This is a genomic window from Verrucomicrobium sp. BvORR106 (assembly GCF_000739655.1).
GTDB lineage: Bacteria > Verrucomicrobiota > Verrucomicrobiia > Verrucomicrobiales > Verrucomicrobiaceae > Verrucomicrobium.
On the sequence record NZ_BATR01000171.1, the window covers coordinates 1 to 57,671 of the forward strand.

The following is a 57,671-nucleotide window of genomic DNA, read 5'->3' on the forward strand; positions in this document are numbered from 1 at the left end:
TAGCTCGTCAGTCGAGCCATTGAACGCTTCCAATGCCGAGCTAAAGCTCTGGACTACTTTGAGCAGCGCATGCGGCATTGGTGTTGAAAATCTCCTCGAACCGATGGCATTCGCGGCACTTGCATTGCCGCCACAGAACGCATCCGGCGGGACGCCGGACCCACGCACCGGCTGGAAGCCGGTGTCACCTATCTCTGAAGGAGATGTCTATCTCAGCCCAGGGTTGGACGAGCCTCAAGCGAGTCTACCCTGGGTACAGCCACCGATGATGATCAGGTGGGGAAGCCGACGGCACGTCTTATTCGCAATGCCCTGATCTGAGAAACCCATGATGATTCGCGTGGATATAGCGACCTCTCCCGCTCCGGTCACTCAGAAGGCCGCTCGACTGAGCGGGGCTGGGAACCCCCGCCTCCTTTATCCCAAGCCATCGTGCACGTGGCTGCGTGACTTGCATCACCTGAACTTCGGCGACTGCTGCCGAAGCCAATCTCCCCAGCACCTCAAGTCTGACGTCTGGTGTCTGGAAGTCTGGCGTCTCCGACTTCGTCGACCTCAGATCTCCAGACACGCACAGTGGGTTTCAGGAAACTGCACTGAGTCATCCTCCACCACCAGAGTCACCTCGGCGACGGCGACGAGCACCTCCACTCCGGCCTGGGCTCCCTGGCTGTAAATGTCCACTTCCACCACGGCGATGCTGCGGGAACACCGCAACACATTGGCCACGGCGCGAACCGTCCGGCCGGTCGCTGTTTCCAGATACCGCAGTTTGAAATCAAGCCGCACCACGCTTGTATCTGGAGCCACCACGGACTTTACGGCGCTCCTGGCAGCATGATCCGCCAGGGAAGCCTGCACGACCGCATGCAGAGACTGCTGGGGCTTGCCCATCCAGGCGGGCAATTCCACCTGGGCGGTGCAAATGCCTTCTTCAGTCGCCAGTTCACGGACACCCAGTTGATTGATGAAAGCGGCATCCACAAACAGATTCGTGACCTTGGTCAGCGACACTTCCGGTTCAGAGGATGGGACGGTGGATCTCATGGAGTTCAGCCGATGGGGGGGTTTTGTAAACTCCCCGCCTGCACCGGAGTCTGATGCAGGCTGGGAATTCGGCTCCCATTCTCACTCCATGAATCGCTCCGGGCGACCTGATTCACTGGCACTTTTGTCGGACTGACGGGTGTTTTTGCGGGGTGGCTGAAGACTTGCCTTCCGGCACCCCTTGCCCGTCTCCCACTCGCCTATCAGGGAATCCCCCAAAACGCCGACATCACGCCACAGGCGGCGGATTGCGCTCAAAGCCCTGCTGATGCCAGTACGGATAGATCGCAGGAACCTTGCTGGCGGCATCCAGTTTGGCCACCTGCTCCGTCGTCAGATTCCATCCCACCGCGCCCAGGTTCTGCCGCAGTTGCTCTTCGTTCCGCGCCCCGATGATCACACTGGAGACGGTGGGACGCTGAAGCAACCAGTTGATGGCCACCTGCGGAATGGACTTGCCGGTTTCCTCCGCCACCGCGTCCAGAGCGTCCACCACCGTGAAGAGGTATTCGTCCGGAACTTGAGGGCCATACTTGGCCGTGTCATGCAACCGGCTCGTCTCAGGCAGAGGCTGCCCCCGACGCAATTTGCCCGTCAATCTCCCCCACCCCAGCGGACTCCACACCATGGCCCCCACCTTCTGGTCCAGACCCAGCGGCATGAGCTCCCATTCGTACTCACGCCCGATCAGCGAGTAGTAGGCCTGGTTGGCCACATAGCGGGCCAGCCCGTACCGGTCTGCCAGCGCCAGAGATTTCATGAGATGCCAGCCGGAGAAATTTGAGCAGCCCAGATAGCGGATCTTGCCTGCCTTGACGAGATTGTCGAGGGTGCCCAGCGTCTCCTCAATGGGGGTCATGGCATCGAAACCATGAAGCTGAAAGAGATCGATGTAATCGGTGCCCAGCCGCTTCAGGCTACCCTCAATCGAACGGATCAAGTGGTGACGGGAGGAGCCGACGTCGTTGGGACCATCGCCAAGGCGAAAGGTGGCCTTGGTGGAGATCAGCACCTGCTCCCGGCGGCCTTCAATGGCCTTGCCCAAAATCTCCTCCGCCTGCCCATCCGAATACACGTCGGCGGTGTCGAACATGTTCAGCCCGGCCTCGAGACAGATGTCCACCATCTTCGTGGCTTCGGCTACATCGCTCCCGCCCCAGGCCTTGAAGAAGGCCGTGCGCCCTCCCCAGGTACCGGTGCCAAAAGTCAATACCGGCACCTTGAGTCCGGATCCGCCAAGCAGTCTGTGTTCCATGAGAGTAAAATCGGTAAAGCGTTGAGTTGATGCGTTGCACCCCTCAGTACGCCACCCACCCCCTCTCCAGCCGCATGATCCTCCCTGGAAACGCCATGCTCCTCCGATCAACCGGATACACGGCTCTCGAATTTGGCCAGCTCCAATTTCCTCACCAGGTTTGACCGGGCCTGCGCTTCATATTTATCCCGAAAATGGCGCGTCCTGTAGATGAAGTTCCGCTGCAGGAACTTCCGCAGCACGTCACAGCGCTTCTGCGCATAGAGATCAACCGGCACCCACTCATACTCCCGCCGGATGGCGCGGTCGTATTCCTCGAACCTCGGCCACAGCTGGCCCAGGATGGCCAGATCCACATCCACCATCACGGCGCCGTCAGTGTCCGGTTCTGCCTGATGAGTCTTGGTGAGCATCACCAAATCACGAATTTTCGCGCCCAAATCCCCGCCCTCCCGTCCTCCTTCCCGGAGACATTCCAGGGCGAGATCAGCGCTGCGTTCTTCATTGTCTGTGGCACGGGTATCGTACACGGCATCATGAAACCAGAGGGCAAACTCCACCGCGGGAGCCTCAGCCACCAGATGACGGGACTCATCCAGTCCCGCCAGACACTCGTTGAGGTGACGCGCGTTGTGATAAGCACGCCCCACCTCTCCATACGCAGTCATCAACCGGTCAAACCAAGGCGCTGCCGCTCCTTCCAATCCCAGTTCCGTCCACACCTTCTCAAACCTGGCCTTCGTCACACGCATTCCATATCCTCCATCACCCTCAGGTCCCGCATTTTGCCCTCATCCTGATGCATTACGCAACATCTATCGCATTCTTTTTCGCCTCGCGCGGAGAAGCGCTTCAACACCTGCCAGCACGGCCAGCCCTGCCGCCAGTGACCAGAGCGATGCGGTGCGGGCAGGTTCCCAGGGTTGCGACAGATTCATCTCCACCGTGGCGTGGTCCTTGAGCTTGCGGAAATGATACACAGTCCCCGAGAGCGGCACATCCACCGGCAGTGAAAGACGCCCCGCTGGCTTGAGCTGAGGTTGCTGCGGTTGGGCACCAAATGGATCTGGCTGGCCGAAGCCTCCGCCACCGGCAAAGGGGTCCGCAGGAGCGGCAGCAGGCGCAGCCGCGGTCCCCAGAATGGCAGGAGCTTGATCTTGCCAAGCTTGGCTCACTCCGTTCAGCATCTTGGCACGCTGATGATCGCGGGCGGTGTCAAAATACTCGCCGCGTTTCTGCTCCGCACGCTCCATACCCCGACGTGCCGCCGAGTTGTACCTGTCCAATCGCAACACATCCTGAAAGGTCCTGACGGCTGCATCATAGTCTGCAATGTTGTAGTAGCTGTAACCTTGCTGCAACAGCCGCTCCACTTCGGCGACTGGTGCAGCAGCTGGAGCAGATGGCGTTGCCGGAGCGGGGGCAAACGGGTCCGCCCCCGCGGGTCTCTCTGGCAACGTGATAGCTGCCACACCGGAGGAAGTGATGATTTGAGATCTAAAAGGATCGCGATTGGCCAGAGCTGCACTTGGGCCAGTGGTGAGCGACGGTGCATTCACTGGAACATCTGCAATGACTGGCGGGTTCACTTGAGCCCCCTGCGTCATGGGCACCTGCGTTATCGATCCAGACACGACCGTGGCCATCTGCTGCGAGTCGGTGGAATTATTGTAGACGTTGGCTCTTCCCAGATTCGCCCCTTTAGAAGGAGTGGGTTTTGCTTCCGCGTTTTTGGCCCCCGTGGCCTGATCCTTGAGTTCACTCTGCGGCTTGCCCGCTGCAAAGAACTTGTTGTCCACCGCCACGTTGTCATTCAGCACCGTGTTATCCCCAAATGGCACGGCTCCGAAGCCACCGGTGGCACCGCGAAGCTGACCGCCATCGACCAAGCCGTTGGCCGCCCAACTGTTGCTGCTCACCCCTCCCTGCGGAATCTGGGGCGGGTCGAATTGTCCCTGCATAGCACCATTGCCGTTCGTCCGATTCCCGAAGACCGGCACCTTGAGACGGTTCTCATCCAAAACGAGGTTTTGCTGTTGCAGTTGCTCCTCGATCTGACGATTGCTTTTCGACAGCGTCGCATCGTCATCCGCGACGAATTCCTTCCCCTTCATTTTGGAGGGCTTGCGGTTGTACGAGCTGCTCTTCTTATTCTGCTGATACTGCTGGAGTTCCCGCAGTTGTTTCTCGGCATTTCCCAGCGCTTCCTGCGCATCCGCCTGACTGATGTTGGAAGAGCTCGCCACACGGTTCAGCCGCATCGCGTCGCTCAGTTTCTGCTGAGCTTTTTCATCCTCATAGATCTCTTCGACGACGGCTTCCATGTTCCCATCGACGGAGCCTAGATCGTATTTCTCCGGCACCCACACGTTCCAGAGCGTGCGCTCTGCGGAGAGTCCCACCAGTTCAGGATCATCCAGCTTCGTGCGCCCCTTCAACCCCTTCCGGTTCGAGGCATTCACACGATAGACCAGTTGCACTTGCTGGGACAGCTCACCGGGGCGCATCTGAATGAGCGGGATCAGAAACAGGGATTTCCCGTCACGCTCACCCAAGTCCGCACGCACCCGCTCGCCACCCACTGTCACCGAAACCAGCTCCGCCCCTTCCGGCAGGCGCACGGGTAGAAACTGCAGTGATCGATTGGCCAGGGAGTACACCACCGTTTCCCACCGCTCTCCGTTGGGGCGCAGGGCGGAGGTGATGTCCGCGAGAGTGACAATGGCGGCATTCCCCGCAGTGGCCTCCGTGCGTGAGAAGCTGAGCTTCACATCCGCCTGGTCATTCCGCCCGAGGAAGTACTGGGCCTGCCCCAGTGCCGTCGGCAGATAGGGCACATTCTGTGCGACTGTTTCATCTACCCCTTGCAGGGAGGACTTCACCTCGCTGGCGGACGCATTGTCCACAATGAAAAAGCGGCGGGCTCGCGTTGCCCCGTCCACCTTCACCAGAGGGAGCGCCTGAGTTCCCTCTAGCGGCAACTCCCAATCGAGCGTCACCGCCGTTGTGTTCAAGACATCGCTCTGGAATCCTACGGCGTACTCCCTCCGGTCTCCCACCACCCTGGACTGGGTATCCCGTATATTGACTCCTCGCACCCTCGCCTCCGGCAGAGAGGCGGGCAGGTTCAGTTTCAATTCACGCAACATCCCCTGATCCATCTGCACTCCCACTTGTTGGGAGTAGAGCAGGCCCGCATCCGTCGCCTGGGCCAGGAGCACGGCGTTGACACCGTATTTGGCAGGCTGCGGAAGCAGAGACACCGGCGGCAGATCCGACAATGCGGCCTCTTTCACATCCAGCGACTCCCAGCGCAAGGCACGCTTCACCGTCTGCGGCTCCGTCACGGAGAACACACTGCTTGACGTTGTGACATCGAACTCCCGCCACTTGGTTCCTGGAGCAAGACCAATGCGGGTCTCCGTAGCGGCATGCGTGGCGAGATACGCAACGGCCTTGAGGCCCAAGACGCCCTCCACACTCACCGCGGGCAGCGTCACCGCTGCCGCCGCGGTTCCCGGCGGACGCACCTGAGTCAGATTCAGCACGATCCGCACCTCTCTCAATCCGCTCGCGTCAAACTGGATGAAGACTCCTGCGTCATCCCGCTGCCAACTCTTGATGCCAGGCCCCGTGAGACTCTGCACCTCATATCCTTTGACGAGCGGCACGTATGCCTCATGGAGAGGCAACCGGCCTGCATGGAGCGTCAGGGCAGCGAGGATCTCCACCTTCTCCGCGCTCAACTGATAGACCGCTTCCACCTCGCCTGTGACGCCATTCGGCGCCGGCTCCACCTTGTACTTCAGGTTCGCCTGTCCCGGAGCAATCCAGTACCCAAGACCAACGACACTGGCATCTGTCCGTCGCTCCAGTTCTGGTCCAGCCACAGGCGTCACGACCAGGGCCGGGGAGGCTCGCAGCCCCACCGCCCTCTCAAGCCTCGTCGCCAGGGCACCCACGTACGGCGCGGTTCTTTCCCCCGCAGCACCGGATGCCGCACGGCTGAAGTCAGCCGTGAAGGTGAACTCATCCCGCACCGGGGATGCTGTGGTAATTTCCGCAAACTTTCGAGCCCCATTCTCGCGGACGACAACGGACTGCACGCCGGTCGCGGACCAGCGCAGCAGTTGCAGATCACGATCCACCTCCAGGGTGAACTGGCGCCGCTCCGCCCCGGGAAATCTGAACCGGGCCAAGACGTCCACCTTCTCCTGCAAGGGGCGGGCCGTCACATAGGACTGCACCTCCGCCACTGCTGGCACGGCCACGCCGGTTGCCCGTCGGGCGGGTTCGCGCTGTAATTTGAGCTCCCGCACTCCGGCCAGGGCAAAGGTGAATACGCGACGTCCATCCCTTACCTCTTCAGATACCATTTGAGCCCCCACACCTGCACCCAGACCAGGCAAGCCATCCGTCAGCGGCACAATCACCCGCAGCACACTGGAGACCGCCACCGGGAGTTTGAGAGTCGTTTCCTGCCACCCCTGGGGCAGGGCACGGGAAGCCTTTCCGGCCAGCTCATGTGCCCCCGGTTTCTCAATGAGGACCGCTCCGTCCTTCAGCGGCGCAGCATGGCCATCGAGCGTCCATTGACTTCCTGCCGAGTCCCCCAGGGCAAACTCGAGCGGCAGGGTTCGCCAGTCACCTTGAGTAGTAGCCTGCAGCCTGCTGCCCACCACCACCTCCGTCTCGCGCACCTCCACCTCATGCAGCGCCAGGTTCACCACCGCCGCCTCGCCTTTCAGCCCCTCCTTGTCCTTTTCCGGGCGACGCGCCTCCTTGGCCAGATCCCACAGTTTTTGAAAGGCATCGTAGTCGAGGTAATAACGCTCCGGCTTCTGCCCCTGCAATGGCCGGGAGGCATCAAAGGGAACGATCACCGAATGCACCGCGGGGTCCGCGGGAAACTCCGGCTTCTCCTGGGCCCGCAAACCGTGGCTCAAGGCCAGGCAAAGAGCCCCTCCGACCACCAGCTTTTGATAGTTGAGTGAGGAATGGTTCATACCGCGAACTCCTTTCCGCGAATCTGCCGTGAAGACGGGACCGGAGTGGACCAGAGCAGGAGTTTCCATAGAAGTCGAAGGCCAAAGCCCAGCAGCCAGCCCAACAGGAGGGCATTGCACGAGGGCAGCAAGTGGGGGAACAAAAGGGGCGGGGCGAACGTGAGCAGCAGGCAAACGAAGAGAGTGCTCATCCAAGGACGATCCCGCCCGATCAAGCGAAACGCCAGGGCTCCGAGGATCACCAGAAGGCTGGTGCGGAACAACTGCCAGTCCCAGGAGACGTAGTGGATCACGAGTGGATCTGCCTTTTGATGGCCTGTGAATTCCAGGACCTGCCCAGCAGTCGGAAGGTCCAGCTCCACAGGAAGTATCCCGGCCTTGCTGGACTTGATCGCGGTCTGCTTGGGAACAACGATCACCACCCCCGACACAAACGCTTCTATCTGGTCAAGATTGGGCTGGGTATTGCGCACGATCAACCTGTTCCGTAGAGGATCAAATGATGCTGAAGATCCTTCCGGGAATTGGATTCCTTGCGCCTTCAGTATATCAGTAGCGGAAAAGTTGCCGCCGTGTCGTGCAGCTCCCCCACCCTTAAGAAAACTGGGAGGCACTCTGTAGCTACGCGTGTATTGCTCGGTACCCACGTCCGACAGAGGGACGACCACCACAGCGAACGGCTCGATCTTGTATTTCATACCAGCCAGTTCAGTCACATATCGCAACACCTCGGTCATAGGCACGTCCTTGAGATCCAGGCTGATCTGCGCCGTGCTGGGTGTAGAGCCATGCTTTGCTATGAGATTGATGCCTTTTCTGGAAGGATCTCTCTCCACCGTGTCAAAGTCACGACTCTTGATTCGCAAAAACTCAAGCGCTTCCTCGATCGAGGCTCCTTGGAACTGGACTCGGGGAATGATGATCCTGTCCATCTTGTTGGTGTAGTAGCGACTGGCATCTGCGCCCTCTCCATTTTGAGGCATTTCCTCGAATTCCTGCAGGCCCAGATAATCCGCAGTCTTTTCTGCGCTCTGGATGCTTTCCACAAAGGCCTCCACCTGGTCAAGATTGGGCTGTGTATTGCGAGCCACCAACGCCTCCGCCTCCGCATCGTAGGCAGCATTCGCCCCTTCAGGAAACTGGATGCCCTGGGCCTTCAGCAGATCCACCACTGAAACCAACCCTTTGGGCGGCAACTCACTCTTGTGTCCGGTCGCCTTACTCTGCCATTCAAGATAACGCCGCAGCGGAAACTTGTAGCGCTGCGTGTACTGCTCTGCGCCGACGTCAGACAAGGGCCCCACCAAGACATGGTCTGTCTTAATGACGTACTTATAGCCGGCCAGTTCTGTCACGTAGCGTAGAGCTTCAATGAGGGGCACATCGGTCAGGTCCAGGCTAATCTGTGCGGTGCTTGGGGTGGATCCCGTTTGCACAACCATCCGCACGCCTTTCTTCTCCGGATCACTTTCAGTGGCCATCCTGTCGAGTGCACTCGTCGCCACCTCCAACGAAGCCCCCTGGAATTGCACCTTCCGCAAAATGATTCGTTCGAGTTTCATCGTCATCGCCTGGATGGCAGCAGCATTATCCGGGCGTTGACTTTCGATCCACCAGTCCCCCTCACTCGCCTTTGAACCCCCTCCTGGCAGAAAGTCCACAGAAGCGGCCATAGGCATACTTGAGCCTGAATGCCAGTAAGGCCACGGCATCTCATCCCAGAGAGTCGCCAACAAACTCCGGGGCGTATCTGCCTGTTCTTCTCCCACTTCCAATCCACCGCCGCTGTGATGCAGGGCGTAGCCGTCTGGTGCATGCACCTTCCACTGTGAGCTCAGCACCGGCACCCCTTCCAGCACCGCAGGCGGTTCCAGAGGAGTCTTGCCCCACGAGCCCCATGTGATCGGGGCCGTTTCATAGACCACCTTGGCCGATACAAAATCGGCCTCGGAATTCAGCACCGGCAGTGGCACCCGCAACTGATCAGCACCTCCAGCCTGCACGGGCTTCACAGGCCGATCCTGCACCAGTGTACTCAACAGCACCGCTCCCTTGGGAAGCGCCAGCGAGAGGAACTGCCGGCCATTGTGCCGCAGTGTGTAGGTCACCTCATGGCGCACCGGACCATTCTGGCCGATGATGCTCACCATCCGGGCCTGCAACACGAGAGCCCCCGCAAGGGCGGCCGGTTTATGCCGTTTGGCCGTGATCTGGATGGAGTGTTCTCCACCTGTTGAACTGAAGGCAGCGATCACCCGATGTCTCGGCTGATAGCCGGAAACTGCTGGAGGTCGCAGCGAGTCCAGGGGCTGCACGCCCTTTGTTTCGAACTCAATCTCCGTGTCGGTATTCGCCTCCACCACCCAGGCCGTGGTACGACGTCGGGCTCCGGGCGTGCCGATGTCCGGCAAAGTGGAGCGCAGAGACTGGCCGTCTCCATCTGTCGCAGGCAGGCTCATCCGGAACCGGATGCTCTCCGTGCCCAGCACTTCCTTCCGCAGCGTGAAGTGCCAGACGCCTGTCGCATCATCCAGCACCTGCTCCGCCACCAGCGGAGACGTCACACGGAACAAAGGCGCCAGCTTGGGATCCAGTTTTACATCGAACTTGCGCAGCGGCGCTCCGTTCACCAGCAGTTCGAGCTGCCCTTCGATCTCCACCTGCCGCGCTCTCGGCAGGGCATAGGCCGTCACCGCGACATCGTGCACGGGGGCGCGGCGGGAGACTTCAAATTGAAGCTGCCAGTCCTTCAGGCAATACCAGGCCATGCGGCCTTTCACCGGGGAGAGCCTGATGTCACGTGCCTCCAGGCCGGTCGTGGCAGTCACGTTCACTTTCCACGATTCATCAAATGCCAGAGCGACATATCCCGTGGTCCGTGCTGAGCCAGGAATCTGAAGCCCGCTCAGGGCAAAGGCTTCGGTGCTCGCGCCTTCTGCGGCAGCCGTGCCGATCTCCTTGCGAGTCCGCACCACAAAGATCGCATCGGTTCCAGCCGCCAACCCACGGGGCCAAAACAACTCCAGGGCCTGGCCCACCTGTTTCCACTCCAGCGGAGCGGCACCGGGTGACTGAGCCCCCAGGAAGGTTTCCCCCGCTGGCAGTGTCACCGAAGCCCTTTCGGTAGTCCCCGCCTCACCATGAAGGGTGAGAGTCCGGGCAATCGCAGCCTCATGCGCGGACAGGGTGACACTCGTGTCCTGATCCACGCTGAATCGATCCGGCGCGCGAGTCACCGTGATGGCCGTCTTGGCAGGCGGCGCATCGAAGTCCATGGCCGCGACAAATTCCGGATGCTTGCGGATATCATGGTTAAGTGCAGTCGCCGCCTTGGCATCCAGGCCAAACACTTCCGCTGATTCGCGGAGCACCGCAGGCCAAGTACCATCCGACACCTCCTGCCCAGGTGGAGAACTGCTTCGCAAGAGCTCGTCGAACCTCACGTCCACTCCGGAACTGGCAAGGAGCACACAGCTCCAGCCATCAAACAGACTGCCTCGTTCATCCTTGAATACTGGCAGCGTGGCTTGCGTCGATCCCGAGAGAGGCAGAACCAGGGGCTGCTCAAATCCGATCACGAGGCTCCGCACGGAACCTGGGAGCCCCGCCTCTTCAACCTCCAGACGGTTCCCCTCCAACTTCCACCGGTGCTGACCGATGTCTGACCTTACTCCTAACACCTGTACTCCGGCAGGCACCTGAATGTGCAACCGGCCTCCTTCCATCTCAGGCAGCAGGGCATAGGTCAGCATCGTCACTCCCACCAGCTTGTCCGGAGTGAGCTTGCAGATCATCCTTCCACGCACAGCGCTTTCCCGGCCATCCCGACGGGTGGCGTCCGCCCTTTTCCAACCCACGGTGAACAGTTTCAACACGCAAAGCCTGGAACTCACCGCGTCTTTGAGACTTACATTCTGCTTCATGTAGTGCCCTGCATTTTCAATGGCACGCACGCCCGTTTTGACGACCTCCCCATTGAAGTCCACCGGCTTCCAGCCTTCTGGCAGATTCAGTTTGACCACGGTCGACGAAGCGGTGGCCAAAGCCGCGACTGGCGATGTCGAAACAAATCCGGGATGCGATGACGTCACCATGGCGAAGACAAACTTCAGCTCGTGCCGCCCCTCTCCTTCCGTGAGCACTCGCACACTCTCCTCACCGGCATGGATCATCACCGGTCGCTGCGACTTCACATCGACCAGCTTCATGCTCGCGCCATCGCGCACCGGCAACGGCAGTTCGACCTCGCACCACCCTTTGCCCAGATTGTTGAGCACGTAGCGATACTCCACCTGCACGGTGGGCCCTTCGGGCGGCACCGTCACCTCCACACGCGCGTCTTCGACGGCGGTGGTCACCGGCGGCTCCGCACTCTCGATGGGCTTCACCTTGCCTGCATCGCGAATGAGCGCCTCGTACTGCTTGGCATCGAGCATCACGGCATTCGGATGCTTCTTGAGCACTTCTTCCAGGTGCTTGGTGGGCACCCACAGCTCCACTCGCGTGGCCGGGGTCACCAGAGCCTCCTCAGCGGAGGCCCTCGTCCCCAGAAACGGGCTTGCAGGAAACAACGACGCCACCAGTGCGAGGCACCATGGACGCCGGAATGAATTCAGGCGGGTCATTTCTGGATCCTCCACTAGGAGTTGCTCTTGCCATCATTCTCCGGGCTGCTGCCCTGGCCAGACGGGGATGGAGGCTCCACCTTGGGGAGCTCCGGCGCGGCGGTCTCAGACGCAGCCACCGACGGTGGCGTTGCCTGAGCAGACGCAACTGGAGCAGGCGTGGGATTGCTGGCCGGAGGCACGACGACGGGAGGACTCAACCGCTTCTTGAACATCTGAGCCCGGGTCTTGATTCGCTGAATGACCCCGCAGACGAACCACAAGACCGCCACCAAGATCGCAGCCAGCACGGCCCCCTTGGCCACCTGCGCATTGGCAGCGCTCACCAGACCGGTGACGAGCAGACCGCCCAGCCCGAACAGCACCAGGAAACGAAGCTTGTCCGGCAGCGGGTGATGCCAGCGGCGCAGCCCCAGCACAATGACTCCGAAGAACACCAACGTCTCAAGGAAATAAGACCATCCGCGCGAGCGGTAGGAGATGTCTGTGGCGGCCGGTGCCCCCAGACGATGCAGCACAAAGTTGCGCCCCTGAGTCGGCACCTGGAAGTCGAAGGTGCTGCGATGCTCCGCAGGAATGGCCGGCGCGGGAGTCCAGTCTCCAGAACTCTGGGTGAACTGCGGACCAAAGGCTGGCACTAGGGAGTTGACGATGCCGCGGAAACGGCCCCATCCACGCTCCTTCAGGCTCAGGGTCATGGGCCCCTTGAACTTCGTGTACTCATGACTCTCCGGCACATAGAGCGCCTGCTGGGTCTGAAGCACCACCGCCACATCCGCCAGCGTGGGTGGCACGATGGAGATGCCGCCCATCCACCCCATCTTTTCTCCCGCCTTCGGGCTGGGGATCTCATAGACGAACCGGACCGGGAAGGCCGTGTTGCGAGCCGCGGCACCGGAAGGAAGCCGCACCAGGAGATCATCAGAACCCTCCCGCTTCATGGGTCGCTGAGATTGCGTAGCCACGAAGACGTCACTGACCAGCTTGGCCCCCTTGGGCAACTGCACCGTGAGGAACTGCCGGGCATTGTTCTTCAGCCAGTAGATGACCTCCGTGGTCTGCGCACGATCCGTGGCCACTGCAGTGGTCAGCACGGCATGGGTCACCACGGTCTGCGGCACTTCGATATAGGCATTGCGCGCCACATCCAGCTTCAAGCTGAGCGGCTGGGTCTTGTACTTGAACGCCAGAAAGACACCCGTCTGCTGGAGCTGGTCGTTCAGCTCCTTGGGATCGATCTCCTCGAGATTCTCCGCCACCGGCTCGCGAATCTCCAGGCTGTCATCCTTCACCACGGCCACCTGGCCGGTCTCCTGGAACACTCCCGGCACATGCACCTGCTGGAGCTCCACCTTCGCCGCCTCGCCGCCGGCACTGGGCTGCTCCAAGTTCAAGGTAATATTAAACATCCCCTGGCGCTCATTGCGCAAGGTCACCTCCCACAGGGCATAGGCCTCCAGATTGGGCAACAGAGGGGCCGCCCCCGCCGCCGCTGCGGGCGGCTGGTATTCCTTGTTCACCTCTTTTACCAGCGGATCCACCAGACGAAGCTCAGCGGCCGCGGCCTTGGGTACCGCGAGAATGAATTTGTCGATCGCGGCGTACGCCACATCAAAGGCCAACGTCCACTGGTGCAGCGTGGACTGTTCACGGATCTGCGCCAGCGTCAGCACCTGCACGTTGACCTGAGGCGGCCGCTGCTTGAAGCCCAGGGTGGCCTGAGTCTTGACCGCATCCCGGTGACGGAAGGCCAGGGTCAGTTCACGGTTCTCCGCCGTGGTCTCTTTGAAGTTCAACACATTGACGTCTTCCAGCCGCAGATCCCCGATCTGTTTCGTGGTGGCCTCCAGGCTGGTGTGCACCACCACGCCGATCTTCGCCTCATACCGGTAGCCGGGAGTACTCAGGAAATAAGTCGGCACCACGAGGTCCTCGGTGGGAGAGGTCCGCAGCTTCTGCCCCTGCACGGTAAACTTGGTATTCCCCAGCGTCTGCGAGTCGAATCGCAGCACGAGGTGGTCTTTCTGCACCGCCGCACCGTTGACAGTGACTGCCTGCTTTTCCACGCTCCATTTTTCCGGCGGCACTCCCACGACTTCCCAGCCAGACCAGCCATCAGGCAGAGCCACGCGCGCCTCGAACAGGCCCACTCGACGGATGTTGTACGCAAATTCCGTCACCAGCTTGGAACGATCCCGGTCCACGATGAAGCGGCTCACACTCTCGACATCCACCTGGGCCACGGCTGGCACCACGCCCACCTGGAGCTTCGCGGGATGTTTGAGATAACGATAGGCCGCGACATTTACCAACCCCTCCGCGCCAGCACCTGCGGCAGTTTGTTGAATGAGCCCCTCTCCTGGTTTCGGGGTGACATCCAGCTGAGATTCCGCCAGGACACCGATTTCACCCCGATCCTGCACCGCTCCCTCCACCACCACATCTGGAACTACCGCGTCCGCAGGCAGCTTGGGCAGGGGCGACTCCAGCGCCAGCGTGCCGCTCCACTTGTCTTTCACCGGCGCGTTCGTGGAAACAATCAACAGCTGACGGTCGCCCTTCGCCTCCAGCTTCCATTCCCTGACATCGGTGCCCGTCACGTTCAGGATCTCCTGCCCGGCTGGCACGCTGAACTTCACCTCACTCACGGGAGCCCGCAGAATGCGCAGATCCACGGCGGCCTTGGTGGCCACCGATCCGCCCCGCACTTCACTGGTTACCTTGGTCTGGGCCAGAATCAGCGGCGCCAGCGCCGTAGCCGCTTCGGTCTTGCTCCAGGTCACGCCAAACTGCGTGCCGTTGCCAAAGAAGAAGGACAACTCTGTGTCCTCACCCACAGGCCGGGAAGTGAAGGCGGCAGCAGGCTTTACCTCAAACTCCCAACCCTTGCCCGGCACCACCGCTGTGAACCGGGATACGGCTGCCGTCGGAAGCCCAAGCGGCACGGAGAACTTGCCCCCTGTCTTCGTCACCGGCGCATAGAACTTGAGCTTCAGCTCATACACCCCTTTGTCCGGCACGATCACATCATAGCCGTCTGGCTTGCTGGAGAGCACGGCCTTGCCCGCCTCTGCATCCCCCACGGCGGAGAGCTTGCCGCCCTTTGCCAGCGGGATGGTCAGCCAGCCTTTCTTGAATGACTCCACGGTGATCTTCGCTTCCACTGCCAGGAGATCCCCTTCCACCTTGCCCGTGTACTCAGCCCGCGAAACGATCCCATCCTGCGGAGGCTTGGTCTCCTCCTCTGTCCGCTTGAGATTCAGTTCATTCCAGAGTTCGAGGAATTCCTTGTACGGCAGGAACACGCCCTTCCCGCCATCGGTGAACACCTTCTGCAACTCGGTGTACGGCACATAGATCGTGCGTTCACGCTCACGCACCGGCACCCCGGAGTTCTCTGGTGGCTTGGATGGGGCGGGAGGCACCACCACCGGAGGTGGCGTCGGTACGGGCGCTGGTGCTGGCGGAGTCCCGACCGGTGGAGCCACCGGTACCGTTGGCGGAGCTGCCGGGCTCGGTGGAGCGGGATCTTGAGCCGTCAAAAGACGACCCATCGTGAAAACTGCCATCAGGGCGGGGAGGAAACGACGCGCATTCATGAGGGGGTGGACGGGGAGCGGCGGGCACATGAAAATGCAGGAAGCCTGCATTTTTGGCTAGAAACCTACAAAAATCCCTGATGCATGACAAGGTTCTCGGAGAAGAACCGTCTGTCACACGTCATAGACCAGGACCGCCTGCATCACGTTGCCGCAGCCCTGCCCTTGGAAAAAACGCAGGTTTCCCATCATGCCGCGGCCTCGGCCACCCGGAGTCAGCCCCTTGTCACATCTTTGTAAGGGTTTTGTAAGCGGCGAAGTCACGTCTTCGCCGGGAGACACAAGACTTCAAGACTCAAGACAGAAGACCTGAGTTCAGGGATGAGATCAATCCACAGGGTCATGAGCAGCACACTGCCCAGTCGAAGCTCTTCCTCGAAGAGGATTCTGCTACAAGCCCAACGTTGGCGAGCTTCCAGCGAGCCTACGTTGGGTGCATAGAGAAACTTGCCTGCTCCGAAGGAGTTGCGGCGGTCTGGCTGACTACCGGTCTCAGCCAAATCTCACGACTCCTGCGCCGTGAGCCGGATCAGAGACGCATGCATCCCCTCCACCAACACCGTCCCGCGAGTCTGCGGCCTGAAGGACTCCCCCCGATGCAGCACGTAGTCCGTCGGGTCCCCTTCCTGGGTGATCCAGAGCAGCCCCCGCACACAGGTGATCCGCGTCACCTCTCCAGGGTGCTGAAACTTCACCAGTGCCCCGCTCTCCACCTCCAGCTCATGAGAGGTGGTGCGGCGGGTTTTCGGCATGAACGGCAGCCGCGCGACCACGGCTTCCCACGTACGGGGAAATCCAGAGACTTTGCCAAGTTGAAGGGGCTGCGGGCTGCTTGCGTTCATGGAGACAAGGTACCCCTCCCCATGAATCAGCACAGATTCAGCGATTGCTTTTCTGAACCGGTACAGTTACCCCAACCTCAAACTGTGCTGGTGAACAATTCAATAAAGTGTTACTGTGATGCACGCATCCGATGAGGCAGGTTTCACCCATGTCCGTGTCCCCCAAGTCACCCCCGCTGGTTCCGCCAGAAGGCGTTGGCAACCTCTATGAGCGGGTGGCAGGACACATTCAGGACCTGGTTGAAAAGGGCACCCTGCGCCCCGGCGAGCGCATTCCCTCCGTGCGCCGGCTTAGCGAGCAACAGGGCGTGAGCGTTTCCACGGTGCTACAGGCCTACACCGTCCTGGAGGATCGGGGCGTCATCGAGGCCCGCCCGCAATCAGGCTACTACGTACGAGTCCAATCGTGGAAGCCTCCGGCAGAACCCGAGATGTCCCGGCCCGCCACGCGCGCCACCCAGGTCACGGTAGGCGAGCTGGTCATGAAGGTGATGAAAGCCGTGCGCGACCCTGGCTTGGTCGCGCTGGGCGCGGCGATCCCCAGTCCGGAGCTTCTGCCCACTCGGCAGCTAAACCGTGCCATGGCCGCCTTGGGCCGCCGGTCTCCAGAGCTCGGCAGCAGCTATGACGTGCCTCCCGGCCTCACCGCCCTGCGTATTCAGATCGCCCGGCGCGCCCTTGATGCCGGCTGCGCCCTGTCACCGGAAGAGATTGTCACCACTTGCGGTGGCATGGAGGCCCTGCATCTCTCCCTGAGCGCCGTGGCCAAACCGGGCGACACCATCGCCATTGAGTCCCCCACCTACTTTGGCATCCTCCAGTGCATTGAATCCCTGGGCATGAAAGCCCTCGAGATTCCCACCCATCCGCGCGATGGCGTGAGTCTGGACGCGCTCGCCTATGCCTTGGAGCACCAGCCCATTGCAGCGTGTCTCTTTGTCCTGAACTTCAACAACCCACTGGGCAGTTGCATGCCGGATGAGAACAAACGCCTCCTGGTGGAGATGCTGGCGGAGCGCGAGATCCCGCTCATCGAGGATGACATCTACGGGGACGTCTCCTTCTCCCCTCAGCGCCCCAAGACGGCCAAAGCCTTCGACAAGAAAGGACTCGTCCTGCTGTGCGACTCCTTCTCCAAGACGCTGGCCCCCGGCTACCGCGTGGGCTGGGTGGCTCCCGGACGGTTTCAGGAAAAAGTCGAACTGCTGAAGACCGTCAGCACCATCGCCACCGCCACGCTCCCCCAGATGGCCATCGCCGATTTCCTGGCCAATGGAGGCTATGCCCACCATCTGCGGCGGGTGCAGCGCGTGTACTCAGATCAGGTCAACCTGGTCACCGAGGCCATCGCGAAGTACTTCCCGGAGGAGACAAAGCTCACCCGTCCCAGCGGCGGCCAGGTGCTCTGGGTGGAACTGCCCAGCCGCATCGATTCCCTCGAACTCTTCCACCGCGCCCTCACGGAAAAGATCAGCATTGCCCCCGGCCCCATTTTCTCGGCCAAACAGAAGTTTAAGAACTTCATCCGCCTCAACTGCGGAAATCCCTGGAGCCCCACCGTGGAGCGGGCGCTGAAGACCCTGGGCCGCATCGTCGCCACGATGCGATAGGGGTGGAGGTTGCCAGCGTCCATCGAAACTTGGTCATCTGCACGCAATGGCGTAGCGTGCAGGCATTCAGCTAGTGCCTGCGAAGGAACCTGGGCGCGAAAGGAAGCCAGACCGCCACAACTCCTTCGGAGTAGCAACCTCCAACACTGTTACCCAACGTAGACTCGCTGGAAGCTCGTCAACGTTGGGCTTGTAGCCCCATCCTCTTCGAGGAAGAACTTCAACGAAGGCATCGATTCCTTGGCGGCCACCCCGAGCGCGGCGATTGGGGTGGCAGCCAAGGAACCACCTTGAGGCACCCGCCTCAGACCGAAGTTGATCCCAGTATGGGATCTGTAACATAGCCCAGCGGTTGGACGAGCCTCAAGCGAGTCAACCCTGGGTACATCCGCAGAGGATGATCAGGTGGGAAGGCCGATAGCATCCGCTTTCTCCCCACCGCTTTCAACACCTCCACGTTAGCCCCCGCAGGTTCCTTGGCAGAACTGAACCGCCAAGCACATTGGGGCGGGCGCCAAGGAGCCTGCACTATGGAGATTACTCAATCGAAGCGCTTCCTCGAAGAGGATCTGGCCACAAGCCAGACGTTGGCGAGCTTCCAGCGAGTCTACGGCGGTCTGGCTGACTGTTGGCCTTCAGACACCGTGGTATGCACATTTTTCCCGGCATGCCAGGCTCCACAACCACTTCACCCATCGAGACGTGGCAGTTCCTCCGGCTGTGACGGAGGGGGCAAATTTTCTGCTGCTGCTTCCGGAGACGGTGGTGGCGGCGGCACCGGCGCGACATCGTGACGATGGATCCACACACTCTGGGCCAGACCCATCATAAACATGCAGAGGGTGAGATAGATGCCTCCGTAGCTGGTGAAAGGCAGAGACTGCCCGGTGATGGGAAACATGCAAATGTTCATCGCCATGTTCTGCAAGGAGCAGACAAACAGCAAGGCCACCACTCCCACTACCAGCATCCGCCCCAGTTCATCTCGGGCGGTGTAGGCGACATGGATGCACAACAGAAACAGAAGCAAAAAGAGCGTCATCTGCAACAGTCCACCCAAAAGGCCAAACTCCTCCACGATGACGGCAAAGATGAAGTCGTTGATCGCCTCGGTAGGAGTAAAATAAGTCCGGTGTACCGAGCGTCCCTCCACCTTGCTGGACAGCGGCCCCTTCCCTGTAAAGCCAGCCGATCCGACCGCCACCTTCAGCTTGTCGCTCATGTAGGCCTCTCCGCGCACCTCCAAGCTCGGACTGGTCATCATCTGGACCATGACGTCCACCCGCTTTTGCTGAAAGGGCTTGAGGCAGAAGTGATACCACAAGGGCACCAGACATAGTCCAACTGCCAGCATCAAGACCAGATACCGACCACGAATGCTGGCCACCAGCAACATCAACACGAGGACCAGCCCCATAGTCCAGGCAGCCCCCAAATCCGGCAGCCCATACAGCATCCTCACCGGAATCAGCGCGAGCACCACGACCAGCACGATGCGCAACCATTGGTACCGGAACAAAGACACCGCTTGGTGCAAATGCCCCAGCCCAACAGCGAGAGCAACGGCCGTCATCGCCAAAGCAAGCTGTGGAGTGGAAAGGCTGCTAAAGCCCACGCTGATTGCGCTTCGCGCTCCGCATCCCTGAATATTCACATGGGATTGAAAGAGCAGTGCCCCCAGCCCTCCCGCATAAAGAAGCCAGCCGCCCCAGCGCAGCCACTTGTAGTCGATCAAGGCCGTGACCACCCAGATGGCAATCCCGAAGGCCAACCACCGCAATTGATCGCGCCACATGCCCGACAAATGGAGCCCCTCTCTAAACGAGGACGCATTATATATCGCCCACACGCCCCAAGCGATCAGGGCGAACAGGATGATGACCAGCAGCCAATGAAGACGGCAGAACTTGCGAAGGAGGATACGCATGACGAATTCAGTGAAGCGGAAACTCATTCCACGCATCACTGGACCAACTCAGACTCAAGCGCCCCGTGAACGCTCAAAGCCAATTCACATTGTTCGAATATGTCATGGGCGATCAGGCCTCGCCAACCACATCGGCCCTACCCGTCTTAAACGATCTTCCTTCAGTTCAAGTCTTGTGTCTTGTGTCTTGTGTCTTGAAGTCTTCTGTCTCCCGGCGAAGCCGGGTCCGGGTCAGACTAAAACTCGTCCTGCTCTCCTTCTTCATCACGCCGGCCCTTCTTCTTGACCGGGGAAATGTTGCGGTGAATCCAGACGCTCTGAACCATGCCCATGAGGAACATGCAAACGATCAGGAACGTACCGCCGTAGCTGGTGAACGGCAGGGGCAAACCGGTGATGGGCATCATGAGGATGTTCATCCCCATGTTCTGCATAGAGTGGGCAAATAGCATCCCCACAATCCCCACCACAATGAGCCTGCCTAGATTGTCCCGCGCATAGAAGGACACAAAGATGCACTGTAGCAATAGCATGGCCATGCCCACGATCTGGAGGAGGCCGCCCCGGAAGCCAAACTCCTCCACGATGACGGAATAGATGAAGTCGTTGATCGCCTCCGTAGGGGTGTAGAACGTGCGATGCACCGAGCGGCCGTCCACTTTGACGGAAAGCGGCCCCTTCCCTTCGAAGCCCGCAGAGCCCACCGCGATCTTCACCTTGTCCGCCATGTAGGCTTCCCCCAGGGTGTCCACCTTCTTGTTCGCGAGCATGTTCACGAACACCTCCACACGCTTCTTTTGGTAGGGCTTAAGACCAAAGAAGTAAGCGACAGGAAGGATACACATCACCCCCAAGAACAGTGTGATGAGGTACCTGAAGGGGATGCTCCCAACCAACAGCATCGCAATCACTACCGGCCCATAAACGGCCGCAGAACCGAGATCCGGCTCCTTCAAAACCATCGCCATCGGAACCCCTGCCAGCAGGCCTGACACTCCCAATCGGAGCCAATGATGGCGGAACACTGGGGCAATGCGATGCAAGTCCCCCAGAACGACTGCGAGTGAAACAATCGTTGCAACAATGGCCAACTGGGATGGCTGGAAGTCGACGAAGCCCAAGTCAAACTTACTCCGCGCTCCTTTGACATCGACACCGAAGAACTTCACTAGAACGAGACTCACGATCCCGGCCAAATACAGGATCCAACCGCCCCATCGCACCCACTTGTAGTCGATCAACGCCGCTATCCCGAACACCCCCAACCCCAACGCCCCCCACTGCACTTGGTTGCGCCAGATGGTGGAAAGATTCATCCCCTCACGGAAGGATGAGGCATTGTAGATCGCCCAAACGCCCCACACGATCAATGCGATCATGTTAAGCGCGAGGATCCAGTTAAGGCCGAGAAATTTGCGAAAAAGTGGGGTCATACAAAGACACAAGACTTGAAGACACAAGACGCAAGACTTGAAGCCTCACGCTCGCCACCAGTTCACTAACTGGCGCAAACCGCTTTCAACCAAAATACACTTCCCGATCTCCAGGCCACGCACCATCGAATCGCGTTCGAATGGGGAATCAGGTCTTGTGTCTTGTGTCTTCAAGTCTTGTGTTTACAGAGAAGGTACCGCCGCGAGGAGCTTTTTAGTGTACTCGTGATGTGGATCTTCACAGACCTGAGCCGCGGTGCCTTGTTCGACAATTTTTCCGCGGTGCATCACAATGATCTCATCGCTCATGTGCTCCACCACGGCGAGGTCGTGGGCGATGAAGAGATAGGTGAGTTTGAACTGCTCCTGCAGATCCTGCAGAAGATTGATGATCTGGGCCTGAACGCTCACATCCAGGGCGCTGACCGGCTCGTCACAGACCAGGAACTTGGGCTGCACGGCCAGAGCTCTGGCAATGCCGATGCGCTGACGCTGGCCACCGCTGAACTCATGCGGATAGCGCCACATGGCCTCCGCCGGCAGTCCCACACGCTCAAGCAATGCGGCCACCGTGTCCCGGCGCCCCGCCTTGTCCAGATGGCGGAAGTGAATGCGCAGGGGCTCCGCGATGATCTGCTCAATCGTCATGCGGGGATTGAGCGAGCCGAACGGGTCTTGAAAGATCATCTGCATCTCCTTGCGATAGGGGCGAAACTCGCCCTCGCTCAGCGGAAGGATGTTCTTGTCCCGGTAGATCACTTCTCCGCCCGTGGCGGGAATGAGCTTGAGCACCGCCCGGGCGATCGTGGATTTGCCACTGCCGCTCTCCCCCACCAGCCCCAAGGTGCCGCCTTCAGGGATGGAAAAGCTGACCTCATCCACCGCACGGATCTCATCCACTTTGCGGCGCAGGAACCCTGCATGCACAGGGAAGTGAATCTTGAGCTGGTTGACGCGAACGAGAGGAGTCATAAGCCGGGCGGGGCGAGTGTAGCACATGCCCCCCAGCGGGAAACTTCAAAAATCCAAAGTTCTTTTTGCCCCAGCTTTCGGCCGAGGGGCTAGCGCAGCGGACGGGTGATCCGCTTCCAAAAGAAGTCCAGCTCACCAGCCAACGAGGTCATCACTCCATGGAGATCGCCGCCTGGGGTGTTTTCCGTGTCCGTGAGGATCTGGTTCATGGCATAGAGACTGGCCAGACTGCGGTTGTCCAGGTGCACCACATCCAGATTCGCCCGCAAGGCGGAAGGGATGACATCCTGCTGAAGCAGCCCCGCCAAGGGAGCCGCCTCCAGATCCCCTTTAAAGACCAGCAGCTTGATCTGCGGAGAGGGCTGCCCGATCTGGCTCGCCGCCGCCGTGAGTTCCGCCACCCGTCCCACCACGAAGCTCGTCACCGTCTTCCAGTAGCGTTCGTCAGCAAAGTCCTCCAGACCGAAGATCATCTCCGCTCCCTGCAACCGCCATCGAGAGAGGGATCCTCCTCCCAGACCTGGCAGTTCAAGCTCGTCATAGGTCACAACAGGGAACCGCTTTCCTGCCACGCGCACAACATGGGCGATCATGGGCCAGTTGACCTTCAAGATCTGGTCACGTCCGAGGATCTGCTGGCGCAGAGCGCTGAATTGCTGTGGAAGGCTGCCCTTGCTTTCACTTCCAGTGGTTCCGTTCGCATGAACGGTTGCGGTCGAGACTGCCACCCCGCTGGCGGGCCCACCTGGAGGCATCAGGCGATGCTTGGAAGGCGACTCTTTGGCAGGTCCTGCCGGAGCGATCCTGACCTTTTGTGGCGACTTGGATCCCGCGTCTGGCAGGACGGTGGGTTCAGACGTCGCCCGCACCTTGGAGAGGAGTTGGCGCAGCCGCTCAAAGTTGTTTTCGGAGGACTCCGCTTGGGGCGGCGTTGGCGGAGGTGCCGCCACAGATCCCCCGTAGGGAGCGGACTCCACCGAGGCCGAAGGCGTCGCTCCAGTGGGCCCCTCTTGAGAAGCTTCCGATGCTGACGGCGCAGAGCCGAGCCCCCCTACCCCTGAACCACTGAACGCAGTGCCCGAATCCGGCACCGGCGGGGACCATTTCGGCGCGGGGTCAGCGGGCGGGTTGGAAGCAGAACCAGGAGCCGCTTCGACTGATGGCCTCGGCGCAGGTGCTGGGGCGTGTTGCCCGTTGTCCGGGGTAAATGGGGAAAAGTACGCCGCCTTGACAGGAGGGCGCTCTATCGGGGGAGGCGGCAGAGCAGCGGGTGGCTCAGAGGGTTCATCCAACTCAGCCGCTGGGGCAGAGGCGGCGGGAGGCTCATCTTCCGGGACGAATGGGGACGGGGCATCCGGGGAGGGTTCCGCAAGCGGAAGGAAAGAGTTTTTCCGTTCGACCGGAGCTTGGGGGTGAACAACTTCCGTGATCGATCCGAGGGGACCAGCAGGTGCTGGCGCTCCCGCCAGACTCACCACCTGGCCACCATGATCTTCCGCCAGGTGCTTGGCCAGGGCGGTGAGATCTTCTTCCGGTTCTTCCTCTATCTCCGGCAGAAAGGGAGAGCCCCCCAGCGCGGACTGCAAGCCGCCTACGTCCTCTAGGATCAAAGGCAGAGCATCGCCATCGGCCGGGCCGAGCGGCCCGGACTTGCTCGTCTCCGCAGCAGCGGAACGCAGCCATTTGCGCCACGCCTGGGCGGCGTGCCGCAGCATGCCACGGGTGGAGACGCTTCCCGTGGGCCGACCGAGGAAATAGCGGTCCAGATCCAGATATCCTAGAAACTCTTCCCGATGGCGTTCCCCCACTCCCACCTTGGCCATACGTAGCTCAACGAGCTCGATCGCCTCTGCGGCATTGAGACCCGCCAGGGAGACATTGCGAGCATTGAGCCGGTCTTCCAGTGCACTCGGGAGCTGCCGACCAAAGGTCGTGTCCCACAGATCCTGGTTCATGCTCAGCACCACCCGCACACCGGGCAGAGAGGTCAGCTCCAGCGCCATCCGCGCCACGGAGACACCCGCCTCGGCATCACGATAAAGACCGTCCATGTGATCCGCCACCAGCACCACCGGCTTCCAGATCACCACCAGCTTGAGGAATCGCACCAGCTGCTCCGGCCCTGCCACATCCATGCCTTCCGCCAGCGTCGCCAGATTGGCCGCCGTTGGTTGCTCCACGTAGTCAAACATGGCCCGCAGCCAGTCGGCCACCTCCGCCCGCCCTTCAAGGTAGGTCACCTCCGTCAGAGTAGCGTGCAGCTGGTCATAGTGTTTCCTGAACCACTCGCCAATCACTTTGGCGGGACCGCTGTCGGAAAACAAGTTCATCGGATCCTGAGAGAGCACTCTCAGGGCCTGGCTCGGATCGGTGCTGGGAATGCGTCCCGTCTGAATGAGCCGCTTGAGCAAAGCTGCGTGCACCCCGCTGCACACGCGCTGTAGAAGATTGGGCTTCACCCCCGAGTAAGCGAGGTCGGCCACAATGCCGCGACCGCAGCCTGCCCAGGTCATGCCATCCTCCGTCTGCCAGGGCAGGCTTGCCACCACCGCCTCAGACTGGAGCTTTTCCGCCACGCGGCCCAGCAAGTGGGTTTTGCCGTGGCCCGCTCTCGGAGCGCTCAGCAGGATGACGCGCCCCTCGTTTTCCAGGGCCCGCAGCTCTTCCAGCGCGGTCTCGTGAATGGCCACCGCAGGTTCCCCCTCGCCTTCATGCCAGGTGGCACAAATGTCATTGCCAAACGGTTGCAGATTGGCCAGCGCCACCCGATCAGGATGGATAGCGGCTTTCGCAGTCGCAGTGACCTCCGAATGTGGGTTATTGGCAGGAATCATGTTAACCCGAAATTCTAAATTGATTCGCAAAAGGGAGAGTTTCCGCATTCGCGGGATGAGCAATCAATACTATATTTGCCTTTCCACACAACACCGTTTTTACTAGAATTTCCAGAAGTTGCAAGCGGCTTCACCAGATTCTGACACTTTACGAGTCACGAGAGACGAACAGTATTACATCCCCTCAGCGTGAAGCATGCCTTTGCCCTTTGCCAAGGCCACAACGTCGCTTAGATTCCCTGCCCCATGACCCTCCAACTGAATTATACCCACGCTTGGGCTTTTGGTATCGGCCTTTTCATTGGCCTGGCCCTCCTGTTCTCCGCGCTGCGCTCCCACTGGAAGACGGCCCGCGAACTGCGCCGCTTTAAGAAGATGCTCAATGACAAAATGGATCTCGAGTCCAAGCAGCAGACCGACCTGACTAAGGATCGCGACCGGCTGAAGGGCGAAAACGAGAACCTCCGCTTGCAGGTGGCCCGGCTCAACGACCGCCAAGACAACCGCGCGAACCGCGAGCTTGAGATCTACGCCCGCGCTGAGAAGCAGATGAACATCAGCGCTCCTGGCTTCGCTCCCGCTTGGGAAATCGCCAAGGCAAACGCCCTGTCCTCCCTCAATGAAGAGGAGAAGGGCAACAGCTTCCCTCAGCGCATCTTCCGCAAGCTGGTGGGTGGCAACAATGCCGTCGCCCTGCCCGCAGAGGCAGCCTCCAAGGCGCAGAACACGAATCACAGCCACGTGGAATCCGCTGCTTGATTTCGGGCTCGACCCGTTTCACAGAACGACTGGCCTTTGCGTCGGTTTTCTCCCGCCCTTCCGGCCCCCGGAAGGGCTTTTTATTCGTAATCCTGAGCGATACCCATGCTGCAACTCCCTGACCGCAAGTTCTCCGCCTACATCTTCGACTGCGACGGCACGCTCGTTGACTCCATGCCGCTCCACTACGTGTGCTGGATCGAGTCTCTCCGCCTCAACGGTGCGACCTATGCCTTTACAGAAGAGGAGTTCTACCACTTCGCCGGAGTGAAGGAGTACGACACGGTGGTCGTCCTGAACGGCTTGCACAAAGTCAACGTGGATCCCGATGCTGTGGTGCGAGTCAAAGCCGAGATGTTCGAGAAGCGCATTCCGGAAATCCAGCGGGTGAATCCTGTGGCCGATCTGGCCCTTTCCTCCTTCGGCAAGCTGCCCATGGCCGTCGCCTCCGGCAGTGAGGAGCCGATCGTGCACGCCTGCCTGAAGCACACCGGTCTGTTCCACCTGTTCCCGCACATCATCACGCCGATCAACGTGGAGCGGGGCAAGCCTGCCCCGGACATGTTCCTCCTCGCCGCAGAGCGCATGGGCGTGCCCCCGGAGGAGTGTCTGGTCTTTGAAGACGGGCGCAGCGGCCTGGAGGCGGCCAAAGCCGCTGGCATGGAAGCGGTCTTCATCCCGCGCACGCTCCGTTAATCTGCCCCATTGGGACGAATCCGGGGAGGCCTCCCCGTTTCAGCACGTAATCTACTACAGCATGGTTCCAGACACAGCAGCGGCATTGGTGATCGTGGGTCATGGTTCTACGATGAACCCAGACTCCAGCGCGCCCACGCATCAGCATGCCGATGAGATCCGTCGTCGCGGGTACTTCGCGGAGGTGGCCTGCGCCTTCTGGAAGGAGGAGCCCTCCCTGCGGGAGGTGTTCTACCAGACCACGCAGTCCTTGGTCTATGTGGTGCCCAACTTCATCAGCGAAGGTTACTTTTGCCAGGACGTGCTCCCCCGCGAATTGCGGCTGACCGGCCCGGTCACCGTCCGTGACGGCGTCACCTACGCCTATTGCGATCCCGTCGGCATTCACCCTTCCATGACCCGGCTTCTTCTGGCCCGGGCGGAGGAGGTGGCTCCCGGTGTCCCGCGGGATCAGACCTGCCTCATCATCGTCGGCCACGGCACCAGCCTGAACGAGAACTCCCGCAAGGCGATTGAAGATCAGGTGACACTCATCCGAGATGGCGGCTATGGGTTCGCCGAGGTACTGGACGCCTACATGGAGGAGGAGCCCCTCGTGGCCAAATGGCACGAGCTCAGCACCGCCCCTCACGTGGTGGTCGTGCCCTTCTTCATTGCCGACGGCCTGCACAGCTACCAGGACATTCCGGTCCTGTTGGGCATGGAGAGCGAGCCCACCGCCGCCCTCAGCCAGAACGAGGTCTTCCGTCACAATCCTCATGCCCTCCAGGGGCGCAGTCTGTACTACAGCAGCGCCATTGGGACTGAAGCCCTCATGGCCGAGGTCATCCTGGATCAGGTGAAGGACTTCAAGGCCAAGCATGGCGCGGCCTTGGAGTCCGCGATCATCCGTGACAACTCGATCCCCGAGCTCCCTCGCAAGCCCTTCAAGCTAGGTCAGGTCGCCGTCTCCCCCGCAGGAGAAGGCACAAGCTGGCTCCTCAGTCATGTCGATGATGTGGACGCCACTGACCTCCGAGTGTCCACCGATCCGCTCGAAGCCCGCAGCCTCAGCATCTACGATGATGCAGGGCAGTTCCGCCCGCTCAAGACCGCCCCCACCCTGCGCCACGGCTGGAAGCTCGCGCTGACGGATGAAGCCGCCCTTCGGCTGGCCCTTGATTTCCTCTATCCCGCTGCGCTCGGCTTCGTTCGGCATCAGGCAGCTGGCACCCTGGAGCCTGTGCCGTTGCGCCAGACATTGGGACGCCAGACGGGGATGTACCGGTTCTCCAACAAGATCACCGACGAACAGGCCCAGGAAATGGTGGCCTGCCATTGTGACGCCGAGACCAAGTGCATCCGGCGCATCACCTGGCACCTCAATCCTGAACAACCGCTGACGCTCCTCGAAGAAAACAAACGCCCGGAGACCGTGCCGGCGGACGAGTTGCCCCTGCTCTGCGTGGAAGCCTGCACCCACATTGTTTCCGCGGCCCGCGAGATCGCACGTGGCGGCAGCGTGGCCGGGGCCCATGCACATGGGCACAGCCACAGTCACTAGACGACCGGACTTGCCGCTTGGAAATGGAAGGGCTCAATCACCTCGGTCTCCCTGACTTCCACCTTCCCCATCATGATCCGGCGCGGTAGAACCTTGCTGGCCCAGAAGCGCCGCCTGCAGCAGATGCAGCACGCCGTACGCGAGCATTTTCAGAAGCTTTATCCAGCGGATTCCATTGTTTGGGTGGTGCTGGTGGAGGAACACCCCATGGGCTCCGTCATAGCTGTCGCCTACGACACTGGCCAGATTCCGCCACCCTGTCGGTTTTTCAGAGTTGGCTCCAGCGGCCTTTCCATCACCCCCATGGGTCCTGGCTACTGGCCTTCCTCGTGGGGCCCACAACGCTGAATCGGCCCTCATGTCGGCGACCACTTCACAGTCGGCACGGAGTTCCTTCCCGGTGAGGGAATTGCAGAGTCTACCGACATTTTTTGACTGGCGACGCCCCACCTCGGCCTCACCAAGCCCCCCCATTTATCTGCCCTGACTATCTTCTCCGGCCCCTCTCAGGCACCTGAGGGGCCAATCGACCCGCCCGCTCTCAATTGGGCGCTGTGAACAACCCTGTCGGGATAAATGTGAATAACTCGGCTGTTGCGACGGGGTCGGTTTCCGTCTTTCCCCGTGGCTACGGGAACGCAGCGTTCTCGACCACTTTTCAAGCGATATTAAGCGTTTTTCGGGTCAAAAAATTCCTGCAAGACATCGCCATATCTTGTGCTACATACGAGAGCGCACCCCTACAGATTGTGCAATCACATCTTTCTTGCCCTTTTTGTCACCTGAGATTTAAGTTCCAAAAGTGATCACCTGCCGATCCCACTCGGCACACGTTCACCGCTCAATTTCAACGCTCTGCTCCCGCTTCCGTCATGTATCTCAAGTCCCTCGAAATCCACGGCTTCAAGTCCTTTGCTGACAAGACGTTGTTTGAGTTCCACACGGGCGTCACCGGCATCGTTGGTCCCAATGGATGCGGCAAGTCAAACGTGGTGGACGCCATCCGCTGGGTGCTGGGGGAAACTTCCGCCAAGGCTCTGCGTGGCGCAGAAATGGCGGACGTTATCTTCAACGGGACGGACAAGCGCAAGCCCGTGGGCATGGCAGAAGTCATCCTGACCCTGGCAGATTGCGAGCAGGGCCTGGGTGTGGACTACAATGAGGTCGCCATGTGCCGCCGCGTCTTCCGCGACGGTCGCTCCGAATACCGCATCAACGGCACCATCTGCCGTTTGAAGGACTTCCAGGAACTGCTGGCGGGTACTGGAATTGGCCGGTCCGCCTACTCCGTGATGGAGCAGGGCAAGATCGACATGCTCATCAGCGCCAAGCCAGAAGACCGCCGTTCCGTGTTCGAAGAGGCGGCTGGCATCACCAAGTTCAAGGGCCAGAAAAAGGAAGCCCTGCGCAAGCTGGAGTACACAGAGGCCAACCTCCTCCGCGTGGCGGACATCATCGCGGAAGTGAAGCGCCAGATGGGCACCTTGCACCGTCAGGCCCAGAAGGCCAAGCGCTACCAAGTGGTGCACAAGGACCTCCGCATTCTGGACCTGCACCTGGGTCACAAGCATTTCACCGAGTACACCGCTGAGAAGACGGAGTCGGAGAACCAGATCATCTCCTTGATGACGGAACTCAATGACCTGCACCAGCGCATCCACTCGAAGGAGCAGGAGGTCACCGAGACCCGCGAGATCTACCACCAAGTGGAGTCCACCATCAACGGCCTGCGGCAGCAGTCCCAGGAATTCCGTTCCAAGATCCAGGGGGCCGAGAGCAAGATCGAGTTCAACCGCGAACGCGTGGAAGAACTGGAAGGCCGGATCCGGCGCAATGAAGAGGATGCCACCAACAACCGGGACATGGTGGACCGTCAGCAGCGCGAACTCGCCGCCGCAGATGAGCAGTTCTCCTCCATCCGCAGCACGATCGAAAGCCGCCAGTACGCCCTAGAGGAACACCAGATCGTCCACAACGCCATCATCCCAGACCGTCAGAAGCTGGAGATGGAGCGCCGCACCCTGCGTGAGACCTTCCGCCGTCTGGAAGGTGAGGCCGCCACGGCCGATGCCAAGGCGCAGAGCCTGACCAACCAGATGGCCACCGACCGCCAGCGGCACGAAGCGCTGGCGCATGACAAGCAATCCGCCATGCAGGCGCGCGAAGGCAGCCAGGTGGAGTTTGACCATCTTCAGCGTCAGATCGAAGAACTGGAAACCGTCCGAGCCGAGCTTGAGCACAAGCTCAAGGATCTGACCAACAACATCCAGGAGCAGCGCCGTCAGCGCGATGCCGCTTCAGAAGAGCTCAACAACCTCCAGCGCCAGCTCACGCAGCGGCGCTCACGTCTTGAGGTCCTGCAACAGATCCTGGAGAAGGGCGAAGGCCTGGAGCTAGGCACGCAAAACATTCTGAAGGGCCTGGACGATCCCGACCGCATCAAAGGCGGCATCCGCGGCCTCGTGGCCTCGGCCATCGAGGTAGAGCCCCAGTTCATCTCCGCCATCGAGGCAGCCCTGCGCGACCACTTGCAGGCCATCGTGCTGAACCACACCTCCCTCGCAGATGAGGTGCTGCATAAACTCACGGAACAGCGCCTCGGCAAGGCGGCAGTCGTTCCTCAAGATCTCATGCTGCGCAACGGCGGCACCGAACGCCAGTTCATGCCCAACGGCGGCATCGCCTGGGCTCTGGACAAGGTGAAGTCCCAGCCGCACGTGCAGCCTCTGGTGGAGCATGTGCTCCGGAACGTCCTCATCGTGGATGATCTGCAGACCGCCATGCGGCTGAAGCACGACCACGCAGATCTGGCGTTTGTCACTCTGAAGGGCGAGATTCTGACCGAGCACGGCGTGCTTCACGGTGGCGCCGGTAAAGAAGAGGCCGCCTCCACGCTGCGTCGCGAGACAGAACTGCGCGAACTTCGCGTGCAGGTCGAGGCTCTCGACATCCAGGTCGAGGAAAAAGAAGTCCTCATCGAGGACCTGCGCATGGCCCTGGAAGAGCAGCAGCGTGAGGAGGCCAATGCTCGCGATGCCTCCCAGATGAACCGTGAGGCTCTGAGCCAGTATCAGGGCAAGGTGAGCGTCGTGCAGCGCACCCTTCAGCAGGCGACCGCCAAACTCGACTCCCTGGAATGGGAACAGGGACAGATTTCCCAACGCCTCTCCGCCGCCGAAGCTCAGATCCAGCAGCATCGTGAGGCCAATCAGGTCGCCCTCTATGAGATCGAGGAAACCCAGGAGCGGGAACGCGTGCTGGAGACCCAGATCGAAGGCGTGATCCGCCGCGAAGTGGAGTCCACCGAGCGCCTCAACGAACTCAAGACGGCCCTGGCCCTGGAACAGAACGCCCTCCAGAACGTGGAACGTCAAAAGGCTCCGCTCGCCAGCCGCCTCGAGGAACTCGAGTCCAGCATCAGCCGCTACGAAAACGAATGCTTCATCTGGAAGCAGCGCATTGATTCCGCCGTGGCCGAGAACCGCCGCTTGGTGGAGGAGACGGAAGAAGCCCGCCGCCTGCTGGGCAACGTGGACAACGAAGGCCGGGAGTCCGTGGAGCGCCGCAACGCGGCCTTCGAGCGCGTGACCGCCCTGGAGACGGAACTCAACACCATCCGCTCCCGCCACGGCGAGCTCAACGACCACCGCAGCCGTGCTGAGGTTCAGCAGACCCGCGTGGAGATGAAGCTGGAGAACCTCATCAAGCACGTGCAAGAGCGCTACCAGATCAGCTTGGATGCCTTCGAGCCCGATCCGCACTCCCTGCTGCTTTCCATCTCCGAGCAGAAGAAGTCCTTCGACCGCACCAGCAAGCGCCGGGCCACTCTGTCTTCCCGTAGCGATAGCGCCTCCGACGACGATTCCTCCGCTGAGAACGAGGGATCCTCCGCCGCAGAAGCCCTTTCCCCTGGTGACGTTGAAATGGACGGCAATCCCCTCTTCGACGCCGCCGCCCTGGAGCGCGGACCGGACTGGGATCTGGTTCAGGAAATCGTCAATGACCTGCGCCAGCGCCTGGAAAGCATGGGACCGGTGAACCTGGACGCCATCCAGGAGTTCGAGGAACTCGAACAACGCCACATCTTCCTGGAAACCCAGCACGGAGACCTTGTGAAGAGCAAGGAGGAGCTGCTCCAGGTGATCGCGAAGATCAACGACACCACGCAGACCATGTTCACCGAGACCTTCATCCAGGTCCGGAACAACTTCCGCGAGAACTTCAAGGAACTCTTCGGCGCCGGCGGCCAGGCCGACCTCATGCTGCAGGACGAGAACGATCCCCTGGAGTGCGGCATTGAGATCATCGCCAAGCCCCCCGGCAAGAAGCTCCAGAGCATCAGCCTCCTTTCCGGTGGTGAGCGCTCCATGACCGCCGTGGCGCTTCTCTTCTCGATCTTCATGGTCCGCCCCAGCCCCTTCTGCGTGCTGGACGAACTCGATGCACCGCTGGACGAATCCAACATCAAGCGTTTCCTCGCGATGCTGGACAAGTTCATCAACGCCAGCCAGTTCATCATCGTGACCCACAACAAGCGCACGATGTCCAAGGCAGACGTGATCTACGGGGTGACTATGCAGGAGTTCGGCGTGAGCAAGCCAGTGGGCGTGCGCATGACCAACGAGAAGGTGTCTCTGGAGGACAACGCTCCCACCGTGGCCGAAACCGTGCGTGGTGGCGCCGCCAACGCCATGGGCCTGACCCCGCCCTCCGCCCTGCCCAAGAAAACCCGGGGGAGCAAAAAAGGCGCCGCCGCCGAGTCGACCGAGGCAGCTCCAGCCGCCGAAGAAGCTCCCGAGCCAGCATCCGAAGCAGAAGCCGAGGCCACAGCAGACGTCCCCGCTGAAGAGGTCCCCGTAATGTAGCGCCAGGTTTACAGAATCTCTGACATCTAACCCGTTGCCAGGACTCCTGGCAGCGGGTTTTTGTTGGCTCGCATTCAGCCCCACCCGCGCCCCGATCTCCCCGAACCCGGAGGGTTCACCATGAGTAGCCATGGGTGCAGCGCACGTAGCGAGCGCAACCCATGGACAGCAAGATCGAGAACTCTACCGCGGAGCGGTAGGCCAATCGCGTCGCGAACCCCACACGAAATCCCGCCATACCACCCACTCAGACTTTGGCCGCCATGGGACTACCGCTCCGCGGTAGAATGCCCTACTCCATCTTCCATGGGTAGTCCTCGCTCCGCTCGGCCGACCCATGGCTACGCACGGCGAACCCTCCGGGTTCATGAGATAACTCGCGCAACACCGACGCACCGACGCACCGACGCACCGACGCACCGACGCACCGACGCACCGACGCACCGACGCACTGACTACCTCCTCCAAGCCGGAATCACCGGATGGCTCACCTGCACGCCTGACATATCCTCCGGGATCAACCTGCCCTCATCAAAGTCGCAAAGTGAGAGCAGCACATGGTAATTGTCCCCTGAATTCAGCGGCGGAATGCCATCCAGCCCCTGCGCATAGGCGATGATCTCCTTGCCATTCGGCAGGGTGGCGCGGTAGGTGCGATGCGTCAGCACCTCAGAAATGGTCACGGGAGCAAGGAGGCGGATATCACTCATCGACTGGGAGTCTGGGAAGGAGACGAGGCGGGGGTGGGGCTGGCTGGAACGGGGACTGCCGGTCCTGCAGGCTTTGCGGGCACGGCCTTGGGGATGGTGTCGGCACCAGCCTGGTCTGCCGACGGAGTTGCAGGGGTGGTGTCCATCTCCCACTTGAGCGCGAAGCCTGCGAGCGTGGTGCGGGAACGGACCAGATCCAAAGCCCGCTGCACCACCACCTCTCGAAGCTGACCTTCATCTCCAGGCAACGGCTGCCCCTGACTCTTCTTCACATAAGCATCCACCTCTGGATTGCCCCCCGAGACGAGCGCGGCCTCGTTGAACCGCGGACGCACACGGTCCATCACAAACGGTTTCATGGATTTGCCCCGGCTGCCCGCAAAGACTTTGCGTTTGTCCTCGGCGGATCCCTTCAGGAAAAATTGCGGTTCCAGCCCCTTGCGAAAAGTCGAAGTCCCATCAGGCAGCAGCAGCTCGGCACTGGCGTAGCGCAGCATCGTCGCATCATCCAGCCGGACATCGGTGTAGCGCACCGTGGCACCGCGGGTTTTGGAGCCAACAAGAATGGCCTGGCCCTTCCCTTTCAGGCACGCGGCTACGGCCTCTGCCGCAGGAGAAGAGTCATCGTCAATGAGCACGATCACCTCCTGGGTCCAGCTGGGAGCCCGCTTGGAGATGAAAAACTCCGCCTCATCACGCCCCATCTGTTTCAACTTGAACATGAGCTGCCCCTCCGGGAGGAAGCACTGGAGCATCAATGCCGCCTCATCAAACACGCCGGCGGTGGAGGCAGACCGGAGATCAAGAATAAGCTGCTTGGCCTGCTTTTCCACCAGCCCGGCGAGCGCCTTCTCAAACAGCACGCCTTCGCCAGGAGCGAAGGTGTCAGGCCGAAGGTAGGCCACATCCGGTGCCAGGAATTCCGCGTGCACATTCGGCTCGGTGGGGATCGCATGCTGGACCACCGGCTGCAAAGAGGCCCCAAAATCGAGCCGCTCCAGCAGGCCCTGCAACGCAGCGCGATTGAGCTCCTCGTACGTGAGATCATCGCGACGGATGTAATCCCGACGAAGGATCTGGAACGCCGACTGCACGCCATTCTGCGGCAGTTGATCCAGCAGTGGGCCGGCGGTGAGCGACGGACTCGCAGCAACAAACAAACCACTACAGACCAGAAGCTGGGCGGTGGAAGGCAGGCGCAGGGACATCGGCATGGGCCATGATACGCAACTGAGCCCAGCCTGCCAGCAGCGAGTTTCACATGATGAGCTCGACGAGCCGTGCAAGCATCCCCCTCCGCCAACGATGCTCTGAGCGATTCCCTACCGATAGGCAGGAACCGCTCCGCTCTCGATTTTTCACATTTCTTAAATTTCACATTTTCCGGCGAATGGGAAGGATGCAAATTCCGTCTGTCCCCGCCTCGTCTCCTCCATTACTCAACTCCATCCCGCCCCTCCTTTCCCATGCATCGCCTGCTCCGTCCCTTCTCCTGCGCCATTGCGCTCGCCCTTGCTCTTGCTTCCTGTGAAACACCCGACTACGCCGGACCCGGTCCACGTCCGGCACCTCGAGTGCTCATTCCTTCCGAGTTAAGTCAGAATGAGGTGCGCTTCATGCCGGAGATCGAGGACACGCTCATTCGTGCGGGTTATCGGCCCACGCGTGATCGGTCGGCCGAGTACCAGCTGGAGTTCGATGTCGATGACGGTCCCGTGAATGCGGACACGCATCTCACCCTCTCGCGCGAAGGCTCCGAGGTGGCTCGCTCCTACGCACGAGTGGGCGGCCCTCGCATCCTCCTGCACCGCCAGGAGTTCATCCGCCAGTCCTTCGACAAGTGCCTCCGTGACTTCGAATCCCAACTCTCCCGCGCCAGCGGCGGAGGCGGCTACGGCGAATGGCAACGGCCGTCCGGTTCCTACCGCCAGACTGATCGCCAGGTGTATGACGATCGCGGCGGCTATGACCAAGGCCGCTATGACACCTACGGCGGATCTGGCCAGGGCGGGTACGAGCGCCCCTATTGATCAGCACCCGCTACTGTCCGGTGCCTCCCCTGAACTGGACGTGATTTAGCGCATCAATCTCACCGCTACCAGACTGCCAGCGAAAATGCTCGCGGATTGCAGCGGTGACAAAGGCCTTCCCTTCGGCGACGGCCTCCTCCAGGGAGAGCCCCCGTCCCAGACCGGCGGTGATGGCAGCGGAGTAGGTGCACCCCGTGCCGTGGGTATGCACCCCGGAGATGCGCTCCCCTTCGTACCAACGTACCAAGCTGCCATCCACCAGCACATCCGGCGCGTCAGCTCCGGCGAGATGCCCGCCCTTCATCAGCACGGCAGCACCGTGTTTCTTGGACAGGACCTGAGCTGCGGAGAGCATCTCCTCTCGCGAGGTGATCGGCGCGCCCAGCAAAACCGCCGCCTCATCCATGTTGGGTGTGATGACTCTGGCGAGTGGCAGAAGTTGGCCAATGAGGGTCTCCTCCGCATCCCACTCCAGCAGTCGCCCCCCGCTCGTAGCCACCATCACTGGATCCACCACCAGAGGGATCCCTGCCTGTGCCATCGACTGCCAGGCATCCACTACCGCTTCAATCTGCCTGCGTCCTCCCAGCATCCCCGTCTTGGCAGCGACCGGGGGCATTCCCTCAGCGAGGACTCTGATCTGCGCGCCGATGATGTCTGGCTCCAAAAGCTGGATGGAATCCACCACCGCCGGGGTCTCTGCCACCACGCTGGTGATGGCGGTCATGCCATAGCACCCCAGAGCCATGAAAGTCTTCAGATCAGCCTGAATGCCAGCACCTCCCGAGCAGTCGGAGCCAGCGATAGTGAGAACTAGGGGAAGAGCGCGCGCCATAGTGTGAAATACCCAACATGTCTCGGCCAAAGCGGTTGCCAACTTGAACTCGTTCCTTTGCTTCCCTGCCTTGTGTGTGACATCTTCGACAATGTCGATGACGTTTGTAGAACTGCCCGGTCTGACGGTAACCGTGGACCAGGTGCTTTATCAGCCAGAGCTCACCGCCCCGGTGGACCGGCCCCACCCTTTTGCGTATCACCTTTCCATCCACAACGGCTCCGACGAATCCCTCACGATAGTCGGGCGCAAATGGATCGTCACCGACCTGCACGGCGGAGTGCTGGTGGTAGAAGGCGAAGGCGTGGTGGGGCACAAGCCTCACTTGGACCCAGGCCAGTCGTTCAGTTACAACAGCTTCCACGTGGTGCGGGAGCCTAGCACGGCCTCTGGCACTTTCTTTGGGCAGACCGACCATGGACAGCCAGTCTATGTGCGAGTGCCGGAGTTTGAGATGACGCCTCCCTGAGGCGTCGGTCAGCCTCCTTTCCGTCCTGCGGGGAGGTGCCACCCCGCCTCGGTGACGATCCGAGGCAGTAGGATGTCATGCGGTTCACAGGGCACCGAGTCCAGAAGCTGCAGCTGAAAGGCCACTCCCACAGGACTGCCATGGAAGTCCGGGTGGCCCAGAATCCGATCGTAGTGCCCCTTCCCCCGACCGAGACGGCCGCCAACGTCCGCCCCAAAGGCCAGACCGGGAACCAGCACCGTCGCCAGATCTCCCACACCCACAGCACTTTCTGAAGTCTGCCGAGGCTCCAGCACTCCCAAGGAGCCGACCATCAGATCTTCCACCCCGTGCACTCGGTAGGGGCGCATGGTCTCCCCTTGGATGCCAAAGAGTGCCACCGCGAACCCTCTCTCCGTCAGCCAAGGCAGGAGCCGCAGGAGTTCCGGTTCGTACTTCATTCCTCCAAAAATCGCCACCACCCCACCGGAATCCGCCCACGATTCATGGTTGGTAAGGTGTTGATACACTGCAGTGGACCACTGCTGCCGGTCCACCTCGCGGGTGGCACGGAGCGTATCCTTCATTCGACGGCGGAGTTCGCCCTTGGTCAGCTGGATCGTTTCTTCCTTCACGGCACAGAAAATGCATCCTTGGAGTTCAGTGTTGTCTTGTCATCTTTCCTCAGAAATCTAAACTTTTCAAACGAGGGACGCCATTTGGCGTCCAATCCCCTGCCAATGCTCCACGACCTCCGATTCAGAACCGTCAACCCGTCTTCCCGCGAGCGTTGGCTTCCGCGGTTTCGGTTTGGCAAGGGCGAGAGTGACCGGGGGACCAGCACCAACGGGAATGGCAATGGGAACGGAAACACCGTGGGATTGCTCCCCAGCAAGGGCTGGCAGCAGCGCAATCTACAGTTCCTCAGTGATGTGCTCATTCCCACCCTCCTTTCTCCCCGGCAGCCGAGTGCCAACTCTTCACTGGTAACGCATCTGGAAAAGAATGAGACTGGGGTAACCTGGCTGGGGCATGCGGGATTCCTCCTGCAGATGGGGGGCAAGAACATCCTCGTGGACCCCAACTGGGCGCTCTGGCACGGCCCGGTGAAGCGGGTGCGCCACCCCACCCTGCTGGCCCCGGCTCTACCCTACATTGATCTGGTCCTGATCACCCACGCCCACTTCGACCACCTCCACATCCCCAGCCTGCGGTCCATCGCCGCCGGACAGCCAGTGGTGGTTCCGGAGGGAGTGGGCAGCGTCGTGAAAAACTGCTCCTTCAGCAAGGTCATCGAGCTGGGCTACTGGGGCACCCACGACTTCGGTGATCTCAAGGTGACCTTCACCCCCACCAAACACTGGGGAGCCCGCTACATTCACGACACCTACCGGAAATTCGGCGGCTACCTCATCGAAGGCAGCGGCCAGACCATCTTCCACTGCGGGGACAGCTCGATGTTCGACGGGTTCAAGGAAATCGGCAAACGGGCCGAGATCGATGTCGCACTCATGCCCATCGGCGCTTATCAAGCCCCGAGCGGCCGCCCCGTGCACATGAATCCCGAGGAAGCCATGGAAGCCATGGACATGATGGGGGCCCAGCACCTCATCCCCATGCACTACGGCACGTTCCCTCTGGGAGGAGAGCCCATTGCCGAACCGTCCATCCGACTACTGGCCTCCGCCAAACAGCTGGGTCGGGACAAGTTCGTCCATGTCTTGGATGAAGGGCATCCCGCAGTGTTTTCGCTCGCATGACAGGCGTGGAACCCGGGCTCACGCTGATCGCTGCCGTCGACGAGAATCTGCTTCTGGCCACGGCCGAGGGCATCCCCTGGAAGCTGCCCGACGACGTCACCCACTTCCGCACGTACTGCGCTGGCAAGTGGCTCCTCATGGGAAGACGCACCTTCGAGGAAATGACCGGCTGGTTCAAACCGGACCAGCATCCCTTGGTGCTGACCTCTGCCTGCGGGGTGGATCCCCATCCAGCGAGGTGCGTGGCATCCGTGCCCCAGGCCCTCGCCCTGGCAGGCACCGCGGGTCAGGAGGAGTTGGTGTGCATCGGCGGCGGGCAGACCTTTGCCGCGAGCCTGCCGTATGCCACACAGCTGGTGATCACCCACGTCCACCACGCGTTCACTCCGGGCCTCCGCCCGGTCTATTTCCCGGCCATCGACGCCGCACTCTGGGTGCCGGTAAGCCGCCAGGAACATGACATCGACGAAGCGCACGCCTGGAAGTTCGACATTGTTGAATACGAGCGCCAAAGCCGCTAATTGCCCCCTCAAACAACCGCAACGACTTTGCTCTTCTGCGGCGCCCGGGCACCTGGCATCAGGATCTCCTGCCCTTTCTTTTTGCCCACCAGAAGCTGTCCGAGCGGCGAAGACGGCGTGATGACCAATACCTCGCTGCCCTCGTGCATCACTTCGGTGCCGCCCGCACTGGGCCCTAGGAAATAAAAAGAGTTCCCCTCCGGGCCCGAGAGCTGAACCAGCGCGCCCAATGCGGCGGGCTCTTCCTCCCCGAAGGGACGACAGCGCATGGAGCGGTATGTCACCAGAGATTCTTCCGTTTCTGCCACCCGGATTGCCTGACCCCGTGCCAAGTAGGACGACTCCAGACTGCGGGTGTCATACTTGTTCTCCGCCCGGCTGCCCGGATCCGTCGCCGCGGCATACGCATCCCTCGCCGCCCGCGTGTAGGCATCCATTTGCGTGGCGAGGACCGCTATGATCTCTTGAACCAAAGTCTCTTTATTCACCAGGACGACTTGCCACACTCCCGCCGGATGGGCAAAACCGAAAATGCCCAAGTCACACAGTCACCCATTCTTCTTGGGAAGTTTGTCTTCTGGACATTCGGCAGCCCGAGAGTCAATAACGGCCACCCTGCCCGTGGTGAAGACCAAAAACTTAATGGAGCACTGGCGCGTTCCACCATTGGTCTCATAGAATTCAGGCTGGCGTATGTATGCTACAGGCGTAAAGGGCCCATTGCCAAAATTCTTTAAAATGTCTTGCTTCACATCTTGATATTGTGAATCGGCCAACAGTTTCTCAACTGTGACCATCCGCATTCTGATGGGCACCGCCTTGAAAATCTTGGGATTCCATCCTTGAGAAAGGAACACCTTGTCAGCAGCAGCCAAAACTTGCTGATCTGACATGCCGTTTTCTTGGGCACTGCATGTCAGCAGGCAGACAAATGGCATGAGCAGCATTAGGACGAGGTTTTTCATGGTAGTCTATCAAGTCAAAAAATGGCCACCTTTGCGACTGCGGTCACATCACTCTTGGCGTTTCCTTCTACAGCGCCGCTTTGGCCGACGTCACCTCCCTCCCTCCAACTACACTACTGCATCGGCAACTGTAGTTCGAGCTTCTGCCCTGAACGCAATAACTTCACCACGACGGTTTCGCCGGAAAATCGATGCCGCAACAGGTGGCCCAGCAACGCGCTCTCTGTCAGGATCTGGTCCTTCCCGTCGACTTCTATCAGGATGTCCTCCTTCTGAAATCCGGCGTTTTTTGCCGCAGCATGTTTGCCGTACGCGCCCAATCCTTTGACCCGCAGGGCCATGCCCTCTGCTGGCAGCCCCTGTGACGTGCGATCTGAAGGAGGCACCGCTTCCAGCACCATGCCGCCCAAGGCCATCCCCCTCATGGGCCATGCAGCCACGCGTCCGGAGATGTTGGTTTGATCACGCCAACCCGGAAGCAACTTTAGCTTCAACGCTTGGTCCATGCCTCCACGGCGGACCGTCACCGGCAATTCATCGTTCTCCGCCGCCCGGTGCAGCACCCAGCTTACATCCGCAATCGAGATGACCGGCTGACCCGAAAGGTTCACAAGCTCATCACCGGGCAGCAACCCAGACTCAGCAGCGGCACTGCCCTCCTCCACCTGCTGCACTTTGGCCGCCTGATCGGCCGCCAGCGTGAAGCCTACGGTTTCTGAAGCGGGCATCGGATAAATCCACTCCACCGGCAGAGGCTTCTTTTGATCGCGATGCCAAGCGCGAAATGCATCGCCAATCTGATGGCAGTGCACACAACTTTGCACCACCTTCCCCTGCCAGTTGAGATCACGCTCGTACCGCCCTGCAAGGAGCGGTATCTCCAGCGGAGACTTGAACGGCATCGGGCCCCCTTGTTTCCCCGCCAGACTGGCTTTATTCCCCGGATATCCGGCATGAAGCTTCAGCGCCCCCTCCAGCGTCCGCAAGTAGCCCGAGATGGATTCATCCGTAGCATTCTTCTGGTGAGTCCACGACCCGAACCGGCCGTAGAGCGTGCCATCACCGTTGAAGATCAGCGTTGAAAAGGAGAGATCGTAGTCGAACTGAAACACACTGAGATCCAGCGCGTTCACGTTAATCAACCGCACGCAAATAAATTTCTCCAGGAGAGGCTGCAACTCCTGCTCCTCCATCAACACCCGCGCATCCAGCCCTGCACAGGCGAGGCAGGGAATGCACCGCAGAACAACCAGCAAAGGCTTGCCCGTACGTTTTGCCTCCACGAACCCTCGGTCGAGATCGTTGTAGATCCAGCGATCATCGTTCTCCCAAGTAGCGCGATCCTTTCGCACCGCCCCTTCGCGATCTTTGACGGCTTCCGCATTCAGCCCGGTCATCATCATGGCTATCAGCCGGACACAAAAAAATGGCGATGCAATTTCATGCATCGCCATTTTGCTTAAATCGAAAGAATAGTGCAATCGCCGTGTGCAGCGATTGCCACCAGCACCTTATTTCTTCTTGTCCCACTCCTTGGACTTCACCAGGGCATCGACTTCCGCTTTGGCAGCGAAATCAGCGGGGAGGGCATTAGCCTTCGTGAGATATTGCAGCGCGGTCTGGAAGCTGAGCACCTCCCCTTTCTTTCCTTCCAGCTTGTCAGCAGGCAGCGCTTTCAGAGAAGCCACGTATTCGTCTGCGCCAGCTTTCACTTGCGTCGCCGCACCCGCTTCAACTTCGTACGCGAGGGATTCCATGAGCAACAGCGTCTTGGCCTGACCATCCGCTTTGGCGGCGTCTTCGCGAATGCCTTTGGCGATCTCTTTGCGCTTGGCCGTCGCGGCCTCCTCAGTCAGCTTGCCATCTGTCCCACCTTCAAGGGAACGGGCCGGCAGCGGCCGGTACCAGATGTTGCGATACCGAACCGGGTTGCCATGATCCTGAAGCTTCAACGGCCCTTTCTCCGGGAAAGGACGCGGCTTGGAGCGCCCCTTGTGGCCACCGCCGCCTTCCAGCGGGGTGTGATCCTGCACCAGCACGCCATTGATGAAGACCGTCAGCGAACCTGGATCGAGCTCTTTTCCATCCTTCACGATCGGGCGGCGGAAGATGATGTCATAGGTCTGCCATTCACCAGGGGCGAAGAGCGGATTGGCCATCGGTGGATTGACCCCGTATACAGAACCAGCGAAGCCATCGGCGTAAGTCGGGTTGTTGTAGTTGTCGAGCACCTGAACTTCAACGGCGCCCATCAGGAAAACGCCGCTGTTGCCGCGTCCCTGACTGTCACCTTTCACTTCCTTGGGAGCGGACCACTCGATGTGAAGCTGGCAGTCACCAAACTCCTCTACCGACCGGATGTAACCGGATCCCGGAACACACTGGAGCGCTCCATCTTTGACCTCCCACTTGGTGGGTTCGGCAGGCTTCTTGTCCGCCTGCCACTTGGAAATTTCCGCCTCAGTCCCACCAAAGAGAATGCGCGCATCAGACGGTGGCTTCCCAGGCTGGTCCTGTGAGCTGAAAGTGCCAGGCTCGACTCGGGGTGGTTGGGGGCGATTTCGATCATGGATGGCCCAAGGATGATGGGCATCCGGCGGATCGCCGTAGAAGGCAGGGCCGGCGGGGCCTGCCGCCTGCAGGGCCGTGGTCAGGAGAGGCAGGGCGCAAAGAGCGGCCAGGGTCGAAGGTGAGGAGAGCTTCATGGTGTTTGATGATCAAAACATCTCTGATGTCGTGAAGGATGGCTGGTACGTCAACGCCGCCTCAGCCCTTGCAAAGGCTCCCTTTATAGAGCATCTGAAGAGCATGTCCTCGCCCTTCGCCCACCTCGCCGAAGTCCGCATCAAGGAGGCCATCGACGCGGGAGAATTCGACAACCTCGCCGGGAGTGGCCAACCGCTGGATATGGACGGCTATTTTTCCGCCCCGTCGTCTCTGCGGGCGGGATTTGGATTTTTGAAGAGCGCTTCCGTCGTGCCCCCAGAGGTGACTGCCATGCAGGAGATCGCCGGTCTGCGCCAGCAACTGGAGTCCGCCATCGGCGAACGCGCAACCCTCCTGCGTAAACAGCTGCAAATGAGGGAAGTAGAGCTGGCAATGGCGATGGAGAGAGTGAAACGGGCCATGAAGGCAGACGTCGTAGGCTGAGTTCCTCCGCTAGACATTTCGGGCCCTGCTCCCACCGTGACGACGCTGGCAGCGCCCACCGCGGGCGTTCTCCGTCCTTGCAATTTGACAAATCATCTCTAAGTAGCCCGCTCCCATGGCTTCGACACCCGTCATCAACCTCCGCAAAGGACACGCTGTTCGTTACAACAACGACGTGTGCCTCGTCACCGGCACCGAACTCAAGACGCCGCCGCGCATGGCGTCGTACGTGCAGATGTCGATCCGTAGCATCACTACCGGCAAAGTTCACAACCTGCGCATGACCTCCAACGAGTCCCTGGACTCCGTGGTGCTCAACAAGGATGCGCACGAGTACAGCTACAAGGACGGCGACGGTTACCACTTCCTCCACCCGGAAACTTTCGAAGACGTGACCTTGGGTGAAGACCTCGTGAAGGACGTGAAGGAGTACCTCATGGAAGGTCAGAAATATCTGATCATCTTCACAGACGACGTGGTCGCCGGCATTGAACTTCCGCCTTCGCTCATCATGAACGTGGCCGAGGCTCCTGAAGGCGTGAAGGGCGACTCCGCCAACAACGTGTACAAGGCCGCAGTCATGGAAACCGGTCTCTCCGTGCAGGTGCCGCTGTTCATCAACTCCGGTGACAAGATCAGCGTCAAGACAGAAGACGGCTCCTACCTCGGCCGCGCCAACTAAGGCTGGGGGCGGCTTCCGCTTCCTACAGATTCAAAGAAAAGGCAGCGCGGAATCCGCGCTGCCTTTTCTCTTTTTCAGGAGGGATGTTCGTTGGAATTGTTTCCACTAACCTCCCTGTGCATCCCGACGGCTCAGGCCATGCTGTGCAGGCCGACCACGTTCCCCTCGGAATCCTGGAAAATGCCGATGAAGCCGTGAGGCGGGATGTCCGTACGGCCCTTCAGCACGGTACCGCCGGCCGCAGGGATGCGGGAAAGCACTCCGTCCAGGTCGCCCTCCACGTTGAGATAGATGATGGTGCCGCCCGCGCCGGGCTTCATCTCCTTCATCTTCGTGAGCGAGCCGCCCACCCCTTTCATGGGATCGTAGGGGAAGATGGCCATAGGAAGGGAGGCGCCTGCCACTTCCTCAAGCTTCTCATTGAGGATGGCCTCATAAAACGCCTTGGCGCGAGGGAGATCATCAACAGCGAGTTCGAACCAGTTCAGGACATTGTCTTTCATGATGTGTTTTGGGTAGGTGGATTGAAGGTTTTTTGAGTTGTTGTCCGGATCTGCCGGAGAACGATCCCATCAAACCACACCCTCATGACAACCCTATGTCAGGAGCCTTTTACAATTTCAGGTCCAGTGAGCTTATGGAGCATATTGAGTCGCCAGATCGAGGGCCATGCGATGCAGGCGCACGCGAAGATCCGGCGGCTCCACCACCTCAGCTTCTGTGCCAAAGCCCAGCAGCCACGTTGAAAGCCAGGTCAGGCATGGCACCAAAATCTCCACCTCCATCCAGCCTTCCCTCACCCGGCTGGGCACCATGCTGGCACATCGCATCTCTCGCTTGACCCGCTCCATCCCAGACAAAGAGAAGCGAGCTCGCACCGGAGTGAGCTCGTGACGCGTGATCGCCTCCGCAAAGAACTCCTTCACCGAAAAGCCATCATGACCGTCAAAGGTGTCCGGCGTGACTTCCCAACGGGAAATCCGGTCCAACCGGAAATCGCGGAAGTCCTGGCGCATGCGGCAGTAGGCAATGAGGTGCCAGTGCCGGGCATAGTACATGAGCCCCAGCGGCTCCACCTGCCGGGCAGTCACTTCTCCACGGGCCCCGGCATTGTAGTGCAACACGGCACACCGTTTGCGCACCACCGCCTGCTGCAGAGGCATGAGGCAGTCGGGTCGCTCCGCCTTTTCATCCTGCGGGCTCAGCCACACTCCCACAGCAGGTTGGAGGCGATTCAGGAAATCATGCCGTTCTTTGGGCAGGACAGACTTTACCTTCAGCAGTGCTGAGCGCAGAGCCGAACGGAGGGATTCATCCGCCACTTGCTCGGTCACCTCGCCACTCACAAACAGCGCCGCAGCCTCCTCCTCCGTAAACATGACAGGAGGCATGTGATAACCCCGCATGAGGCTGTATCCCACGCCGGCTTCGGCGACGATCGGCACCCCCGCCTCTCCCAGCGCTGCCAGATCGCGATAGACCGTCCGCACGCTGATCTCAAAGTGATCCGCCACCCGCTCAGCGGTGATCACCCGATGCGTCTGCAAGAGCAGGATCATGCCAGTAAGTCGGTCGATGCGGTTCATAGGAAAGCGACCGGACAGCTAGCACAGTTCTATTGAACAGCAATGTCGATACCAAAAGATCGCTATCAGGCTCAGGTAGTCCCCTGCCCATGCTCGTCAGGATGAGAGTCTGATGTGCCCGATGCCGATTCAATGTCGAAATACCACAAGAGCCAAGGAGCGGCGGTTTGTGCTTGCACAACCGCCGGTGGTTGCCGGAGGAAGCATGCTTTCAAGCAAGATGGCGGCTAGGCCTCACAAGATGGAGGATAGTGGACAGTCAAGCGCTCCGATTTCCCCTCGGCGGTTGTGCAAGCACAAACCGCCGCACCTTGAGGGTGTCCGCGCTTGTGATCTGGGTGAGAAAGTTTCCCGTCGCTTCTTAATGCCCCCTGCAGTTAAAGGATCAAAAAAACCGGCCACCCGAGATGGGTGGCCGGTCTGGCAAGAGATTCCAGAATGTAGCAGGAAGCTTAGGCGTTGCTCTTGGTCTGCCCCTTGGAGCCACCCACAGAGTAGTAGCTGGCGTAGTTGTAGTAAGTGTACTCCTTGAGGTTCGAAGCCGAACGGTTCAGGATGACGCCACCCACATTGACCTGACGGTCATAGAGCAGATCCATAGCCTTTGCACTGAGACGGGCCATGGTGGAGGAGAGGCGCACCACGAAGAGCACGGTGTCGAGCTTCGGCGCAAAGCTGGCCGTGTCATCCGCCACCAGCACCGGAGCGCTGTCAAAGATCACGTAGTCGTACTCGTCACCCATTTCCTTGAGCACCTCTTCCGTCAGGCGGGAGAGGAACAGCTCGGAGGTCTGGTCGAACACTTCCCCACGTGGAAGGACGTGCAGCCCCTTCGTGCCGCTCTCGAGCACCGCATCACGCCAGTGCACGCCGGCTGTCAGCACGTTGCTGAAGCCTGGAGCCACCGGCAGCTTGAAGAGCTCATTCACGCCGCCGCGGCGAAGGTCACCGTCCACCAGCAGCACCCGGGAGCCACCCAGAGCCATGGTGATGGCCAGGTTGGACACCGTGGTCGTCTTGCCTTCGTTGGGCACAGCACTGGTCACGAGGATCAGCTTCGGCGGGCGACCATCCTTCCAGTTCTTAAAGAGAATCGAGGAACGCAGGTTGCGGAAGGCTTCCGCGTAGAGGTGGCGGTCATCGTTCGGACGGATGAGCGTCACATCACCACGGCTGCGCTGCTCGGGCACCTGACCAACAATGGGCTCGCTCGGGAAGAGGGCCTGGAACTCACTGAAGGAGTTCATGCGGTCGTCAAGACGGTCGAAGAGCAGCAGGATGATGGAACCCGCGGCCAAGCCAATGGCCAACGCCACCAACAGGGGGATCACCAGTTCAAGCTGCACCTTTTGGGCATCCGCCGGGCGCTCCATGATGGCGACAAGGTCCGTCGTCAGGGAGGTGTTGGAATTCACACGAGCCAGCGCCTGATCCCACTTTTCCTTGTCCTCCTTGACCAGCTCAAGGCGGGTCTTCAGCGACTGGTGAGTCACGATCTTGGCATTCGCTTCACGAGCCTTGTTCTCCCAGATCTTCACCTGGTCATTAAGGTTGTCGATCTTGGTCTTGATGCCGTCGATGCGGCGCTGCCACTCTTCCACGCTGGCATCCTTATGGATTCCGATCAGGGAGCTTTGAGTCTGCAGTTTGGTATCAACCTCTTTCACCACTGGGTGCTCAGGGCGGAAGGTCTTGAGCAACTGATCACGCTCCTTGAGGAGCAGGTTGTAGTCCGCCAGGGCCTTCAGATACTCCTGTTCAGACCGCGAGAGCCCCGTGAAGAGCTCCGTACCCGTGGGGATCTCCAGCTTGGCCACACCACCGTCCCCAGATGCTGGAGCGGAAGTTGCTGCGGCAGGCGCGCCGCCAGGAGCAGTACCCTGACGATCCTTGTTCTTCAGGTAGTTGTCCAAGCCCATCTTCTCCATCAGCTTGAGCTCCGTCTCATACACGTTGAGGCTCTGCTTCAGCTGGGCAAGGTAAAGGGCGGACTGGTTCCGATCCCCTTCAAAGATGACGACGTCGTTGTCTTTCAGAAAGGTCTCCAGGTCGCTCTGAGCTTCCTTCACCTTCTTTTCACTCTGGAGCACCTGCTCCACGATCCGGTTCATCACCGTCGTGCTGGAGTCTTCGATCATCTCCTTGCGGAAAGCGATGTACTGGTCCAGCAGCGCCGTCGCAAAGACCTTCACATACTCACGCTCTTTACCAGTGGCAATGACGTTGAGGATCGAGGAGCCCTTTGTTTGAACAACGCGAATATCCACGTCGATCTCTGCCAGTTCCGCGTGCGTCGTGCGCACGACCAACAGGGCACGCTTGCGCAGTTCAGGGCCGTTCAGGATTTCAATCTGCGTGCCGTAGAACTCCGCCAAGTTGAAATTGACCAGCGTGCTGGAATTCTGGGATGCATTCGCATTGACCATGGTGCCTGCGTGAATGCGGCCGATGGTCCGGAACTCGACTGGCTTGCCCGTGATTCGCAGCGTTTGCACACAAAGCGCAATGGCAGCAGTAAGGAGCAAGAACCACCAACGGCGGCGGAGCAGGATCTTGTACCGCTGAAACTTCGCCGAGGTCTCGTGAAACCGGTTGAGCGAACTAGCAGGGTTCTGGAGGTTGTCGTAGGATTCCATACTTTGGATCTGACTGATGGATGGCAGTGGGGAGTTTACCCGCCCGGAAGGCGATTAGGAAGTATTTTTTACTATGTACCTACGGCTCCCGAATTTGTGCCGATGGCGTTTACGAAAAAGCTCCCGTTCCAGATCTGGAAGGGAGCTATGGTGACTTCTTTTGTAGAAAGACAGTCCAAAATCCGAACTCAAAAGTTGATGAGTTTTTCGTCAACGATGATGACATCGTTGGGGCGAATCAGGATGTCCTTTTCCAGGCGCCCCTTGGTCATCACATCATGCAGATTGATCTCATACGTGATGCTGTTCTGGCCTGGGCGCTTGCGGATCACCTTCACCTTCTTCGTCTTGGCGAACTGCGTGAAGCCGCCTGCACGAAGGATGGCCTGACTGACGGTCAACTCTTCCTCGGGGGCCAGCTCATATTTGCCCTGGCGGCCGACCTGCCCATAGATCGTGACGTAGCCCATGTCATCCGGCACCATGTTTGGACCGAACTTGCTGCGGACAGCCTTCTCCAGGGCGATGATCACGGTCGCACGCTGGAAGTACTGCTCCTCCAGCTTGGACTTCATGGAAACCGCGACCTGCTTGCACGTGCGGCCCGATGCCTTCACCAAGCCGATATAGGGAGCTTGGATATCGCCCGAATCTTGCACGTCGAGACTGAGCACCTTTTCAGGATCTTCCACGATCTTCAGACTGATGCGGTCCCCGATCATAAGGGGGCGGACATCGTCCAACGACTGCATGGACATGATGCGCGACGCTGCCACGGCAGAGTCATCCCGTGCCGGAGCCGGAGCCGATTCAGTAGGAGCCGCAGCGGCAGCAGTTTGGCGACGACTGCCGGCAGGCTGTTCAGCAGGGCGGAAGGACGGATCTTGAGCAGGGAGGTACTCGGAGGCGAACAAGGCGGCAACAACGGCCACGAGTGCTTTTTTCATCATACTGGGTGTGGTGAACAGCAGTGAGACAACTACTGATAGATCGCGTTCGAGAATTAGAAATTGTAGTTCACCGTCATGATCACCCGATTCTGGTCGAAGCTTTGGGTAGGGTCCTCAGCATCAGTGGTCCAGAAGCGATAGCCCAGGCCCAAATTAAGTTTGCGATTCACTGCGTAATTGAAGTCCAGAGTGAAGGCGTGTTGCTCGTAGTCGCGGCCTTCCAGATTCGAATCGGTATTGCCGTAGTGGTAGCCAAAGCCCAAGGTGACGGTGTTGGTCAGGCGGTGGCTGAGGAACGCATCGATACCCCACTGGTCGGTGTTCTCTGCGAGACGGCCGCCAGAGTCTTCAGCTTGCTCGTAGAAGGTCGCAAGGCTGATACGGCTGCCGCGCCAAGCGATGATGCCCATCCCGTAGGTGATGTAGTCCGCGGTGATGAAGTTGGACGTCGTGTTGAGGGAGGACTCATGCCCGAAGGAGAGCTGATGGGCAATCCGGGAGTTGAGTTGGTTGAAGAGCGTGACGTTGTAGTAGTAGTCGCTCAGGTCGTTGCCGTCGAAGGTGTGACCGTTTTCAAAGTCATCATCCGCCTGCTTCTGAATCTGCTGGGCAGCGAGGAGATCAGACAACTGCTGACGCTGCTCGGTGTAAGCCGCGGACTGGGCCTTGGCTTGAGCGGGGTCGCTGATCGAGGGAAGCGTGGCGGCAGCATTGGCATCCAAGGCGGCAAGTTGCGCCTGGGTGGACAAGATGTCCGCATCGCTGACCGAGCGGGTGAAGCTCGGCGGATCGTCGAACTCAAACACCTGAACACCGCCTGCGGCCTTCAGCATAGTGCTGCGGGTGATCGGCATCACGAAGAAAACGCCAGCGGTGGCCGTGGTGCCATCGTTCTGGAAGGTGTCTTTGTAGTTGATCCAGGAGAAGCTGCCTTCCAGACCGACCGTATAGGTACCCGAGGGCGACCAAGCAAGGGACCCTGAGATGGAGTCGATGGTGCGGTCATACCGCTCATCTTCGTCTTCCAGAGCAAGAGAGTCGGAGTGGTTAAAGTTGATGGAGAGGCTCAACTTCGAGTTGATGGCCCAGTTCATAGCCAGACCGACATCATTCTGGAACACGCCGAAGATGTCATTGTCATCCAACGTGAACTGGTCGTTCGTGGCGGGACGCACGGAAACGCGGTCATACAGAACGAACAGGATGTCTCCCACCTGGATGTCGAACGCCAAGGAAGATCCGGGGAGCACGTTCAGGTTGAACTCATTGCCATTGGCGGAGAGCTCAGGGTGGTCAAAATAATGGTCAATCCCGATGCCGAGGGCCAGAGAGAGACGATTGGACTCCGTGATAGGATAGTTGGCGTCCACGTTCAGGTACGCACCAGCGATCATGTCGCTGATTTCGTCCTTGGAGGCGCGGGTAACGTTGTCGTTGTACTCAATATTGCCCCCAAAGCCGAGGCCGATGTTCACCGGACCGAGCTTGATGTTGCGCTTGCCCGCCAGGAAGGGGTCGGTGATGTAAGCCGGAGCAAAGTAGGTGCTGCTGGAGGGATAAGGACCGGCGGCACCACTGTAGTCACCCACGTTGCGGCGGGAATACCCCAAGTAACCGGAACGCACGCTGGGAGTGCCCAATGCGCGAGAAATGTCATCCGTACCCGCACGTTCACCGAGAGCCCGCTCTTCTTCCAAAACGGCCTCCCCCGAATACTCCCCGCGGCTGTAGTCGTACACGCCGGAGCTTGCTGTCGGAGCACTTTCATCAACCGCACCGTTGCGGAAACTGAACGCCCGGTTGCGCAGGTCGTCAAAGAAGAGCCCCGTCTGGGATGGTGCGACGCCGCTCTGCCCGTACGCAGCGCCTCCGGCAACGGCGGAAATGACCATCGCGAGCGTAGCTAGATCTCGCGAGAATGGGGTCTTCGCTTTGAACGTCATATGGAAATAAAGAAATTTGGGGTACGAACTCGTCATGCAAGCAAAGCGGCTTCGCATTGTCGAGAGTAATTCGCGACGAAAGGCAAATTTTCACGCCCTCAATTGCGCCAATTATGCCACCTGCCCCGGCAAGCCGGGAAATTTGCAGGAAAAGCTTGGAATTGAACACAAAATGAACAGCTCCGCGGCCTCCAAAATACGCAATTTTCTTAGACCCTCCGCGAGGAGCGAAGAAGTGTCATTTCCGCCACTCAAACTCTAACTGGACCTCCCGCCGGGGAGCCCGAAAACTCCGCGTATCGGGCTCCAAATGCCGGGGACGACCCCGGCGAGAAAACAGCTGGATCATGCTGGCCAGAATTCCTTTGGGGCGCCTCTTCATGAGAAGAGGATTGTGTTCAAAAGAACAGATCAGTCAATGCTCATTTACCGCAATTTATACAAATAGTGAGTAAACTGCCCTTCTTCCTGGCCCCAGAGGGTCGCTATTTTTTCAAATTCCCCTCCCTGCTCGATGCGGTGGAACATTTTTTCAAATTCAGGATCAGCCACTTTTCGACTGAAGCTGATGCAGAAAACGCGATTTTCTTGACGAGCGCGGGCAATCAAAGGATCCAATTCTGAGGTCTGCTCAATGATAGTCACCCCACGATCATAGATATTGACGTCGGAATAGGCCGCCACATGGAATGCCCCGGCAGGAATGGCCTGAGCGACGCCACGAAGATCTTCTTTTCCGAGGAGATGGAAGCGGAGATCCATCCAGAGCCAACCCGCCAGAAGAACGGTCAGGAGGAAACCGACGATCCCTCGTTTCCAAACAGGTGCTTTACCAGATGGGTCCGCAGCGGCAAGCACCACACACCAGCCTGGCAGAATGTGGAGGAGGTACCAGAGGTGGATGAAATTCCCCTGCCGCCCCATCGCGAACCACCCACCCACGACCGCAAGAGGCCCTGCCAGGAGAATGATCCGGCCCATGCTCCCCACCCGGGTGAGCGCTATGGCCCCCACGAGGAATAACAACCCCGAGCTGATCACTCCCGCCCAAAGCAGGGGCTGCTGAGACAGGAAACGTCCGAGCGCGAGGTTCACTGGATTCCCTGGATCAGAGTCCACCCAGCGAACCCCAGCCACCAAACACCCCGCCAGATCCTGCCACCAACCGAGGCCCATGTGACCGTGAATGCTGACATTGGTCTGTAGCGCCTTCAGCAACTGGGGCAACATGGGCAAGAGCAACGGCACGGCGCACATAGCCCCCACTACCATCCCGAAGAGCGGGCCGGAAAGCTGCCCCAACCCCTCGCGGCTCTGAATGATTCGCCAGATCCAGCCAACTAAAAGGAGCCCGTTGAAAGCGACCAGATAGTAGAGTGTCCCGGAAAAGCTCCACAAGGCGAAGAACTGCGCCAGCCCCATGGCCACCCACCAGCGCCAGCGATTCTCCTGCCAGGCCCGAAGAGCAAAGTAGAGACAGAGGGCCACCCCGAGCATCATAAAGGAGTACCCCCTGGCCTCTGACGAATATCGAACATGCCAGGGATGCAGCCCGAGCAGCAGAATCCCCCACCAGCTGGCTCCGCTGTCCGGAAGCAACCGACGAAGCAGAGCCCACACCACCAGCAAGGTGCCGAGCCCTGCCACCCAGGAGGGAAAACGCAACCCGACCTCATGCACCGTCCCCACGGGAGACCCCGTGAGGCGGAGCGCCGCGGCATGGCTCAGCCGGGCCGAGACAGAGAATGGGGTGGAGTTGTTCCCCACCTGATTGAGCCAGAGCGTTTCACCCCACGAGGGTTCCCGCCAGCGGGTGGTGCCATCGGACCGCTGCTGGAAGTAGCCGGAGAAGTAACGCCGGAAATTGTGCGCCTCGTCATTGTAGAGACTCAGGTCGAGACGCAACCACCGCACGGTACCCGCCAGTATCAAAATGGCGAACAAAGCGATCCATCCCGTCCGAGACACCTTGGATAGACTGACCGCGTGCCCCGGCCTCACTGCCGCCGCCCACCAACGTGCCGTAGCGGCCAGCCCGGTGCACAGCACGGCATTGAGCAGACACCCCCAGTACAACCCCCAGTGCGCGTAGGCGATGACCCGGTCCTGCGACTTCACCTTCGCGTCACCTTCCAGGATTCGCAGTGCCTCACGCCAGTCCTTCCCCGTGGTGAGGACGCCAACCCAAAACAAGAGGGCGGCTCCAGCGAGTATCCAGGTCAGCCATCGGGCAGCGGAGTTTCCCCCAGGAGGTAGCATTTGTGACTGGCATTCTTGGCCCGAGGCTTGCATCATCCGGCGAACCTAGCGGGCGATTCCCGTTCATCACTCAAATTATTTGTGCAGCCAGCTCCCCTTGCCATGTCCGACGCTTCCTCCATCTCCACCGTGACGCCGCCCCGGACGCGTATCAGCATCCCGGAGTACGCGATGGCCCTGGCCCATGTGGCCAGCCTGCGGTCTGAGGACCCCTACCGGAAAGTGGGAGCGGTGGCATTCGACTTTGACAACCGGGTGATTGGCACCGCCTACAACGGGTTGGCACCGGGGTTCAACGCCGACCACGAGTTCTGGCTGGATCGCGATATCCGACGCAAGTTCATGCTGCACGCCGAGGTGAACCTCTGCTCCCTCTTCACCCGCGGCACCGTGAAGCTGGTGGCCTGCACCACGAAGCCCTGCACGAGCTGCGCCCAGATGCTCGCCGCCTACGGGGTGAAGGAGATCTACTATCGCGATGACTACCCGGAGTCCGAGGCAGATGCCATCTGCAAGCTGTATGGCATCCAGATCGGGCAGCTCACAGACTATCCGGTCATCATCTCTCCATTTGAGCAGCCCGGGGTCTGAGCATCGGCGATGGTCAGTTCAGATTGATTCCTGGCACGGATTCAAGGACGAACTGTTTCACTAGATCTGCTTCGATAGCATAGTTGAGACCCTGAATCTTCAGATCACCCAGCCCGTAAGTGCTGATGCCAACGACCTGCGAGTTTTGATCCACCACCGGGCCACCGCTGTTGCCGTGATTGATGTTCAGGTCCAGATGCAAGCACTTCGTAGCCTCGAACAATTGTCGCCCCCCGATCCGACCATAGGTGCTGGTGGGAGACAGATTGAGCATGGCAGCCCCTTTGTCGAGTGATCCACTGAACTTGGCCAGAGAGAATGACTCAGGAAAGCCTACCGCACAAGCCATCGACCCGGTCTTTACGTCCTGGGAATACGCAAACGCTAGCACTGGATGGTCAGTACGCTTGATGGCGATCACCGCGGCATCAATGGCGGTCGATTCCTTGATGACTTCGGCTGCCACCTGACTTTTGTCAGGCATCAGCACCAACAGTTGGCGGGCCCCTTCGACAACATGCCGGTTGGTGACGATGATACCTGGCGCCACAAAGAAACCTGAGCCCTGCCCCAGTCCTTCGTCCAGTTTGGCCAGGATCATCACTGTAGAGGCACGGGCTGGGGCAGCGAAATCATTGCTGTCATCCATCGCCAAGGACTCAGGAAACTTGTTAAACCCTCGCAACCTCTCCGGAAGGAAACTGGAGGCCTGGTCTTTGGTCACCCGTTTGGACGCATCGAGACCAGCGAGGGCATCTTTGTACCCCGAAAGGCAGGAACCCATTTCGTTGTCCCCTATACCAGAGGCCTCCACCCCAAGATTCTTGATCAACTGAAACAACTGGGCACGGGTCGCTACGGCCTCTTGTCCAAAGGCCTTCAGATTCTTTTTGGCTATCTTGCCCGCGTTGTAGCCAAAGTCATACCACTCTGCCAAGGGATCTATTGGCTCAGCAACCTTCGGTTTAGGGGCCTGCACCACCGCTGGTTCGGCGGGTGGAGGGGCCACTGGACTCACATCTCCGCTTTTTACCAGTACTGGCAGATTGGGACGGGCGGGGGGCTCCTGAATGGGCTGGGGCGACGGAGGCCCAATCGGCTTGGCGGGAGCTGCGTTCGGCACCTTGTTGCTCGCCACTTCTCCGGAGCTCGGTGGAACCTTTTGACTCCGGCCATAAACAAAGTAACCGACGGCCATCAGTGCGATCAGACCGAACGCCAGGAAGGCAATCCCTCCCAGTATCAGAAACAAAACAGGCATCCTTGACTTGGCCGCGGGAGGAAAGAGGGCAGCATAAGGGAGCCAGGTCTCCGAACCGGAAGCAGCCGTCATGGTCGCATCAGTGATGACACCAGCCTGGCGGAGGCCTCGAATGCCTTTTTCTGGAAGGGGGCCGACGGTCTCACCCGTGGCGCTCAAATAGTAGTATTCCATAGCAGCATTGCTCAGCGGACAGTCAAGCACACGACCGAAAATACGGACCCGTCTTCATTGGCAGTTTCAGGAGTCACAGTCACGAGACAAGTCATGGCCGCAACCTCCCGGCTGACGGTCACCTGTTCCATTTTGCGGGAAGAGTTTTTCAAGAGGACCAGTTTGGTCTGCCCAGACACCACTGCCATCGGCAGCCAACTGGCCATGCCAGAATCCAGTTGGGACAACATATTGACCGCAGCCTGCAATTCAGCGGGGTTCGCAATCTCCCGGTCCTCGTAAACGATGGTGAAAGCCAGACGGAAGGATGTGCAACGATTCTGCTGTCGCACAAAAAGGAAAGCTGGGGAAGAGGGCGAGGCCCCCTCCTTGAGCGCAACCTCACCCGCGCGAGTTTTTGGCAATAGCAGAGCTCCGGTTGAGAGTGCTTCTGACACCACAAGTGATGCCGACCCACCAGCAGGTTGCTTTTCAAGATCGGTCACATAATTCTTGTGATCTTTCAGCAACCAGCGGGCAGCAAGGTTCTGTCGCGACGAGGTGAGGTTGGCATCCCGTTGCTTCCTGTCGTCCGCAGCAGCTTTGACCCGTGCAGTCTCCTTCTCGGCATCCTCCCGCTGCTTGGCCAGCAGGCCTTCGTAGCTTCGACTTGAGATCCAGGCACCTCGGAAACGCACCTGACCTTCAGCCATCTTCTGGAGGCTGATGGTAAGGGACTGGTAGAGGGGATTGACCGCGTACCGGGCTGCAGGGAACTTCTGGCTCACCCGTTTCAGTTCGTCCTGTTTGTGTTGGAGGAACCCCTTGTCAGCATCATCAATCAAATCGCGGGTCTCGACATCGTCAAAAATCACCACGTGCGCGATACGAACATTCTCCACAATCAGAGGATTGGAAGCCCCCGAATAAAAATTGGTCACCACCGCATACGCTCCCATTCGTTGAAAGGGGACGGCCTTGGCAAACTCGTCAGCCTGGCCGGGCCGGTCCCGCACCAAGGCAATTCCGGCAAGCCCGTCCGTCTGAGCCTCAACGACCGGCACCGCGGCATGACAGAGCAGGATCAAGGCTAGGAGACAACGCCAGCAGTTTGACTGAAGTTTCATCCACGCGACTTCCCACTCGTCAAATAAATGTCAAGCGGAAATTATCAACCAAGCAGCCGTCCTCCGTGACATTACACCCGCCATTTCAGCGTCTTCACCTCGCCATGCTGCGGATGATTTGCATCCAGGGCGCGGAGCTCCAGTTGAATCGCATCCGGCTGCAAGGTGGCGAGAACCCAGCCATTGGGGAACTCCTGTTTAAACACATAGGCCACCGGCGGGAGGTTGATGAAGTGTAGGCCGGTCTCATCTTGCGTCATGCTCCAGCGATGGGTGTGCCCATAGATGCAAGCCTTCACCTGCCTGCGGGGGCGCAGCACCTCCAGCAGGGCGGTCGAATCCACCAGCGCATCGGTTTTGGCCTCCTGAAGGGTGATGTTGTGGTGCACAACGATCACGGCAGGCTTGTCCGGCCGGGCATCGAGTTCCTTGCCCAGCCAGGCAAGCTGCTCGCCCCCCAGAACCCCTGGCGTGGAGTTCACCTTGTCCAAACTGTCGAGCAGGAACCAGTTGGCGAGCGGGGTCTCCTGAACAGAGACAAAACGACTGGGCACCGCTGGCGAGGTAGGGCGATCCAGCACCTCCGTGACGGCCACGCGATCGTCATGATTTCCCATCAACAGGTGCACTGGCAGCCTGGCCTCTACGAGGGGCTGAAGGAGCGGTTTCAACGTCTGGTAGTCAGCCTTCAGCCCCTTTAGGTGAGCACAATCACCACTGAGGATGAGCCCTGACGGACGCTCGCCCCGGGCAAGGACTTCGGCCACGCAGGACTTCAGGTTGGCCGTCATCGTCACTCCACGGGACACCGCCAGCGGATCCGCATCGATATGCGTGTCTGAGAAAAGCGCCCAAACGTGACCCGCACCCGCCGTGGACTGGGCACCGAGAAAGCGGGAAGACCAGCCGAAGCACACAGCTGCGGCGGACTGGGCAAGAAAACGACGACGGGAGGTGGAGGGAGCGAGCGTGACCGGCATAGTGGCCTAAACGGGACAAGGTTGGAATTTTCCCAGTCCAATTTGCAACACTTGCACCCAGTCGGTCTAGG

The 57,671-nt window shown here is 59.9% G+C and carries 42 protein-coding genes (1 of these 42 running past the window's edge); 13 read left to right on the forward strand and 29 right to left on the reverse strand.

The annotated features are described in order from the left end of the window. Positions 1 to 555: 555 nt before the first annotated feature. From BV106_RS30765 to BV106_RS30795, 7 genes are all read right to left on the reverse strand, one after another. Positions 556 to 1,047: a PaaI family thioesterase gene (locus BV106_RS30765; RefSeq protein ID WP_038171333.1), complete on the reverse strand. Its 492-nt coding sequence runs from the start codon at positions 1,045 to 1,047 to the stop codon at positions 556 to 558. A 229-nt stretch (positions 1,048 to 1,276) separates the two neighbouring features. Further along, entirely contained in the window at positions 1,277 to 2,302 is a 1,026-nt protein-coding gene (locus tag BV106_RS30770; RefSeq protein WP_038171335.1) for an aldo/keto reductase, read from the reverse strand. A 107-nt stretch (positions 2,303 to 2,409) separates the two neighbouring features. Then, positions 2,410 to 3,054 carry a hypothetical protein gene (locus tag BV106_RS30775; protein WP_038171337.1) on the reverse strand — a complete coding sequence of 215 codons (645 nt, stop codon included), beginning with the start codon at positions 3,052 to 3,054 and terminating at the stop codon, positions 2,410 to 2,412. 63 nt (positions 3,055 to 3,117) lie between these two features. Further along, a complete protein-coding gene (locus BV106_RS30780; protein ID WP_038171339.1) occupies positions 3,118 to 7,308 on the reverse strand; it encodes a hypothetical protein in 4,191 nt (1,396 codons plus the stop codon). Further along, positions 7,305 to 11,933 (reverse strand): hypothetical protein, encoded by a 4,629-nt coding sequence (locus tag BV106_RS39025; RefSeq protein WP_265596249.1) that lies wholly within the window; start codon positions 11,931 to 11,933, stop codon positions 7,305 to 7,307. The genes BV106_RS30780 and BV106_RS39025 overlap by 4 nt, the downstream gene beginning before the upstream one ends. A gap of 14 nt (positions 11,934 to 11,947) precedes the next feature. Then, positions 11,948 to 15,532 (reverse strand): hypothetical protein, encoded by a 3,585-nt coding sequence (locus BV106_RS30790; protein WP_265596250.1) that lies wholly within the window; start codon positions 15,530 to 15,532, stop codon positions 11,948 to 11,950. Positions 15,533 to 16,035: 503 nt separating this feature from the next. Then, positions 16,036 to 16,374 (reverse strand): DUF2917 domain-containing protein, encoded by a 339-nt coding sequence (locus BV106_RS30795; RefSeq protein WP_038171344.1) that lies wholly within the window; start codon positions 16,372 to 16,374, stop codon positions 16,036 to 16,038. Between the two features lie 149 nt (positions 16,375 to 16,523). On the opposite strand from BV106_RS30795, the gene BV106_RS30800 reads away from it, so the two are divergent. Continuing rightward, positions 16,524 to 17,984, forward strand: a complete 1,461-nt coding sequence (locus BV106_RS30800) for a PLP-dependent aminotransferase family protein (RefSeq protein WP_051946586.1) — start codon at positions 16,524 to 16,526, stop codon at positions 17,982 to 17,984. A gap of 688 nt (positions 17,985 to 18,672) precedes the next feature. Here the strand turns inward: BV106_RS30800 and BV106_RS30805 are convergent. The 4 genes from BV106_RS30805 to BV106_RS30820 form a co-directional block, all read right to left on the reverse strand. Beyond that, positions 18,673 to 19,911, reverse strand: a complete 1,239-nt coding sequence (locus BV106_RS30805) for an FtsW/RodA/SpoVE family cell cycle protein (protein WP_081892477.1) — start codon at positions 19,909 to 19,911, stop codon at positions 18,673 to 18,675. Between the two features lie 236 nt (positions 19,912 to 20,147). Continuing rightward, a complete protein-coding gene (locus BV106_RS30810; RefSeq protein ID WP_265596251.1) occupies positions 20,148 to 21,290 on the reverse strand; it encodes an FtsW/RodA/SpoVE family cell cycle protein in 1,143 nt (380 codons plus the stop codon). Positions 21,291 to 21,527: 237 nt separating this feature from the next. Next, complete coding sequence (locus tag BV106_RS30815; RefSeq protein WP_157211027.1) at positions 21,528 to 22,316, reverse strand: ATP-binding cassette domain-containing protein; 789 nt, start codon at positions 22,314 to 22,316, stop codon at positions 21,528 to 21,530. 89 nt (positions 22,317 to 22,405) lie between these two features. Continuing rightward, positions 22,406 to 25,150, reverse strand: coding sequence for a hypothetical protein (locus BV106_RS30820; RefSeq protein ID WP_038171348.1), 2,745 nt, complete (start codon positions 25,148 to 25,150; stop codon positions 22,406 to 22,408). Between the two features lie 246 nt (positions 25,151 to 25,396). Between BV106_RS30820 and BV106_RS30825 the strand changes: the two genes are divergently transcribed. The 5 genes from BV106_RS30825 to smc all read left to right on the forward strand — a co-directional run bounded on the left by BV106_RS30825 (position 25,397) and on the right by smc (position 33,013). Beyond that, entirely contained in the window at positions 25,397 to 25,909 is a 513-nt protein-coding gene (locus BV106_RS30825) for a hypothetical protein (protein WP_038171350.1), read from the forward strand. Between the two features lie 105 nt (positions 25,910 to 26,014). Next, entirely contained in the window at positions 26,015 to 26,605 is a 591-nt protein-coding gene (locus BV106_RS30830) for an HAD family phosphatase (protein WP_038171352.1), read from the forward strand. Positions 26,606 to 26,666: 61 nt separating this feature from the next. Further along, a complete protein-coding gene (locus tag BV106_RS36905; protein ID WP_063768032.1) occupies positions 26,667 to 28,148 on the forward strand; it encodes a CbiX/SirB N-terminal domain-containing protein in 1,482 nt (493 codons plus the stop codon). Positions 28,149 to 28,220: 72 nt separating this feature from the next. Continuing rightward, positions 28,221 to 28,496 carry a hypothetical protein gene (locus BV106_RS30840; RefSeq protein WP_038171353.1) on the forward strand — a complete coding sequence of 92 codons (276 nt, stop codon included), beginning with the start codon at positions 28,221 to 28,223 and terminating at the stop codon, positions 28,494 to 28,496. A gap of 524 nt (positions 28,497 to 29,020) precedes the next feature. Then, positions 29,021 to 33,013 carry a chromosome segregation protein SMC gene (gene smc / locus BV106_RS36510; protein ID WP_051946592.1) on the forward strand — a complete coding sequence of 1,331 codons (3,993 nt, stop codon included), beginning with the start codon at positions 29,021 to 29,023 and terminating at the stop codon, positions 33,011 to 33,013. A gap of 455 nt (positions 33,014 to 33,468) precedes the next feature. Here the strand turns inward: smc and BV106_RS39030 are convergent, their stop codons facing one another. Continuing rightward, positions 33,469 to 33,723: a hypothetical protein gene (locus tag BV106_RS39030; RefSeq protein ID WP_038171354.1), complete on the reverse strand. Its 255-nt coding sequence runs from the start codon at positions 33,721 to 33,723 to the stop codon at positions 33,469 to 33,471. Beyond that, positions 33,720 to 34,937: a S41 family peptidase gene (locus BV106_RS30855; protein WP_081892474.1), complete on the reverse strand. Its 1,218-nt coding sequence runs from the start codon at positions 34,935 to 34,937 to the stop codon at positions 33,720 to 33,722. The genes BV106_RS39030 and BV106_RS30855 overlap by 4 nt, the downstream gene beginning before the upstream one ends. A gap of 252 nt (positions 34,938 to 35,189) precedes the next feature. Here BV106_RS30855 and BV106_RS30860 point away from each other — a divergent pair, with 252 nt between their 5' ends. Beyond that, positions 35,190 to 35,753, forward strand: coding sequence for a hypothetical protein (locus BV106_RS30860; protein ID WP_038171356.1), 564 nt, complete (start codon positions 35,190 to 35,192; stop codon positions 35,751 to 35,753). A gap of 10 nt (positions 35,754 to 35,763) precedes the next feature. Here BV106_RS30860 and thiD read toward each other — a convergent pair whose 3' ends face one another. Continuing rightward, a complete protein-coding gene (thiD, locus tag BV106_RS30865; protein ID WP_038171357.1) occupies positions 35,764 to 36,588 on the reverse strand; it encodes a bifunctional hydroxymethylpyrimidine kinase/phosphomethylpyrimidine kinase in 825 nt (274 codons plus the stop codon). A 91-nt stretch (positions 36,589 to 36,679) separates the two neighbouring features. On the opposite strand from thiD, the gene BV106_RS30870 reads away from it, so the two are divergent. Beyond that, entirely contained in the window at positions 36,680 to 37,057 is a 378-nt protein-coding gene (locus BV106_RS30870; protein WP_265592814.1) for an ApaG domain, read from the forward strand. A gap of 8 nt (positions 37,058 to 37,065) precedes the next feature. Here BV106_RS30870 and BV106_RS36515 read toward each other — a convergent pair whose 3' ends face one another. Beyond that, complete coding sequence (locus BV106_RS36515) at positions 37,066 to 37,671, reverse strand: 5-formyltetrahydrofolate cyclo-ligase (protein WP_051946594.1); 606 nt, start codon at positions 37,669 to 37,671, stop codon at positions 37,066 to 37,068. A gap of 105 nt (positions 37,672 to 37,776) precedes the next feature. Here BV106_RS36515 and BV106_RS30880 point away from each other — a divergent pair, with 105 nt between their 5' ends. Further along, positions 37,777 to 38,796: an MBL fold metallo-hydrolase gene (locus BV106_RS30880; protein ID WP_038171358.1), complete on the forward strand. Its 1,020-nt coding sequence runs from the start codon at positions 37,777 to 37,779 to the stop codon at positions 38,794 to 38,796. Continuing rightward, a complete protein-coding gene (locus BV106_RS30885; RefSeq protein ID WP_038171359.1) occupies positions 38,793 to 39,317 on the forward strand; it encodes a dihydrofolate reductase in 525 nt (174 codons plus the stop codon). The genes BV106_RS30880 and BV106_RS30885 overlap by 4 nt, the downstream gene beginning before the upstream one ends. 8 nt (positions 39,318 to 39,325) lie before the next feature. Here BV106_RS30885 and BV106_RS30890 read toward each other — a convergent pair whose 3' ends face one another. From BV106_RS30890 to BV106_RS30905, 4 genes are all read right to left on the reverse strand, one after another. Next, complete coding sequence (locus BV106_RS30890; RefSeq protein WP_265596252.1) at positions 39,326 to 39,856, reverse strand: hypothetical protein; 531 nt, start codon at positions 39,854 to 39,856, stop codon at positions 39,326 to 39,328. 9 nt (positions 39,857 to 39,865) lie between these two features. Then, entirely contained in the window at positions 39,866 to 40,282 is a 417-nt protein-coding gene (locus BV106_RS30895; protein ID WP_265596253.1) for a hypothetical protein, read from the reverse strand. A gap of 113 nt (positions 40,283 to 40,395) precedes the next feature. Further along, a complete protein-coding gene (locus tag BV106_RS30900; RefSeq protein WP_038171361.1) occupies positions 40,396 to 41,685 on the reverse strand; it encodes a Trx7/PDZ domain-containing (seleno)protein in 1,290 nt (429 codons plus the stop codon). 108 nt (positions 41,686 to 41,793) lie between these two features. Then, positions 41,794 to 42,987, reverse strand: a complete 1,194-nt coding sequence (locus BV106_RS30905) for a DUF1080 domain-containing protein (RefSeq protein WP_038171362.1) — start codon at positions 42,985 to 42,987, stop codon at positions 41,794 to 41,796. A gap of 103 nt (positions 42,988 to 43,090) precedes the next feature. On the opposite strand from BV106_RS30905, the gene BV106_RS30910 reads away from it, so the two are divergent. Both BV106_RS30910 and BV106_RS30915 read left to right on the forward strand, forming a co-directional pair. After that, positions 43,091 to 43,432: a DUF1992 domain-containing protein gene (locus BV106_RS30910; RefSeq protein WP_038171384.1), complete on the forward strand. Its 342-nt coding sequence runs from the start codon at positions 43,091 to 43,093 to the stop codon at positions 43,430 to 43,432. Between the two features lie 115 nt (positions 43,433 to 43,547). Then, complete coding sequence (locus BV106_RS30915; RefSeq protein WP_038171363.1) at positions 43,548 to 44,114, forward strand: elongation factor P; 567 nt, start codon at positions 43,548 to 43,550, stop codon at positions 44,112 to 44,114. 131 nt (positions 44,115 to 44,245) lie between these two features. On the opposite strand, the gene BV106_RS30920 is transcribed toward BV106_RS30915, so the two are convergent. From BV106_RS30920 to BV106_RS30945, 6 genes are all read right to left on the reverse strand, one after another. Beyond that, positions 44,246 to 44,617, reverse strand: a complete 372-nt coding sequence (locus BV106_RS30920; protein WP_038171364.1) for a VOC family protein — start codon at positions 44,615 to 44,617, stop codon at positions 44,246 to 44,248. A gap of 132 nt (positions 44,618 to 44,749) precedes the next feature. Next, complete coding sequence (locus BV106_RS30925; protein WP_038171365.1) at positions 44,750 to 45,700, reverse strand: YafY family protein; 951 nt, start codon at positions 45,698 to 45,700, stop codon at positions 44,750 to 44,752. 452 nt (positions 45,701 to 46,152) lie between these two features. Beyond that, entirely contained in the window at positions 46,153 to 48,336 is a 2,184-nt protein-coding gene (locus BV106_RS30930; protein ID WP_038171366.1) for a polysaccharide biosynthesis tyrosine autokinase, read from the reverse strand. A 188-nt stretch (positions 48,337 to 48,524) separates the two neighbouring features. Next, a complete protein-coding gene (locus BV106_RS30935; RefSeq protein WP_038171367.1) occupies positions 48,525 to 49,286 on the reverse strand; it encodes a polysaccharide biosynthesis/export family protein in 762 nt (253 codons plus the stop codon). Between the two features lie 53 nt (positions 49,287 to 49,339). After that, positions 49,340 to 51,178 carry an outer membrane beta-barrel protein gene (locus BV106_RS30940; protein WP_265596254.1) on the reverse strand — a complete coding sequence of 613 codons (1,839 nt, stop codon included), beginning with the start codon at positions 51,176 to 51,178 and terminating at the stop codon, positions 49,340 to 49,342. Positions 51,179 to 51,655: 477 nt separating this feature from the next. Next, positions 51,656 to 53,488: a glycosyltransferase family 39 protein gene (locus BV106_RS30945; RefSeq protein WP_265596255.1), complete on the reverse strand. Its 1,833-nt coding sequence runs from the start codon at positions 53,486 to 53,488 to the stop codon at positions 51,656 to 51,658. A gap of 102 nt (positions 53,489 to 53,590) precedes the next feature. Between BV106_RS30945 and BV106_RS30950 the strand changes: the two genes are divergently transcribed. Further along, complete coding sequence (locus tag BV106_RS30950) at positions 53,591 to 54,079, forward strand: deoxycytidylate deaminase (RefSeq protein WP_038171371.1); 489 nt, start codon at positions 53,591 to 53,593, stop codon at positions 54,077 to 54,079. 13 nt (positions 54,080 to 54,092) lie between these two features. Here BV106_RS30950 and BV106_RS30955 read toward each other — a convergent pair whose 3' ends face one another. The 4 genes from BV106_RS30955 to BV106_RS30970 form a co-directional block, all read right to left on the reverse strand. Continuing rightward, entirely contained in the window at positions 54,093 to 55,514 is a 1,422-nt protein-coding gene (locus BV106_RS30955; RefSeq protein ID WP_038171372.1) for a S1C family serine protease, read from the reverse strand. 11 nt (positions 55,515 to 55,525) lie between these two features. Beyond that, the gene (locus BV106_RS30960) at positions 55,526 to 56,620 is read right to left on the reverse strand and encodes a hypothetical protein (RefSeq protein WP_265596256.1); all 1,095 of its coding nucleotides are present in this window, start codon (positions 56,618 to 56,620) and stop codon (positions 55,526 to 55,528) included. Positions 56,621 to 56,691: 71 nt separating this feature from the next. Beyond that, complete coding sequence (locus BV106_RS30965; RefSeq protein WP_051946600.1) at positions 56,692 to 57,600, reverse strand: metallophosphoesterase; 909 nt, start codon at positions 57,598 to 57,600, stop codon at positions 56,692 to 56,694. Positions 57,601 to 57,666: 66 nt separating this feature from the next. After that, on the reverse strand, positions 57,667 to 57,671 hold the 3' end of the coding sequence (locus BV106_RS30970) for a response regulator (protein ID WP_038171374.1). It continues 1,618 nt past the right edge of the window; the window shows 5 of its 1,623 coding nt (coding positions 1,619-1,623); the start codon falls outside the window, past its right edge — the gene reads right to left on this strand; its stop codon occupies positions 57,667 to 57,669.

Bases quoted from the DNA above. Each gene is read 5' to 3' on its own strand.
- BV106_RS30830 (WP_038171352.1), top strand. From the start codon at position 26,015: ATGCTGCAACTCCCTGACCGCAAGTTCTCCGCCTACATCTTCGACTGC.
- BV106_RS30860 (WP_038171356.1), top strand. From the start codon at position 35,190: ATGCATCGCCTGCTCCGTCCCTTCTCCTGCGCCATTGCGCTCGCCCTT.
- BV106_RS30940 (WP_265596254.1), bottom strand. From the start codon at position 51,178: ATGGTCATTTCCGCCGTTGCCGGAGGCGCTGCGTACGGGCAGAGCGGC.
- thiD (WP_038171357.1), bottom strand. From the start codon at position 36,588: ATGGCGCGCGCTCTTCCCCTAGTTCTCACTATCGCTGGCTCCGACTGC.
- BV106_RS30765 (WP_038171333.1), bottom strand. From the start codon at position 1,047: ATGAGATCCACCGTCCCATCCTCTGAACCGGAAGTGTCGCTGACCAAG.
- BV106_RS30925 (WP_038171365.1), bottom strand. From the start codon at position 45,700: ATGAACCGCATCGACCGACTTACTGGCATGATCCTGCTCTTGCAGACG.
- BV106_RS30815 (WP_157211027.1), bottom strand. From the start codon at position 22,316: ATGACTCCTCTCGTTCGCGTCAACCAGCTCAAGATTCACTTCCCTGTG.
- BV106_RS30790 (WP_265596250.1), bottom strand. From the start codon at position 15,532: ATGAATGCGCGTCGTTTCCTCCCCGCCCTGATGGCAGTTTTCACGATG.
- BV106_RS30805 (WP_081892477.1), bottom strand. From the start codon at position 19,911: ATGCGTATCCTCCTTCGCAAGTTCTGCCGTCTTCATTGGCTGCTGGTC.
- BV106_RS36905 (WP_063768032.1), top strand. From the start codon at position 26,667: ATGGTTCCAGACACAGCAGCGGCATTGGTGATCGTGGGTCATGGTTCT.
- BV106_RS30950 (WP_038171371.1), top strand. From the start codon at position 53,591: ATGTCCGACGCTTCCTCCATCTCCACCGTGACGCCGCCCCGGACGCGT.
- BV106_RS30905 (WP_038171362.1), bottom strand. From the start codon at position 42,987: ATGAAGCTCTCCTCACCTTCGACCCTGGCCGCTCTTTGCGCCCTGCCT.
- BV106_RS30800 (WP_051946586.1), top strand. From the start codon at position 16,524: ATGTCCGTGTCCCCCAAGTCACCCCCGCTGGTTCCGCCAGAAGGCGTT.
- BV106_RS30965 (WP_051946600.1), bottom strand. From the start codon at position 57,600: ATGCCGGTCACGCTCGCTCCCTCCACCTCCCGTCGTCGTTTTCTTGCC.
- BV106_RS30840 (WP_038171353.1), top strand. From the start codon at position 28,221: ATGATCCGGCGCGGTAGAACCTTGCTGGCCCAGAAGCGCCGCCTGCAG.
- BV106_RS39030 (WP_038171354.1), bottom strand. From the start codon at position 33,723: ATGAGTGATATCCGCCTCCTTGCTCCCGTGACCATTTCTGAGGTGCTG.
- BV106_RS30880 (WP_038171358.1), top strand. From the start codon at position 37,777: ATGCTCCACGACCTCCGATTCAGAACCGTCAACCCGTCTTCCCGCGAG.
- BV106_RS30810 (WP_265596251.1), bottom strand. From the start codon at position 21,290: ATGATCGCATTGATCGTGTGGGGCGTTTGGGCGATCTACAATGCCTCA.
- BV106_RS30960 (WP_265596256.1), bottom strand. From the start codon at position 56,620: ATGAAACTTCAGTCAAACTGCTGGCGTTGTCTCCTAGCCTTGATCCTG.
- BV106_RS30945 (WP_265596255.1), bottom strand. From the start codon at position 53,488: ATGCTACCTCCTGGGGGAAACTCCGCTGCCCGATGGCTGACCTGGATA.
- BV106_RS30935 (WP_038171367.1), bottom strand. From the start codon at position 49,286: ATGATGAAAAAAGCACTCGTGGCCGTTGTTGCCGCCTTGTTCGCCTCC.
- smc (WP_051946592.1), top strand. From the start codon at position 29,021: ATGTATCTCAAGTCCCTCGAAATCCACGGCTTCAAGTCCTTTGCTGAC.
- BV106_RS30885 (WP_038171359.1), top strand. From the start codon at position 38,793: ATGACAGGCGTGGAACCCGGGCTCACGCTGATCGCTGCCGTCGACGAG.
- BV106_RS30920 (WP_038171364.1), bottom strand. From the start codon at position 44,617: ATGAAAGACAATGTCCTGAACTGGTTCGAACTCGCTGTTGATGATCTC.
- BV106_RS30775 (WP_038171337.1), bottom strand. From the start codon at position 3,054: ATGCGTGTGACGAAGGCCAGGTTTGAGAAGGTGTGGACGGAACTGGGA.
- BV106_RS30870 (WP_265592814.1), top strand. From the start codon at position 36,680: ATGTCGATGACGTTTGTAGAACTGCCCGGTCTGACGGTAACCGTGGAC.
- BV106_RS30915 (WP_038171363.1), top strand. From the start codon at position 43,548: ATGGCTTCGACACCCGTCATCAACCTCCGCAAAGGACACGCTGTTCGT.
- BV106_RS30900 (WP_038171361.1), bottom strand. From the start codon at position 41,685: ATGATGATGACCGGGCTGAATGCGGAAGCCGTCAAAGATCGCGAAGGG.
- BV106_RS30820 (WP_038171348.1), bottom strand. From the start codon at position 25,150: ATGATTCCTGCCAATAACCCACATTCGGAGGTCACTGCGACTGCGAAA.
- BV106_RS30910 (WP_038171384.1), top strand. From the start codon at position 43,091: ATGTCCTCGCCCTTCGCCCACCTCGCCGAAGTCCGCATCAAGGAGGCC.
- BV106_RS30795 (WP_038171344.1), bottom strand. From the start codon at position 16,374: ATGAACGCAAGCAGCCCGCAGCCCCTTCAACTTGGCAAAGTCTCTGGA.
- BV106_RS30770 (WP_038171335.1), bottom strand. From the start codon at position 2,302: ATGGAACACAGACTGCTTGGCGGATCCGGACTCAAGGTGCCGGTATTG.
- BV106_RS30895 (WP_265596253.1), bottom strand. From the start codon at position 40,282: ATGAAAAACCTCGTCCTAATGCTGCTCATGCCATTTGTCTGCCTGCTG.
- BV106_RS30825 (WP_038171350.1), top strand. From the start codon at position 25,397: ATGACCCTCCAACTGAATTATACCCACGCTTGGGCTTTTGGTATCGGC.
- BV106_RS30855 (WP_081892474.1), bottom strand. From the start codon at position 34,937: ATGCCGATGTCCCTGCGCCTGCCTTCCACCGCCCAGCTTCTGGTCTGT.
- BV106_RS30955 (WP_038171372.1), bottom strand. From the start codon at position 55,514: ATGGAATACTACTATTTGAGCGCCACGGGTGAGACCGTCGGCCCCCTT.
- BV106_RS39025 (WP_265596249.1), bottom strand. From the start codon at position 11,933: ATGACCCGCCTGAATTCATTCCGGCGTCCATGGTGCCTCGCACTGGTG.
- BV106_RS30930 (WP_038171366.1), bottom strand. From the start codon at position 48,336: ATGGAATCCTACGACAACCTCCAGAACCCTGCTAGTTCGCTCAACCGG.
- BV106_RS30780 (WP_038171339.1), bottom strand. From the start codon at position 7,308: ATGAACCATTCCTCACTCAACTATCAAAAGCTGGTGGTCGGAGGGGCT.